Below are 57,671 nucleotides of genomic sequence, written 5' to 3' on the forward strand. Positions count from 1 at the left end.
CTTGCTGACGTTCATACAAACCACCTTCAAGGTAGTTGCTTAATTGGGCTATCCGTTCTGCTAATTGCATAAGGTGTTCCTTTTCTCTAAATAACTCGTCTAAGGGTTAGAGGGAGATGGTTATTGACCACGCTATTGCTAGGTTATCCGTCCTTTTATTCATTGTGCAATCAGTTTTATGATTTTTCTTTGATGTTATTTAGGATAAGGAGCAACAAATCTAACTTGTAACGAACAACTGAGTATTAATTAAGCAGGAACGATTCAGCGACAACTTATTCAATAAGTTAGCTTTTTATGCGTAAAAATAGGCTAACGAAACGTTTCGATGGTGATCACAAAACCAAGATAAGAACATTGAGTTGTGACTATTCTTTACTATCATTGTATAAGCGAAACGTTTCGCTCATACAGAGCCGGAACCCAAAAGTAGAAAAAATAGACTAAAAACGGTGGTAAAGAATGAAGAAAGGTATGTTGCTTAACTCAAATGTTGCTTCCGTGATTGCCAAACTGGGTCATACCGACCATATCACGCTGGGTGATGCCGGCCTGCCAATTCCAGCCAGCGCTGAACGTATTGACCTCGCTGTGACGCAAGGACTACCGGATTTTATGTCTGTTTTGCGGGTGATCACCCAAGAAATGCAGGTAGAAAAAGCGATACTTGCTCAAGAAATCAGCAAAATAAATCCACAAATGGAAAAAGCCATTTTAGCCCATCTTCATGAATTGGAAGCGGCACAGGGAAACCACATTGAAGTCATCTATTGCAGTCATGAACATTTCAAGCAACGCACTCATGAAAGCAAAGCGGTGATCCGAACAGGGGAATGTTCACCATACGCTAATATCATTCTTTGTTCTGGTGTGACTTTCTGAGGTGACTATGCAACCTTTATTAGAACTTATCGGCATTGATAAAGCCTTCCCCGGTGTAAAAGCCCTCTCGGGAGCCGCCTTAAAAGTCTACCCTGGTCGAGTCATGGCGCTGGTAGGAGAAAATGGTGCCGGTAAATCCACCATGATGAAAGTGCTCACGGGGATCTACAACAAAGACGCGGGCGCGATCCGTTACCTTGGTAAAGAAGTGGCGTTTAATGGCCCGAAAAGTTCCCAAGAAGCCGGGATCGGGATCATTCACCAAGAACTGAATTTAATTCCCGAACTGACTATCGCTGAAAACATCTTTCTAGGTCGTGAATTTGTAAATAGATTCGGCAAAATCGACTGGAAAAAAATGTTCAGCGAGTCAGACAAACTGCTCCAACGATTAAACCTTGATTACGATAGCCACCAAACCATCGCAGAATTATCCATCGGTGAACAGCAAATGGTGGAAATTGCCAAAGTTCTCAGCTTTCAGTCTCAAGTCATCATTATGGATGAACCGACAGACGCACTTACCGATACCGAAACTGCCTCACTCTTTCGCGTGATTGAAGATTTAAAATCTCAAGGCTGCGGCATTGTATATATCTCCCATCGTTTAAAAGAGATTTTCGAAATTTGCGACGACGTGACCGTTTTTCGTGATGGTCAGTTTATTGGCGAAAAGCCTGTCAGTGAATTAGAAGAAGAAAAACTGATTGAGATGATGGTAGGCCGCAAACTGGAAGACCAATATCCGCGAGTTGATGTGCCTGTTGGTGATATTCGTCTCCAAGTTGAAAATGTTTCTGGCCCCGGTGTCACCAATGCCAGTTTCACGCTAAAAAGCGGTGAAATTTTAGGTGTTTCAGGTTTGATGGGCGCAGGACGTACGGAGCTGATGAAAATCATCTACGGTGCAGCCCCGAAAAAATCCGGCAATATCCAGTTAGAAGGTAAAAACGTTACCTTAAAAACCCCGCAAGATGGTTTGAATAACGGCATCGTTTATATTTCTGAAGACCGTAAGCGCGATGGTTTAGTACTGGGGATGTCAGTAAAAGAAAATATGTCCTTAACGGCATTAGGTTACTTCAGCCACTTTGGCGGCACATTAAAACATGGCGAAGAGCAAATGACCGTGGGGGATTTTATCCGCTTATTTAATATTAAAACCCCATCCATGGACCAAATCATTGGAAATTTATCTGGTGGTAACCAGCAAAAAGTGGCTATTGCCCGTGGATTAATGACACGACCGAAAGTGCTTATCCTTGATGAGCCAACCCGTGGTGTCGACGTTGGGGCAAAAAAAGAGATCTACCAACTAATCAACCAATTTAAAAAAGAAGGGCTGAGTATCATCCTTGTATCTTCAGAAATGCCTGAAGTGATTGGGATGAGCGATCGCATTTTGGTTATGCATGAAGGGCATATCAGTGGCGAATTCTCTGCCAAAGAAGCAACGCAGGAAGCCTTAATGGCGGCCGCAGTCGGTAAAAATTACGGCTCAGTTCAGGAGTTAACAGCATGAGTTCAACAACCGCACCATCAAAACGCTACTTCAGCAAAGCATGGCTAATGGAGCAAAAATCATTAATCGCCCTATTAGTCTTAATTGCGATTGTTTCAACCCTAAGTCCTAACTTTTTTACGGTCAACAACCTGTTTAACATCCTACAACAGACTTCTGTAAACGCGATTATGGCAGTGGGCATGACGTTAGTGATTCTGACTTCAGGCATTGATTTGTCTGTGGGATCTCTATTGGCATTAACTGGTGCGGTAGCCGCATCGATGGTCGGCGCTGATGTGAATGCCTTTGTTGCTGTGGCGGGAGCATTAGCGCTCGGTGCTGCCATTGGTGCATGCACAGGGGTGATTGTCGCAAAAGGTAAAGTCCAAGCTTTTATCGCCACATTGGTCATGATGCTATTACTACGTGGTGTAACCCGTGTTTATACCGATGGCAGCCCAATCAATACGGGTTTTAGCGATAACGCCGATTTATTTGGTTGGTTTGGTATCGGTCGCCCATTAGGTATTCCTACCCCAGTATGGTTAATGGTTATCGTCTTTGCTGCAGCATGGTACATGCTGCACCACACTCGCTTAGGTCGTTATATCTATGCGTTAGGTGGAAATGAATCAGCGACCCGCTTATCCGGTATTAATGTCGATAAAATTAAAATTATCGTTTACTCCCTGTGTGGTTTATTAGCAGCGCTGGCGAGTGTGATTGAAGTTGCACGTTTATCTTCTGCTCAGCCAATGGCGGGTAACGGTTATGAACTGGATGCGATTGCTGCGGTGGTACTGGGTGGCACAAGCCTCGCTGGTGGTAAAGGGCGCATTGTTGGTACGCTGATTGGTGCGCTGATCCTTGGTTTCTTAAACAATGGTTTGAACTTATTAGGTATTTCCTCGAACTACCAAATGATCGTAAAAGCCGTTGTGATTTTATTAGCTGTACTTGTTGATAACAAAAAATAGTGATTCTGACCCCTACCCGATAACGACAGGAATTTTCTTATGAAACTGAATAAATTAGCGACTTTATTTACCGCTTTTGCACTAACAGCAACCGTCAGTGTGAACGCGATGGCCAAAGAGAGTATCGCGCTGGTTATTTCAACCCTGAATAACCCATTCTTTGTGACCATGAAAGATGCGGCACAAAAAGAAGCGGACAAACTGGGTTATGAACTGATTGTTTTGGATTCTCAAGATAACCCAGCGAAAGAGTTAGCGAACGTCCAAGATTTAACAGTTCGTGGTACTAAGTTAATGCTGATCAACCCAACAGACTCTGATGCTGTGGGTAACTCTATCCTGATGGCAAACAAAGCGAAAATTCCAGTGATCACTTTAGACCGTGCTGCGAACAAAGGTGAAGTGGTGAGCCATGTTGCCTCTGATAACCGCATGGGCGGAAAAATGGCAGCAGATTTTATCGCTAAGAAAACGGGCAATGATGCCAAAGTTATTCAATTAGAAGGAATTTCAGGAACGTCGGCTGCTCGTGAACGTGGTGAAGGTTTCAATACGGGTGCTAAAGAACATAAATTCAACGTATTAGCGAGCCAGCCTGCAGATTTCGATAGAACTAAAGGCTTGAACGTTATGCAAAACTTACTGACCGCACACCCTGCTGTTCAGGCTGTTTTTGCACAAAACGATGAAATGGCATTAGGTGCGTTAAGAGCATTACAAACTGCTGGTCGAGATGACGTTTTAGTGGTTGGTTTTGATGGTACAAATGACGGTATCAAAGCAGTTCAAGGTGGAAAGTTAGGCGCGACGATTGCTCAACGTCCAGATCAAATTGGTATTGTTGGAGTGCAGATCGCAGATAAAGTATTAAAAGGCGAGAAAGTCGAAGCAACAGTTCCTGTTGAATTAGAACTCGTGGTAAAACAATAGTTTTATATAAAATAATTATCCTTGATAAAACAAGAGGATTGATAAATCGCCGTGAGTTTAGCGGCGGTTTATTTAATTGCGCAGCAAAAGGACATAAATGTGATGGCAGCAGCTAAACTGGTTGTTTTAGGTAGTATCAACGTTGACCACATTCTCAATGTGCAGCAGTTTCCCCAGCCTGGCGAAACAGTAAGAGGTGATAGTTACCAAGTTGCTTTCGGTGGCAAAGGTGCCAACCAAGCGGTAGCCGCAGGTCGTAGTGGCGCTGATATCACATTTATTGCTTGTGTCGGTGATGACGATGTCGGTGTTAGCATCAAAAAACAGCTGCAAAAAGATACGATTAAGATTGATTGTATTGATTCAGTTGCTGGTGAAACAACGGGTGTTGCACTCATTTATGTAAACGGGCAAGGCGAAAATATTATTGGGATCAATGCGGGAGCCAATGGTCATCTTTCTACAGAACGACTGGCCGCATATCAGCAAAAAATTATCGATGCTGATGCTTTATTGATGCAGCTTGAATCTCCGATTGAAACTGTTCAAATGGCCGCTGAGATCGCGCGTAAACACCAAACTCAAGTGATTTTAAACCCAGCGCCTGCACAAGCGTTGCCAGATTCGCTACTGTCGCTGGTGGATGTGATCACGCCGAATGAAACGGAAGCGGAGCATTTAACGGGCATCGCTGTTAATGATGAAGAAGGCGCACAAAAAGCAGCGCAAGCACTGCATCAAAAAGGCATTAATAAAGTGATGATTACATTGGGCGCCAGAGGGGTTTGGTACAGTGAATCAGGCAAGCAAGGGAAAATAATTCCAGGCTTTAAAGTGAAAGCGGTGGACACCATTGCAGCAGGTGATACATTCAATGGGGCGTATGTAACTGCGCTACTTGAAGGTCAGTCCGATGAAGATGCGATTGTCTTTGCCCATGCGGCTGCTGCAATTGCAGTGACACGTCCCGGTGCACAACCTTCTGTTCCATGGCGTAATGAAATAGACCAGTTTCTTCTTCAATAGGATAAATTTGTGGCAACAATGAAAGATGTTGCTCGCCTTGCTGGCGTGTCAACATCCACCGTCTCCCATGTTATCAATCAAAATCGCTATGTTAGCGAAAGCGTTACTTCACGGGTAAAAAGTGCCATCGAACAACTCAACTATGCGCCATCGGCCTTAGCGAGAAGTTTGAAGATGAACCGCACCAATACCATTGGAATGTTACTGACCGCCAGTAACAACCCGTTTTATGCGGAAGTCGTGCGTGGTGTAGAACGTAGTTGCTACGAATTGGGTTACAGTTTGATCCTGTGCAACACCGAAGGGGATTTCAAGCGAATGGATCATAGCTTAGAAACCCTTTTGCAAAAACGCGTCGATGGGCTTCTTATTATGTGCACTGAAGCGCAAGGCCCATCCAAAGCCGTATTTTCCCGTTATCCATCTGTTCCGACGGTGATGATGGACTGGTCTCCGTTTGAATCAGCCGGAGATATTATTCAGGATAACTCGTTCCTCGGCGGTGAAATTGCCACGCGTCATTTAATTGATGCGGGGTTTACTCGAATTGCCTGCATTGCTGGCCCTCAAGATAAATCCCCAGCACAAGCGCGTTATCAAGGTTTCCTTCAAGCCATGAAGGCTGCATCCCTCAATATCCACGAAGAATATATTATCTTTAGTGATTTTGAGTTTTCAGGTGGATTTGATTCGATGAATAAACTTTTGGCGCTACCAAATCCCCCTGATGCCATTTTTGCGGGGAATGATGCAATGGCGGTCGGTGCTTACCAAGCGATTTACCAAAAAGGCATGAAAGTGCCTGACGATATTTCCATTATTGGTTATGACGATATTGCACTCTCTTCTTATATGATCCCACCACTCACCACTGTTCATCAGCCAAAGGATGAACTTGGTCAGCAAGCGGTTAACCAACTTATTTATCGAATGGATAACCCAGATGCGGAACCCTCTGTTTTAGTTTTAACGCCAAAACTGGTGGAACGCCAATCAGTGAGGAAACGCTAATTCTGCGTTTTTTCGGATTTTTTGCCTTTAATTAAATTATCGCCATCGGTTTTACTGAGTAATAGAAACACAAAGGCAGAAAGTAACGTGATAGCTCCGATAGTAATAAAGGTGTAATGGAAGTTATCCACGACATTACTGTTTGGTTGGTTATCAAAAAAGCTCAAAATGGTGGCGCTCACCGCGATCCCAAAGCTAATCGAAAGTTGCTGAGTTACTGCTAGCATACTGTTGCCGGCGCTAGCATTATTATCCGTTAAATCCGCTAGGCAAATGGTATTCATAGCCGTGAATTGCGTAGACATCACCATTCCTAAAACAAACAACGGAACGATAAGCAGGTAAATCGACATATCTGGAGATTGCAGCGAAAACTGCGAGACCATCAACCCAATAATCACCGTGACAGTAAATAGTGTATTACGGTATCCAAATCGGGTTAGAATTCTTGTAACTGCGGATTTTGCCGTAATCGAGCCAATGGCCAGTGGAGCCATCATCATCCCCGCGACAACGGCTTCATAACCAAATCCCACTTGCAGCATCAATGGCATTAAGAATGGAATGCTTCCAGTACCTAATCGAGTGGCGATGTTACCGCTAATACCGATGGAGAAGGTTCTCGTCTTAAATAAGTTAAGCGGAATAATGGCGTGCTTAATGCGCCTTGCGTGGAGTATATAAAGAAGAAGACAAAGAAAACCGCCCAGAACAATAGCCAAAGGAACATAGCTCGACAGTGATTTATCGCCAAACAGATCCAAACTGACGGAAAGCATGACCAAGCCAAATCCAAATAAAAGAAAGCCAAGGGTATCAAATTTACGTTTTGGCATTTTAAAATCAGGCATATGCTTTAATGCATACACAATCCCAAGTACACCAATAGGGATATTAATAATGAATATCCAATGCCATGTGGCATAGGTGACGAGAATACCACCCAACAGAGGCCCTAAGATGGGGCCGACTAATCCAGGGATAGTGACAAAATTCAATATAGGCAGAAGTTCACTTCGCGGATACGCCCGAATTAATGCAAGTCGTGCCACTGGCATCATCATCGCCCCGCCAATTCCTTGGATAACGCGAGAAATAACTAGCACTGTTAATGAAGGGGAAAGCGCGCAGAGCAATGACCCTAATGAAAACAGAGAAACCGCAATAATAAAGATACGTCGAGTACCAAACCTATCGGCAAACCAACCACTCACCGGAATTAACAGTGCAACTGTTAGGGTATAGCTCACCACGGCAGATTGCATCGCTAATGGAGAGTGATGCAAACTTTTGGCGATATCGGGCAGTGCCGTATTCAATATCGTGGCATCTAACGCTTGCATAAAGAAAGCCATCGCGGCAATCCATGGCAAACCCGACATATTTTTAGCAGTTTTAAACATCCGTTACCTATCGATAAATTTGGTGAGCGAATTCGTTCTGTTAGCTTATTTGTTCATTGTCGTTAATAAGGTATAGCAGAGATCGTAAGCTTCACGGCTATTGCCATTAATAATAGCATCGGCAAGTTGTTGATGAAGTTCCACTTCAATCGCATCATTTTCTGTTATTGCATCAAAATAAAGCTGATACACCGACCTAAACAGATTCGCGAATGAAATTAAAAAAGGATTACAGCACGCCCGATAGATAGTGAGATGAAAACGAAAATCAATTTTTATCCAGTGAGGCCTATCGAACTCTTTTTCTAAGGTTACCATTTCATTTGATAGTAATTGTAGAGACTGTTTTTGTTCTTCTGTGGCATTCAGTGCAGCGAGATAGCAAGCTTGAGGCTCAATGGCGAGACGAACAACTTAAAAGTGTTTAATCACCACCGACTTTTCTTCGCTGTTAATCCACCAATTTAATAAGTCTTGGTCGAGAAAGTTCCAATTTGATGCGGGCATGACTCGTGTACCAATTCGAGGGCGAGCTAAAACCATGCCTTTTGCTGCTAATGTTTTAATCGCTTCTCTTATGGCGGTTCGGCTGGCATTAAATTGCTTTGATAATTCTAATTCGCTGGGAAGAATAGCGTCAGATAAGTAGGTGCCTTTTAATATGAGCTGTCCAAGACTTCGCGCAATAATAAAAGAGAGGTTTTTTTGTGAGGCATTTTGTTGTTTGCTCAATTCCATAATTCATCTCATACAGATACTAATCAATGATATGTTACGTGAGTAAATCAATTATTGCTGCTGAAATAGTCAAAAAACAGTAGTAATTTACGCTATTAAGCCATATTTGGCTAAAAAAAGCGCGAACGAAATAAATATGTAAAAAAACACTTGCGAGATTTTTGGAGCTCCCTATAATGCGCATCCGTTGTCACGACAAACCGGCTCGAAGAAAACCTCGAAGCCCCGTGATAACAGAGGTGAAGAAAGAAAATAGTTGAAAATAATCGCTTGACTTTCTAAATAAAAAACGTAGTATACGACACCTCGCGACAACGACCTAAAGTCGATAATCAAAAGATTAAGTCGCACCGCTCTTTAACAATTTATCAGACAATCTGTGTGGGCACTCACAGGACACTATCAAAAAAATATTTGATTTTAAGTCTTGAAGAGTGACTAACACGTTAATTCATATATATGAACTAATAGGTAATTTGGTTTCTTCGGAAATCAAACGACAGTAACATTCTTTGAGCATCAAGCTTTTTAATTGAAGAGTTTGATCATGGCTCAGATTGAACGCTGGCGGCAGGCCTAACACATGCAAGTCGAGCGGTAACAGGGGAAGCTTGCTTCTCGCTGACGAGCGGCGGACGGGTGAGTAATGTATGGGGATCTGCCCGATAGAGGGGGATAACTACTGGAAACGGTAGCTAATACCGCATAATCTCTTAGGAGCAAAGCAGGGGAACTTCGGTCCTTGCGCTATCGGATGAACCCATATGGGATTAGCTAGTTGGTGAGGTAATGGCTCACCAAGGCGACGATCCCTAGCTGGTCTGAGAGGATGATCAGCCACACTGGGACTGAGACACGGCCCAGACTCCTACGGGAGGCAGCAGTGGGGAATATTGCACAATGGGCGCAAGCCTGATGCAGCCATGCCGCGTGTATGAAGAAGGCCTTAGGGTTGTAAAGTACTTTCAGTTGGGAGGAAGGCGTTGATGCTAATATCATCAACGATTGACGTTACCAACAGAAGAAGCACCGGCTAACTCCGTGCCAGCAGCCGCGGTAATACGGAGGGTGCAAGCGTTAATCGGAATTACTGGGCGTAAAGCGCACGCAGGCGGTTGATTAAGTTAGATGTGAAATCCCCGGGCTTAACCTGGGAATGGCATCTAAGACTGGTCAGCTAGAGTCTTGTAGAGGGGGGTAGAATTCCATGTGTAGCGGTGAAATGCGTAGAGATGTGGAGGAATACCGGTGGCGAAGGCGGCCCCCTGGACAAAGACTGACGCTCAGGTGCGAAAGCGTGGGGAGCAAACAGGATTAGATACCCTGGTAGTCCACGCTGTAAACGATGTCGATTTGGAGGTTGTTCCCTTGAGGAGTGGCTTCCGGAGCTAACGCGTTAAATCGACCGCCTGGGGAGTACGGCCGCAAGGTTAAAACTCAAATGAATTGACGGGGGCCCGCACAAGCGGTGGAGCATGTGGTTTAATTCGATGCAACGCGAAGAACCTTACCTACTCTTGACATCCAGAGAATTTAGCAGAGATGCTTTAGTGCCTTCGGGAACTCTGAGACAGGTGCTGCATGGCTGTCGTCAGCTCGTGTTGTGAAATGTTGGGTTAAGTCCCGCAACGAGCGCAACCCTTATCCTTTGTTGCCAGCACGTGATGGTGGGAACTCAAAGGAGACTGCCGGTGATAAACCGGAGGAAGGTGGGGATGACGTCAAGTCATCATGGCCCTTACGAGTAGGGCTACACACGTGCTACAATGGCGTATACAAAGAGAAGCGACCTCGCGAGAGCAAGCGGAACTCATAAAGTACGTCGTAGTCCGGATTGGAGTCTGCAACTCGACTCCATGAAGTCGGAATCGCTAGTAATCGTAGATCAGAATGCTACGGTGAATACGTTCCCGGGCCTTGTACACACCGCCCGTCACACCATGGGAGTGGGTTGCAAAAGAAGTAGGTAGCTTAACCTTCGGGAGGGCGCTTACCACTTTGTGATTCATGACTGGGGTGAAGTCGTAACAAGGTAACCGTAGGGGAACCTGCGGTTGGATCACCTCCTTACCATTGAAGTGTACTTGTGAAGTGCTCACACAGATTGTCTGATGAAATAGAGTAACGGTATCGATAGGCTTGTAGCTCAGGTGGTTAGAGCGCACCCCTGATAAGGGTGAGGTCGGTGGTTCAAGTCCACTCAGGCCTACCAAAATCGAATTGATGCTTCGTTATAACTCAGCTCGTTTACCTGACGTAAACGTCGCCAAGTTATGCCTTGCCTAAATTCGATTTAACTCAAAATTCTTTCTTAGTGAGAGAATCGATACTGGAATTACCTTTATGGGGCTATAGCTCAGCTGGGAGAGCGCCTGCCTTGCACGCAGGAGGTCAGCGGTTCGATCCCGCTTAGCTCCACCATAAACTTTCTGATTATTCAGAATAGATTAGAAATAGTCTATTGCGAATAATTATGCTCTTTAACAATCTGGAATAAGCTGAAAATTGAAAACAACGCACATTGTTTATCGCTTAAACAATGTGAGAGTCTCTCAAAAATCTCAACTTGAACGTGTTTTTCAAACACACAAGCAAGTGGCATGAGCGAGCAGTGTGAAATTCAAGGCGGACAGCGTGCAGCAAGCGCAGCGTACATGAGTACGTGAGCATTGCGAACCCTGCCCAACGAAGAACTTCACCACGCACAGCCATGACGTTTCGTGTCGTCTGATGAAAAGACACCTTCGGGTTGTGAGGTTAAGCGACTAAGCGTACACGGTGGATGCCTAGGCAATCAGAGGCGATGAAGGACGTGCTAATCTGCGATAAGCGTCGGTAAGGTGATATGAACCGTTATAACCGACGATTTCCGAATGGGGAAACCCAGTGCAATTCGTTGCACTATCGTTTGATGAATACATAGTCAAACGAGGCGAACCGAGGGAACTGAAACATCTCAGTACCTCGAGGAAAAGAAATCAACCGAGATTCCCCTAGTAGCGGCGAGCGAACGGGGAGCAGCCCAGAGTCTTAATCAGCATTAGCATCAGGAGAACGGTCTGGAAAGGCCGGCAGTAAAGGGTGATAGCCCCGTATCCGAAGGTGTTAGTGTTGTGAACTCGACGAGTAGGGCGGGACACGTGTTATCCTGTCTGAATATGGGGGGACCATCCTCCAAGGCTAAATACTCCTGATTGACCGATAGTGAACCAGTACCGTGAGGGAAAGGCGAAAAGAACCCCGGCGAGGGGAGTGAAATAGAACCTGAAACCGTGTACGTACAAGCAGTGGGAGCACCCTTGTGGTGTGACTGCGTACCTTTTGTATAATGGGTCAGCGACTTATATTCTGTAGCAAGGTTAACCGTATAGGGGAGCCGTAGGGAAACCGAGTCTTAACTGGGCGAATGAGTTGCAGGGTATAGACCCGAAACCCGGTGATCTAGCCATGGGCAGGTTGAAGGTTGGGTAACACTAACTGGAGGACCGAACCGACTAATGTTGAAAAATTAGCGGATGACTTGTGGCTGGGGGTGAAAGGCCAATCAAACCGGGAGATAGCTGGTTCTCCCCGAAAGCTATTTAGGTAGCGCCTCGTGAACTCATCTTCGGGGGTAGAGCACTGTTTCGACTAGGGGGTCATCCCGACTTACCAACTCGATGCAAACTACGAATACCGAAGAATGTTATCACGGGAGACACACGGCGGGTGCTAACGTTCGTCGTGAAGAGGGAAACAACCCAGACCGCCAGCTAAGGTCCCAAAGTCATAGTTAAGTGGGAAACGAAGTGGGAAGGCTCAGACAGCCAGGATGTTGGCTTAGAAGCAGCCATCATTTAAAGAAAGCGTAATAGCTCACTGGTCGAGTCGGCCTGCGCGGAAGATGTAACGGGGCTAAACTATGCACCGAAGCTGCGGCAGCGATATGTAAATATTGTTGGGTAGGGGAGCGTTCTGTAAGCCTGTGAAGGTGTGCTGTGAGGCATGCTGGAGGTATCAGAAGTGCGAATGCTGACATAAGTAACGATAATGCGGGTGAAAAACCCGCACGCCGGAAGACCAAGGGTTCCTGTCCAACGTTAATCGGGGCAGGGTGAGTCGACCCCTAAGGCGAGGCAGAAATGCGTAGTCGATGGGAAACGGGTTAATATTCCCGTACTGGTGATAATTGCGATGGGGGGACGGAGAAGGTTAGGCTGGCCGGGCGACGGTTGTCCCGGTTTAAGGATGTAGGCAGGTGAATTAGGCAAATCCGGTTCACTATATGCTGAGGTCTGATGACGAGTCACTACGGTGGCGAAGTAGCTCATACCCCGCTTCCAGGAAAAGCCTCTAAGCTCTAGATTATCATTAATCGTACCCCAAACCGACACAGGTGGTCAGGTAGAGAATACTCAGGCGCTTGAGAGAACTCGGGTGAAGGAACTAGGCAAAATGGTGCCGTAACTTCGGGAGAAGGCACGCTGGCATTAGGTGAAGTGATTTACTCATGGAGCTGAAGCCAGTCGCAGATACCAGCTGGCTGCAACTGTTTATTAAAAACACAGCACTGTGCAAACACGAAAGTGGACGTATACGGTGTGACGCCTGCCCGGTGCTGGAAGGTTAATTGATGGGGTTATCCGTAAGGAGAAGCTCTTGATCGAAGCCCCAGTAAACGGCGGCCGTAACTATAACGGTCCTAAGGTAGCGAAATTCCTTGTCGGGTAAGTTCCGACCTGCACGAATGGCGTAATGATGGCCAGGCTGTCTCCACCCGAGACTCAGTGAAATTGAACTCGCTGTGAAGATGCAGTGTACCCGCGGCAAGACGGAAAGACCCCGTGAACCTTTACTATAGCTTGACACTGAACATTGAGCCTTGATGTGTAGGATAGGTGGGAGGCTTTGAAGCGTGGACGCCAGTCTGCGTGGAGCCAACCTTGAAATACCACCCTTTAATGTTTGATGTTCTAACGTAGCCCCATTATCTGGGGTGCGGACAGTGTCTGGTGGGTAGTTTGACTGGGGCGGTCTCCTCCCAAAGAGTAACGGAGGAGCACGAAGGTTGGCTAAGCATGGTCGGACATCATGCGGTTAGTGCAAAGGCATAAGCCAGCTTGACTGCGAGAGTGACGGCTCGAGCAGGTACGAAAGTAGGTCTTAGTGATCCGGTGGTTCTGTATGGAAGGGCCATCGCTCAACGGATAAAAGGTACTCCGGGGATAACAGGCTGATACCGCCCAAGAGTTCATATCGACGGCGGTGTTTGGCACCTCGATGTCGGCTCATCACATCCTGGGGCTGAAGTAGGTCCCAAGGGTACGGCTGTTCGCCGTTTAAAGTGGTACGCGAGCTGGGTTTAGAACGTCGTGAGACAGTTCGGTCCCTATCTGCCGTGGGCGTTGGAAGATTGAAAGGGGCTGCTCCTAGTACGAGAGGACCGGAGTGGACGCACCACTGGTGTTCGGGTTGTCATGCCAATGGCATTGCCCGGTAGCTAAGTGCGGAAGAGATAACCGCTGAAAGCATCTAAGCGGGAAACTTGCCTTGAGATGAGTCTTCCCTGACTCTTTAAGGGTCCTAAAGGAACGTTTAAGACTAAGACGTTGATAGGTTGGGTGTGTAAGCGTAGCGATACGTTGAGCTAACCAATACTAATGAACCGTGAGGCTTAACCTGACAACACCGAAGGTGTTTTCGAGATGAGAGATTAAAGTTGATTCAATGAAGTGGGACGCCGAGAGGTGGACACGACAGCTTGTTCAGGATTGATATTCTGGTTTAGTGGATTAGAGACTAAACGGGAATAAACAGAATTTGTCTGGCGGCAATAGCGCGGTGGTCCCACCTGACCCCATGCCGAACTCAGAAGTGAAACGCCGTAGCGCCGATGGTAGTGTGGGGTCTCCCCATGTGAGAGTAGGGAACTGCCAGACATTAAATTAGCCGAGAAGCCACCCATTGGGTGGCTTTTTTGCGTTTGGGTACTGAAAATTGCAGAAAGTCCCTATACTGGGTTATTCTTACTCAAAGAATACCTCCATCTGATGATCAGCGTTGCAGTGATCCAACGAAAAGTCGTTATCCTAGCTATAAAAAACCAGCCATAAAAACCACCATTCTCATGATTGATTAAAATTAATAATCTCTCATAGAAATTAATTGATTATCATTTAAGCATCTAACACATTATTCCTTCTCTAGTTTTTATTCGATAACCTCCTATAGCTGGCCTAATGTAAAATATAATAGGTAAATATTGTTAAATTGATGTTTAATTCCATTATTCATATACTATTAAAAATGGTTATTTTTAATCAATTAAGATGTTGAATTGTTAAATTTAGCTGAAAGAAGATGAGCATTCATCAAATAGGTGAGTTATATGAATAAAATGAAAAGTCACAATAGCCAGATTTTTGAGCAGATTATTTCTGTGAATAAACAGCAAGAGAATGAATTTAATAATGGGCAAGATGGCGCCATTATCCTTTCACTGCTAGTCATGTTTTTTGTACCTTTCTCTTTACTCGTGATGGTGAAAAATCATCTTGGGTTAGAGAATAACGCCATGGCGATTGTCTCAGTGGTTGTTCTTAGTATTGGAATTGCGGCTGGTTTATATAAAAGCTTTAGAATCGGGACGAAGTTTGTTGATAAACGCCCTATGTTGGAACAGCTACTTTCACGTTATACCCCTAAAGATAAAGCGGAGTATCAAAAGTTACTCGCTGAAAAGCAAAGTAACCCTCAAGGTTTTTACACTTCAGTAGAAGATTGGCTAGCAATAGAAAAACGATCTTACGCCAATTAATTCTAAGGATTAAAAAAAGCGACTCATTTGGGTCGCTTTTTTGTTTCTATCGATGAATTTAGTGAGATTTGCCTTGCTCAATCCCTAAGCCAATTTGTGAGCGTACAAACTGCTCTTTAAAGCGAGCTCTTTCCATTTTGCCTCTCTCTGAATTATCGGTGACTGAGAATAGCCATGATGCAGTAAATGCGACAATCAATGAGAAGAATGCAGGGTATTCATAAGGGTAAATTGGTTTTTCATGATGCAGAATAGTCACCCAGATTGTTGGACCTAAGATCATGAGTACGACAGCGGTTATCAAGCCTAACCAACCACCTGCAAGCGCTCCCCGAGTGGTTAACTTGCTCCAATACATTGATAGCAAGATAATTGGGAAGTTACAGCTTGCCGCGATAGAGAAGGCCAAGCCCACCATGAAGGCAATATTTTGTTTCTCGAACAAAATCCCTAACCCAATCGCTACAAAACCGAGGATCACCACGGTAATTTTTGATACGCGCAATTCATCGCGCTCATCGGCTTTACCATTTTTAATCGCCATCGCATACAGGTCGTGGGAAACCGCAGACGCACCCGCCAACGTTAAACCAGCAACAACCGCGAGGATAGTGGCGAAAGCAACCGCAGAGATAAACCCAAGGAAGAAGTTTCCACCGACGGCATCAGCGAGGTGTACCGCTGCCATGTTGGTTCCACCGATTAGAGCGCCAGCGGCATCTTTAAAGTCAGGATTTGAGCTAACCAGAACGATAGCCCCGAAACCGATGATAAATGTCAGAATGTAGAAGTAACCGATGAACCCAGTCGCGTAAAACACGCTCTTACGGGCTTCTTTCGCGTCACTAACGGTGAAGAAGCGCATAATGATGTGAGGTAAACCTGCCGTACCGAACATTAAGGCTAACCCAAGAGACAAGGCGGATATTGGGTCAGAAACCAGTCCTCCAGGGCTCATAATGGCGATACCATTTTTATGTACTTCAACGGCTTCTTTAAATAACGTATTGAAGTTGAAGCCGACATGTTTCATGACCATAACAGCCATGAAGGTTGCCCCTGCAAGTAACAAAATGGCTTTGATGATCTGTACCCATGTGGTTGCGAGCATCCCGCCGAATAGCACATACAGAACCATCAATATCCCAACAATCACGACGGCAATGTGGTAGTTAAGCCCAAATAACAGCTCAATCAGTTTTCCTGCTCCAACCATCTGAGCGATTAGGTACAGTGCCACAACCACCAATGAACCCATTGCAGACAGAATGCGGATAGGTCTTTGTTGTAATCGATATGACGCAACATCCGCGAAAGTATAGCGACCTAAATTTCGTAAGCGCTCGGCAATTAAGAACAGAATAATTGGCCAGCCAATTAAGAAACCGATGGAGTAGATAAGTCCATCATATCCCGAAGTATAAACCAATGCGGAGATCCCTAAGAATGAAGCGGCAGACATAAAGTCACCCGCAATTGCCATTCCGTTTTGGAAACCTGTAATTTTTCCGCCGGCAGTATAGTAGTCAGAGCGAGATCGCGTTCTCTTTGAAGCCCAGTAAGTGATATAGAGTGTAAAGCCCACAAACAGCAAGAACATCACTATGGCTTGAACATTGACAGGTTGACGTTCAACATTGCCTGTCAGGGCATCAGCGAGCGCCATTGACGAGGTAAAAAACAGAATAAGTGAGAGCAAGACTTTCATTTTTCTACCTCTTTTAAGATTTCGGCGGTTAAGCGGTCAAATTCGCTGTTAGCTCGGATGACATATAAACCCGTTAAGATAAACGAGATCACAATCAGCCCAACGCCCACAGGAATACCGCGGGTGATGTAGGAACCTTCAGTGATTGGGGTACCTAACCAGCTTGGATCAAACGCGATAAGAAAGATAAAACCAACATACAGAACTAACGTTATTGCAGATAACAACCATGAAAAGCGACTACGTTTTCTCACTAATTCTTGAAAGAGAGGGTTCACCTCGACCTTTTCGTAAGCAGTAGCATTCATCAGAGTTCTCCTCTGTTATTGTATTATTGGCATACTCTGATAGCTCAAAAGGCGGATTTTAGGGCGACACATGACTACCCAAGGAATTAACTGGGTATTCGGTCTGACTCTACTTTCTGCTGATTGAGTGATGCTGAGTATTGATTTTAGGTCGCCCGAAGGCGACCTGTAGTGCCATGAGCTATCTACACAACTATTTAAATAGCTACGAGATACTCATTGACTGTTTTTCTTCTAGCAGTTTTTCGACAACACCTGGATCTGCCAGTGTGGAAGTATCTCCAAAATTACTGGTATCACCTGATGCAATTTTTCGTAGGATACGGCGCATGATCTTACCGGAACGCGTTTTCGGTAAAGAATCAGTCCAATGTAAAACGTCTGGCGTGGCAATCGGGCCAATTTCTTTACGAACCCAATTGCGCACTTCAGTGTACAACTCTGGGGATGGCTCCTCGCCAGAAATTAAGGTGACATAGGCGTAGATTGCCTGTCCTTTGATGCTATGAGGAATACCCACGACTGCAGCTTCAGCCACTTTCGGATGTGAAACGAGGGCGGATTCAATTTCTGCTGTCCCTAAACGGTGACCTGAAATATTCAGCACGTCATCAACACGACCGGTGATCCAGTAATAGCCATCTTCATCACGACGCGCCCCATCACCACTAAAGTACATGCCTTTAAAGGTGGAGAAATAGGTTTGTTCGAAGCGTTCATGGTCACCAAACAGGGTACGAGCTTGACCCGGCCAAGAATCCACAATAACTAAGTTACCTTCTGTTGCGCCATCGATAGGCTCGCCAAGGTTATCAACCAATGCAGGGCGAACGCCAAAGAATGGTAGTGTTGCCGAACCTGGTTTTAACATTGTCGCACCCGGTAGTGGCGTGATCATGAAGCCACCGGTTTCCGTTTGCCACCATGTATCAACCACTGGGCAGCGGCTGTTCCCCATTTTCTTGTAGAACCATTCCCACGCTTCTGGGTTGATTGGCTCACCGACCGATCCCAAAATACGTAAAGAATCGCGCTGGGTGCCTTCAATCGCTTTATCACCTTCCGCCATCAGTGCACGAATAGCGGTTGGTGCGGTATACAGGATATTGACTTGGTGCTTATCAACGACTTGAGCCATACGGTTAACCGCTGGGTAGTTTGGCACACCTTCGAACATTAAGGTTTTTGCACCATTAGATAACGGCCCATAAAGCAGGTAGCTATGACCTGTTACCCAGCCCACATCCGCCGTACACCAGTAGACTTCATTTTCATGATAATCAAAGGTGTATTTGAATGTCAGCGTTGCATAGACCAGATAACCGCCTGTGGTGTGGAGAACCCCTTTAGGTTTACCTGTGGAGCCGGAAGTGTAGAGAATAAACAGTGGATCTTCCGCATTAATCTCTTCCGGTGGGCAATCTGCGCTTACGCCTTGGATAACGTCGTGCCACCAAAGGTCACGGCCTTCAATCCAGCTTGGTGCATTACCTGTACGGCGGTAAACAATCACATTTGCGACGGTAGTGACTTGTGGATTTTGCAGTGCATCGTCCACGTTCTTTTTCAGTGGGATAGCGCGACCTGCACGCAAGCCTTCATCAGAGGTGATGATAAGCTTGGCTTTACAGTCAATAACGCGTCCAGAGACCGCCTCAGGGGAGAATCCGGCAAAGATGACAGTATGGATAGCGCCGATACGCGCACATGCCAGCATAGCCACAGCGGCTTCAACCACCATTGGCATATAGATAGCGACGACATCCCCTTTGCGGATGCCTTGTTTTTTCAGGACGTTTGCGAACTGGCACACATCATGGTGCAGCTCACGGTATGTAATATTTTTTGATTGGGTTGGGTCATCCCCTTCCCAGATGATAGCGGTTTGGTCGCCACGAGTGGCTAGGTGACGGTCTAAACAGTTAGCGCTCAGGTTTAAAGTGCCATCTTCGAACCAGCGGATATTAACGTGTCCAGGGTCGAATGAGGTGTTCTTAACGCGAGTGTAAGGTTTAATCCAATCAACGATTTTCCCTTTTTCGCCCCAAAATCCTTCGGGGTCTTGAATCGAGCGTTGGTACTCATCGTTATACTGTTGTTCGTTTATCAGGGCATTTTTAGCAATATTAGCAGGAACGGGATGTTTAGTTATTTGTGTCATATTATTATCTCCTTGCAGATGTTAATAGTATGTCAAAAAACAGTTAACTGAAGTATGGATGGTTATTTTGTTTTTCTTTTGAGCGGAAGATCACGTATTAATAGTAATGGGATTTGCAGTATGATCATTTGATGCTAAATCCATGATTGAAATAAAAATTCAAAAATATAACTAACATTAGAATTAAAGAAAAACAAAGGCGAACTATAGTGGTATTAGTTACTGAATAATCTATTGATGATAGTTGTTGGAAAAATCCACAGAATTCACATGGATATGATAATGATTTTCATTAACAATAAAATAACTATAATGGGTGCGTGGTTAAAAACACGCAGTTACTGAAATCCTAATTCAGTCTGTGAGGTAGAAAGATAAGTCACTGGAGACAAACAATATGAGTTACACATTACCTGCTTTACCTTATGCTTACGATGCGCTGGAACCTCATTTTGATAAACAAACCATGGAAATCCATCACACCAAGCACCACCAAACCTACGTGAATAACACCAATACTGCCTTAGAAAAACTGCCTGAACTGGCGGGGTTAGATATTGATGTGTTAATCCAAAAATTAGACCAAATCCCAGCAGATCAACGTACTTTTGTACGTAACAATGCGGGTGGCCACTCAAACCATAGTCTGTTCTGGAAAGGGTTAAAATTAGGTACTGAACTGCAAGGCGAACTGAAAGCTGCCATTGAGCGTGACTTTGGTAGCGTTGATGCCTTTAAAGATCTGTTCGAAAAAGCCGCAGCTTCCCGTTTTGGTTCTGGTTGGGCATGGTTGGTATTAAAAGCCGATGGCAAACTGGCGGTGGTCTCTACTGCAAACCAAGATAGCCCATTAATGGGTGAAGCGATTTCTGGCGCTTCAGGTTACCCAATCCTTGGTTTAGATGTTTGGGAGCACGCTTACTACCTGAAATATCAAAACCGTCGCCCTGACTACATCAAAGCCTTCTGGTCAGTTGTGAACTGGGATGAAGCAGCAAAACGCTTCGCAGAAAAAACCAAGTAATTTTTTTGCTAACTGACTTTTTTGATAAGCGCGGTTCTTCGGAGCCGCGTTTTTTGTTTTTACCGTCGGTATAACGTTGTTATCTCTATGGCCATTCTTTATGATGAAAACTCTTTCTGGCGGGGTTATCGGGAGCAAAACGGTGAAAATACATCCTCAAGTATTTATTGGTACCATTCAAAGCACAGCCCATTGTGGCGTGAGTGCGATTCATAAGCGAGCCGTGGATGGGGTATTAACCTTAAACAGCTTAGGAATTGAAGGGGATGAACAAGCAGAAAAGCGTTTTCACGGTGGGCCAGATAGGGCGTTATGCCATTACCCGCAAGAACATTATGAATTTTGGCGACAACGATACCCGCAATTAGAGGATTTATTCCTTCCCTCCGCTTTTGGTGAAAACCTGTCAACTCAAGGAATGACCGAAGAAAACGTTTTTATCGGTGATATTTATGCTTGGGGTGATGCGCGCATTCAAGTCACCCAACCGCGTTCACCTTGCTATAAACTCAATGGGTTAACGGGCGTAGAAAACTTTGCTCAAATCATGCAGGACGAAGGTCGCTGTGGCTGGTTATATAGAGTCATTAAAGGTGGCAGTGTCGGTGCGGATACCTCGCTAAAACTACTGAGCCGTAATAGTGATGTCTCGATGCAAGAAGCGATTATGATAGCCTTCCATGCGCCCTATGATGAGGAGTTGTACCGTCGATTATTGTCTGCGGCAGGGCTATCTGCGAGTTGGAGCCTGACGATGCAAAATCGGTTAGAGCATCATAAAATTGAAGAATTTAGCCATCGCTTATTTGGTCGACGCAGCTGATGGATTATCACTGTCATTAGGATTGAGGAAAACAACATGCAGTACGATTTAAATGACCTTTATTATTTCGTTAAAGTCGTTGAACATGGTGGTTTTTCTCAAGCTGGTGCGGCGCTTGGGATCCCAAAATCAAAACTCAGTCGTCGTATTGCCGACTTGGAGCAAAAGCTAAATGTTTCATTGATTTATCGCTCCACAAGGCAATTTCATGTCACTGACATTGGGCAAGTTTTTTATCAGCAATGTAAGAATGTCGTGGAAGAAGCGGATATTGCCCATGAACTGATTTGCTCAGTACAAACACACCCCAAAGGTACCATTAAGCTCTCTTGCCCCGTTACTTTATTGCAAGTCTATTTGCAGGATTTACTGATTGATTTTATGGAGAAATACCCTGATATCGATGTACAAATTCTGGCCGTCAATCGCCCCGTCGATGTGATCAGTGAAGGATTGGATTTGGCATTACGAGTGCGTTCATTACCCCTTGATGATTCTGGAATGATGATGAAAGTGTTGGGGTATTCTCAGCGGATCTTAGTCGCAAATCCAAGTGTATTCCGTGAAAAAGGAGCACCATCAACTCCAGAGCAGCTGGTGGATTACCCAATTCTTGCTAATACGGAGCATTCACAGCGTTATACCCTATCTTTAAAAAATAGTGATGAGCTGAGTGTGACGGTGCATGTCACACCTAAGCTAGCCACCACCGATATTTTAACGTTATACCGTGCTGCGGTTAGGGGGCTAGGTATTGCTCGTTTACCTAAGGGAGTCGTTGAACAAGAATTGAAAAGTGGGGAGCTGGTGGAGGTGTTACCGCAATGGCAATTTTCGGAAGATATCATTCATGCCGTGTACCCTTCCCGTAAAGGATTATTACCCGCAGTTCAGTTATTTCTAACTTATTTGGCAGAGAATATGGCTGCAGGGAAAAAATAAAGTCCCCTGAAAAAATTCAGAGGACTTTATAGTTAGCTGGCATTCGGGATCCTACCAAATTTACCGCTATTAAAATCATTCACGGCTTCGTTGATTTCTTGGCTCGCATTCATCACAAATGGGCCATATCCCACAACAGGCTCATCGATAGGATCACCGCTGAGCAGCAGCACTAAAGCCTCATCGGTGGTGGCTTCTAACAGCACATTGCTATCAGTAGCATCAAGGATCATCAACTCGCCTTCATTCAATGCGGTATGACCATCCACAAATAGGCTGCCTTTCAACATCACTAGCCCAACATTGCGACTGGCCTTAGTTGGCAATCCCACGACTTTACCTTTATTCAGACGCAGATCCCAAACATCAAGCGCGGTAAATGTGCGTGCGGCGCCGGTATTGCCTAGATAGTCCCCTGCAATGACCCGTAATGTGCCCGCCTCATTCGTCAAGCTAACGGTTGGGATCGTATCGCGAGTTAATAGTTGGTACCCTGGCGCTGCCAATTTATCTTTGGCTGGTAAATTGACCCACAACTGCACCATATCCAAAGTACCGCCATTTTTCATAAAGTTATCAGATTGATATTCTTGATGAAGTATCCCTGATGCCGCGGTCATCCACTGCACATCTCCGGGTCCGATCACGCCGCCTTCCCCTGTAGAATCGTGGTGAGCCACTTCGCCGTCATACACGATGGTGACGGTTTCAAAGCCTTTATGTGGATGTTCGCCAACACCACGATTATCCCCTTCAGATGCTGGGAATGGGTGTGGCCCCGCTCTGTCCAACAGTAAGAATGGGTTCAGGTATTTCCCGTGGTTGCTATAACTAAACATGGAGCGAACAGGGAAACCATCACCAACCCAGTGACTACGTGGGGATTGATAAATACCAATAATCTTTTTCATGGTGTGACTCCAAACTGGTTTTATAAACTGATCAGTTTTATGAACTAATCATTTCGATGAACCAATAATAGAAGAGCCAAAGCTGGGTGAGTAGAGGCAAAAATAGGTTTTATTGTTCTGAAAATAGAACGATGAAATCATTGTGGCGTGAGTTAAATATCGATCTCTAGTATGCTTCGGATTAGCCAAAATCGGAGCGTTCCTCTTCATTTATTCATCTTAAACATGAACGATCAGGAATACTAAATAGGTATGATGCCTTCGAATGAACCCATGATTCCGTTAAAAGGATTGTTATGAAAACTATTAATATTGCTATGGCATTTTCTGTTGCCTTCATGTTGTCTGGGTGCCTTTCTCAACCCGCACCTCAGTATGATAACAATGGTATCCAGTTAGAAGAGTTCAAAGAGCTAGAAAGCTTGAGAATGCCAGAGCTGAACATTCCTGAAGGGGCGCCGGATGGGGAATATATCGAACGTTATGGAAATGGTGCCATTCAGTTTAAATCGTGGGTGAAAAACAACTGCTTAGATAAGAGCATCACGGTTTATTATAAAAATGGTCAGCCAAAAATGTTTATTCCTATAAAAAATTGCAAAGTGGATGGCGTCATTAAGTCTTATCATCCTAATGGGAATTTAGATACTGAGATGGGATACAGTAATGACCGACTCAACGGCGATTATAAATCCTACTACGATACACCGAAAAATAATCTGCATCTTAAAACGAGTTTTGTGAATGGAGTCGCGGAAGGTGTTCTTGAAGAGCGTGGACAAGATGGCGAGCTATTAAAGCAGGGGCTGATTAAAGACGGTAAGTTGTACACCGCGAAGTAAGTGGGCTACAAATAAAATAAAAGCCAATTAACCGTGAGAGTTAATTGGCTTTTTGCTATTAAATAGCGACTTAAGATTACAGTTGTGGACGTTTTACAAAGCCGATCGCATCGTAAACCTTATCTAAGGTTTCTTGTGCGCGAGCTGCTGCTTTGGTCGCGCCCTCATCCATGATTTGGTTCAGTAGCGCTTCATTGTTGCGGAACTCATGGTAACGAGCTTGTAAGTTAGTCAGCATGTCAGAAACAGCTTCAGCGACCGCACCTTTCAGATGACCATACATTTGGCCTTCAAACTCCGCTTCCAGCGTTTTCACACTTTTGCCTGTCACGCCAGCAAGGATATCTAACAGGTTAGAAACCCCTGCTTTATTTTCAACATCGTAGCAAATACGTGGTGGCTCTTCAGAGTCGGTCATTGCGCGTTTGATTTTCTTCACAACGGATTTCGGATCTTCCAACAGCGCAATCACGTTATTGCGGTTGTCATCAGACTTAGACATTTTCTTGGTTGGCTCTTGTAATGCCATCACACGTGCGCCGCCATCGGTTGGGATAAATGGCTCTGGTACGGTGAAAATATCTCCGTAAATGGCATTGAAGCGCTGAGCAATATCGCGGCTCAGTTCAAGATGTTGTTTCTGGTCAATACCCACAGGAACTTGGTTAGTTTGGTAAACCAGAATATCGGCAGCCATCAGAACTGGGTAGTCAAACAAACCGGCGTTGATGTTTTCTGAATGGCGAGCAGATTTGTCTTTGAACTGGGTCATGCGGCTCAGTTCGCCAAAATAGGTGTAGCAGTTTAGCGCCCAGCTAAGTTGTGCATGTTGTGGTACATGTGACTGAACAAAAATGGTGCTTTTCTTCGGATCAATACCGCACGCTAAGTAGAGCGCTAATGTATCGAGGGTTCTTTTACGCAGTTCAACAGGGTCTTGGCGAACGGTGATCGCGTGTTGGTCAACGATACAGTAGATGCAATCATAATCATCTTGCATCTTAACCCACTGACGTAACGCACCCATGTAGTTACCGATGGTTAATTCACCGGAAGGCTGTGCGCCGCTGAATACAATAGGTTTCTGGGTTTGTTTAGATTTCTCAGTGGGTGTGCTCATTTCTTTGTATGTCCTTGTAGTATTTTTATACCCTGTTAAGTTTCGAGCCACACCGTTGGTGACTCGAATTATTGGGGATTTTATTTTGATAAATCAATAACGGAGAGTAGCTCAGAAAAGTGGCTTAACACGTAGTCGGGCTCGGTAATTGCGATTGATTCACCATAGTTGTAGCCGTAGGTTAACCCTACACTTGGGCAGCCTGCATTGTGGGCTGCGATAATATCATTACGGGAATCGCCGACAAAAAGCAATTCTTCTTTGCGTAAACCGAACTGGCCCATTGTTAAATAGAGTGGCGCTGGGTGCGGTTTGGTTTTTACCACATCATCGCCACCAAGTACTAATGAAAAGTAGCTATCGATGCCCAGCTTTTCGAGTAATGGCGCCACAAATGGGGTTGGTTTGTTGGTCACAATCGCCATTGGTAAGTTGTGTTTTGCAATCGTTTCGAGGGTCTCTTTGACCTCAGGGAACAGCTGGCTACCGGTATTAACGGTCGTCGCATAATGTTCATCGAAGCGGATACGAGCTTGCTTTTTCAGCTCTGGCGTGACCGTCATACCCGCCCATTCTAGCGCTCGCTGCACAAGCATATCTGCGCCGTTGCCTACCCAGATGGAGACACGCTCTTTGCCTGCTGGTGGTAAGTTTAGCTCTTCGAGGGTTTTGTCTATGGCGTCGGCTAAACCGCCAGCGCTGTCAACAAGGGTTCCATCTAAATCAAACGCAATCGCTTTAATACTCTCTAAAACCGCATGTGTCATTGAGATACCTTCTTCAATTCTTGGCGCATTTCATCGATGACTTTTTTGTAATCAGGCTGATCAAAAATCGCGGAACCAGCAACGAAGGTGTCTGCACCTGCTGCGGCAATTTCTGCAATGTTATTGACCTTCACGCCACCATCGACTTCTAAACGAATATCATAACCACTTTCGTCAATCAGTTTACGAACTTGGCGCAATTTGTTCAGGGTTTGTGGGATAAATGATTGACCACCGAATCCTGGGTTAACCGACATCAGCAGGATCATATCAACTTTATCCATCACATAATCGAGATAGCTAAGTGGGGTCGCTGGGTTAAATACCAGACCCGCAGTACAGCCATTCTCTTTGATGAGCTGTAAGGTTCTATCGATGTGCTCGCTGGCTTCTGGGTGGAAGCTAATGTGAGTCGCACCCGCTTTAGCGAAATCCGGAATAATGCGATCGACCGGTTTAACCATTAAGTGAACATCAATCGGGGCGGTGATACCGTAATCGCGCAGGGCTTTACAGATTGGTGCACCGAACGTGAGGTTCGGTACATAGTGGTTGTCCATCACATCGAAATGGACAATGTCTGCGCCTGCAGCAAGAACTTTGGCGGTATCTTCGCCTAAACGTGCAAAGTCAGCAGATAAAATAGATGGGGCAATGAGAAAATCTTTCATAATTGTCTCCGATTATTCGTCGTTATCTGACAGCACCTATAGTTTTTTAGATGCTCCCGCTCCCGCATATAAAGCCAAAAGCTCATTGACTTTGGCACGGTTCAAAATATTTCTACTAATGGTGCGACGCACTTTTACGATATGTAACTGTGCTTGATAATACCACTCTCGGGTCACTGGGGTCTCATGATTTGAGATAAGAACTGGGATCTTGCGCTCAGATGACAACTTATGTGCCAAAAAAGCCAGATTCTGTTGTTCTTGCGCACTAAAGGCGTTGGTGTGATAGGCCGTAAAGTTAGCGGTCTCAGACAGCGGTGCATAAGGTGGATCGCAGTAGATGACTGAGCCATCCTGCGCATCGAGTAATGTTTTGCTGTAAGACTGCGTCACAAAGGTCGCTTTCTGGGCTTTTTCAGCAAACCACAGTAATTCGTCTTTCGGAAAATAGGGTTTCTTATAGCGTCCGAAAGGCACATTGAATTCACCGCTTAGGTTATAGCGGCATAACCCGTTATAACAGTGGCGGTTAAGATACAAAAAGAGAATGCTACGTTTAGCAGGGTCATCTGATTGGTTAAATGCTTGGCGCATTAAATAATACTGTTCAGAGGTATTAAATTCAGGTGTGAACAGTTGCTGAGCTTCTTCGATAAAAGCATCAGAGCGATATTTAACCGTGTTGTAGAGGTTGATGAGATCGCTGTTAATATCCGCAAGTACGTACGAATCGTAGTTGGTATTTAAAAACACCGATCCTGCACCAACAAAAGGTTCTATTAAGCAATCTCCTTGTGGAAGATGTTTTTTGATCTCGTCCACAAGCGGGTATTTACCCCCAGCCCATTTTAAAAAAGCGCGTTTTTTTTTCATGCCGTCTTATTATTACAATCGTTTAAGAGCCGCCACTTGGCGGCTCTTTCAGGACAACATTATGCGCCCGGGGAAAAACGTTGTTATTTTTGATCCTGTTTAACTTGTTTCATATTACGCACCCACGGTTTTTTCGCTTGCACTGCGGCTGGTAAGGACGCAATTGCACTTTTTGCTTCGCTCACTGAGCTGTAATTTCCGTGGATCAATACATACCAAGTCTGACCATTACGAATGGTTTTATACACTTGATAGTTAGCAAGTTTATTCTCTTTTGCGAAAGCTTCCAGTGTATCTGAACGACTTGCGCTACTTAATTGCAATGTATAGCTTCCAGAGGGTGCTGCAACGGTACTACCACTTTGGCTTGTGCTGGTTGCAGGCTTAGTGGTTGTTTTTGGCTGAGCAGGTTGTTTTTGTTCAACTGGCTTAGTCGCTTTTGGTTGCGTTTTCTCTGGTGTGACTGGTTTTACTGTTGGCTGTTTTTCCACAGGTTTAACTTGCGGAGGCGTCAACGGTGTCACATTTTGTGGTGGCGTCGTGGTGCTTTCAGACGGCAGGTTTTGACCTTGGTTGAGAGCATCGGCAACATCACCCGGAATTTCAATGCGTTCACCAAGACCATTTTGTTGTGTCTGAGTGTCTGCTTGAGTTGGCATTGGGTTAATTTGCTGACCATTTAACTCTTGCGCTTGACCTGTTTGAGGTTGCGTTGTGGATTGAGTCTCTGAGTTGGTCAGTGATGAAGAACCTGATAAATCGATATTACGCTGATTAGCGCTATCATTTTGTAATTTCTCATGTTCTGTTGGTGCTTTTAATGCGGAACTGATTGCAATGATCAGCAGCAACAGCACTAAAACGCCGACACCGATCATGATGTGTTGACGTGATAACGCAATTTTTGGCTTAGCTGCCGCAGCAGGACGCGCACGTCCGGTTGGTCTATCTGATGTATCAGGCCTTAAATCATTCTGCACTTGAGGCTGATTGTCTGGTTTAAATTCGTCCATTTTCCTCTCCCGAAATTAGTTCGCCTGTGTAGAGATAAAATGTCTCTTATCATTACGACCTGTTCACGACTAAGCAATTGCTTCTGCTCACTTTTAAAGAATAGATTGTTTAGCAATTTCATTCCAATTTCAATGAGATTGCGACCACCTTACTTCGTTACTCGTTATAGGTGCTAGGCGTGCGTATAATTTAACGGCTTTAGTTGATATCTGCCAGTAACATTTTAAAACCCCTGAAAATATTCAGGGGCCAATTAATGCTTTTTACTTAGTTCGGTAATGATTTATGGCATGCAAGCCGAAATAGCGGCAATGACTGTTGAGGCATCCACATCGGAACGCATTTCTGAATTACCAATAGTGGTTGGAAGGATAAGATGCAATTTGCCTCCCATGACTTTTTTATCTCGCATCATGTGAGGTAAATAGTCATCAGGTTGCATTTTTGCAGGACCAGTAACAGGTAGCTCGGCACGTTTTAAAAGGGCGATGATGCGTTCTGTTTGTTCCGGGGTAAATTGGCCAATCAGCTCAGCGGTTTTTGCAGCCATAACCATACCAGCAGCAACAGCTTCTCCATGGAGCCATACGCCGTAGCCCATTTCGGCTTCGATAGCATGACCAAAGGTATGCCCTAAATTTAATAGTGCACGTAGCCCGCTGGTTTCTTTTTCATCGGCGGCGACCACTTGCGCTTTCAGCTCGCAACAACGGCGAATGCAGTACGCCATGGCTTGGTTATCTAATGCCATTAACGCATCGATATTTTTTTCTAACCAGCTAAAAAATTCACCATCAAGAATGATGCCGTATTTAATAACTTCGGCCAGACCAGAAGAGAGTTCGCGCTTAGGTAAGGTTTTTAAGCAATCAAGGTCAATCACGACAGATGCCGGTTGATAAAATGCCCCGATCATATTCTTACCCAAAGGGTGGTTAACGGCGGTTTTTCCACCAACCGAAGAGTCCACTTGGGAGAGTAACGTAGTAGGAACTTGAATGAAGCGTACGCCGCGTTGATAGCTGGCTGCCGCGAATCCAGTTAAGTCACCGATTACTCCCCCACCAAGGGCGATGAGGGTCGTGTCACGGTTATGGTGCTTTTCGAGTAATGCCGTAAAAACATCATTCATGATGAATAAAGATTTGTACTGTTCGCCATCAGGTAAGACGATGGAATCGACTTTGACACCTGAGGCTTCAAGAACGGTTTGGATCTTATGTAGGTAAAGCGGAGCGAGAGTTTCGTTAGTCACTATCATTGCTCGCTGACCCGCAGTTAGTGGCCAAAATGCATCCTTTCCTTGGTACAAACCAGGTGCAATATTGATTGGATAACTGCGTTCATCCAGAGTAACAGTGACTTTTTCCATCTTGCTTTACCTTGAATTCATGACTTCTGATGTATAAAAATTAGTTTTTTTCTAACATTTCAATGATTTGGTTGGCAACAACTTTTGCGCTTTGCTCATCAGTATGAATTGTTATATCCGCTATCTCTTCATACATAGGATTGCGTTCATCGGCTAACTTTTCTAAAACTTCGCGAGCGGGCTCATCCACTTGTAAAAGAGGACGTTTTTTATCGCGTTGTGTGCGGGATAGTTGCTTCTCAATGGTGGTTTCGAGATACACGACAACCCCACGAGCGGACAAGCGGTTACGCGTCTCTTTGGATTTAACAGAGCCACCACCTGTTGCTAAGACAATGCCTTGCTTTTCAGTGAGTTCATTGATGACTTTCTCTTCGCGATCGCGAAAGCCTTCCTCACCTTCTAGGTCGAATACCCAACCTACATCTGCGCCAGTGCGTTTTTCAATCTCGTGATCGGAGTCAAAGAACTCCATATTAAGCTGTTGAGCTAACTGACGACCAATAGTGCTTTTTCCGGCTCCCATTGGTCCAACCAGAAAGATATTGCGTTTCTCTGCCATGTTTTTTGGTATTACTACGATTATTCGTTAATGATCACCCGCCCCGCCAATCGAATTAGCGGCGGGACCTAAACTGAAACCTCATAAGTGATGATGTGAGATCAGATAAGAAAATTATCTCAATACATCAACCTGAATTGCAACTATATAAATATGGCACTTAGAAAACAAAGTGCCATATTCTTCGTTGCGGGTTTCTATATATTTGAGCCGTCTACATTACATAATGCATTGTTTAGCGAGCTTATTAGCAGGTTGTTTATTCCACTAAATGAATGGAACCTGTTAATTATAAAGCAAAATTTCTGTAGCTATTTTATAAGCGGCTGATAGTTTGTTCTTTCATCTACCGATAGTTAGAACACTCAATGGATAACCTTGTATGCTAAAACGACCTCAGCGTCAAATTTATCCGGTATGTTTATGGCACAAAAAGTAATAATTTCACGGTACTTTGAGGAATTAAACATTCAACTAATTGAATGTATAGGCGTTATTTTTTACGCTAAATCTTAATAAGTTTTGGTGTAATAAATACCAGTAAAACACGCTTATCAACGTGTTGTGTCTTATTGATAAATAAACTCCCTAATAGTGGAATTTGAGAGAGAAATGGGATGCCTGAATCCGTTTTTTCTTGCTTCTGTTGAAAAATACCGCCAAGTATTAACGTATTATTATTTTTAATGGTGACAGAGGTTGCTATCTCTTGTTTATTAATAGCTAGATGTTGGCTGGGATTGATAGTGAGAGCGGCATCTGGGGAGTTATGACTGATTTTTAATACCATTTCCACTCTGTCATCTCGGGCAATGGTTGGTGTGACTTCCATACCTAATACCGCATCTTTAAACTGGACATGGCTTTTTTTATCGGAGGTGGTGACATAGGGAATTTCGCTGCCTTGTTGGATACTGGCGGGCTGTTTGTGGGATGCCATCAAGCGTGGGCTCGCAATAATCGACAGTAAATTTTCTTTTTCTAGTGCGTTCAGCTTCATTTCAAGTAAGCCTTCTCCGAGTCGTAATACATTCAACGCCATTTGGCCGGATTGGCTGCTATATCGATTATAGCGGCTGAGATGACCGTCAGTCGCTGATTCACCAGACATTCCCCATTCTAAACCTAGGGCCTGCAAGGCGGTGCGCGAACTGCTGATGATGTGGGCGGTGATTTGCACTTGCTGCTGAGGAATATCTTTTTGAACAAGCCATGTTTCAATTAATGCCAAGCGTTCTTTGGTGTCCGTAATGATCACACTGTTGGTGGTGACATCAAAGTGGGCGATGCCTTTATCGGATAGTAGACGAATGTCAGGCTCCGTGAGCTGTTGATGAACGGTTTGAGCATCGATAGAGACTAATGGAAAAATTTTTTCGGTGAGAATTATTTCCGGCGCTTTAGGTGGAATGATGGTGTCTAAGAGTTGGGTATCTTCTTCTGTTGGGGATATGGGTTCAAAAGGGTCTCGGGGTGTTTTGGCATACCCGAAGAAAGAGCTGCATAGCATTAACATTAATATGGGAACGAAAAAATTAGTGTTGCTCATTAAGTTGTTCATCCTTGATAAATGAGAGCGATAAATTGGCAGTTAGTTGCTGATTTTTAGCCGTCAAAATAACGTCAGAAAATTGCCAATGTTGCTGGAGTAGCGTATGGGTGAGTGATTGCATAAATTCGAGGAGATCCTTAAATTTTCCTTGGATCTCAAGTTGGTACTGAGAATTCAACGGATCCGATGACTGAAGCTGATTTAAGACAACATTGTTATTTGCAATGAGCTGCTGTAAGTGCAGAACAAAGAACTGAGGATCTAAGGTAATTTCTTCATTCGAAGGGAATGAAGCGAGTTCCTGTGCTAGCCAAACCCGAGTCGGATTTTGGGCGAAAAACTGGCTACTTACTTGATTTTGTCGGTACAAGACAGAACCGTTTTGTTGTAAATCTACCCATTGATTTTGCTTGTCTTGCAAAATGAAGGTATAGCCAGCGGCAATGCTTACCACCAAAATCAACGGTATCGTTAAATATTGCTGCCAAAGGGGGCGGTACCAAAAAGCGGCAAAGTAGTTATTCATCAACGACACCTCGATAATCGGCAATAAGGTGCAGTTGGTTAATGGCAGCAACCCGCCGTAACGTACGCAGTTGCACGTTATCAACTTGGGGTGCTTGGCCAAATTGGGTTAACAGTAAGTTCAGGTCTTGAAAGCGATAACTGAGTGCTTTAATTTCTAAACGCCCTTCACGCAGCTGAAAGGTGGATAGCCAACTTTTAGGTGGCGTGAGATTGGATAGCGACTTTAATAGGCTGAGTAAGGCATGGTTATGTTGCGCATAGGATTGACGCTGATTTTGCAGAAGCGTGAATTTGTCTAGCTGTTGTTGCTGCGCTTGTAATTGTGTTTTTAGCTGTTCAATGTGCTGTTGATGTTTCTGTTGAGCTGCAAGGTATAAGTGGGCTTGAGATATATCCTCTAGAAGCAAACTGATTAAATAACCAAAGATAACGATAACAGAAATACAGCTGATCCCCGTCACCATTAAAAAATAGCGTCGCTGGCGAGTGAGCTTATCGGTTCGCCAAGGTAGGAAGTTAACCTGATACATATTAAAGATCCCCATGACGCAGAGCCAGCCCTGCGGCAATCACAAAATCCCCCAACTGGCGGGGTAATTTGATGGGGTATTGATGAAAAGCTTGCAGTAAATCCCATCGAGATTCTACGCCTTGAATATCGTGGTCACTAATACAGTAAATCGGTAATTTTAAGGCTTCAGGATCGTCAGTTAATAAGGATTGTATTTGGTTAATATGCACTGATTGATTATCTTGAGTCGGGTTATCGTTTTGAATATGACTATAACTTGCAGGTTGGCTGATAGGCCCTGACCAGAACCATTCATTTTGGCGATAATAAACAAGCCAACATTCATTAGGTAACTGAGCATGCCGAGCAAGATAGCGCAGTGCGATGGGGGCAATATCGACAGCTAGCAAGTGGTAGCCGCTCTCCAGTAATAAATCTTGCCAAAAGGTAATATCAGATTGGCGTGCGGCATTGAAGTAAACTTGTTGTCCAATGATCCGATAATCTACAGCAAGCTCTTGAGCTTGCATGGGGAAAAGTTGGTCAACTTGCGCCTGTAAATACCAGCTTAGTTCTGGTTGCTGTAGGCTCATTTGGTTGGGAAGTGAGACCTGTTTTTGGAGCGATCTTAATGAGGGTAACGCAATAGAAACAGAACAGTTTTTAGGTAATTTCTGACGCCATTGTCGCAGAATATTGCGTAAAATTACGCGGTGTTCATCAAGGGCATGTAATGCACTGTCAAAAGGTAGTGCTTGTTGCCAGCATTCACATAACGACCAGAATTTGCGATGTTTTTTTACTGCAACTAACTGAATGTGGTGCTGTGATAGCTCAATTCCGATGTGCCATTTTGGTGAATACATACATAATATCCTTATCATTAACAATTAAATTACGTTTTCTATTGTGCTGTATAAGCTTTATACTATGCAGTAGTGATATCTAAACCCGCCTGTCAGTTGCATATGGGAATTCTTCGGTGAAGTTCGTAAAATATTTTTTAATTCTGGTTTTCTGTTGCATTTTTTTGGGAAGCGCCTCGATTTATGGCATGTACAAATATGTCGAAGGTGAGCTGCCTGATGTCGCAACAATGAAAGACATTCGTCTGCAAACACCAATGCAGGTATTCAGTGCAGACAATGAACTGATCGCCCAATATGGTGAAAAACGCCGTATTCCATTGCCATTAACTGACATTCCTCCGATGTTAGTGCATGCCTTTATTGCAACAGAAGATAGCCGCTTCTATGAGCACCACGGTATTGATCCAATTGGTATTTTCCGTGCTGTGACTGTGATGGCTTCATCGGGTCATGCATCGCAAGGGGCGAGTACCATTACTCAGCAGCTGGCGAGAAACTTTTATTTAAGCCCAGAAAAAACCTTGATGCGTAAAGCAAAAGAGGCATTTTTGGCAATTCGTATCGAACAGTTATTTACCAAAGATGAAATTATGGAGCTGTACCTGAATAAAATTTATTTAGGTAACCGTGCTTATGGTGTGGGGGCAGCCGCTTATGTTTATTTTGGTAAAACAGTCAATGAGTTGACGTTGAGTGAAATGGCGATGATTGCTGGTCTACCGAAAGCGCCGTCAACATTCAACCCACTTTACTCTTATGACCGTGCGGTTAACCGCCGTAACGTTGTACTAATGCGGATGTTAGAGGAAAAATACATCACGCAAGACCAGTACGAGCAAGCGAAAAGCGAAAAAATTGTCGCCTCTTATCACGCACCAAAAGTGGATTTTTCCGCGCCTTATTTAGCGGAAATGGCACGCCAAACGATGTATGAAAAATACGGTGAAGATGCTTATACCGATGGTTATAAGGTGTACACCACGGTTGTGCGCAAAGACCAGCTAGCGGCGACCGAAGCCGTACGTAATAATTTGATAGATTACGATATTCGCCATGGTTATCGCGGTCCTGCGGAAGTGTTATGGAGTGGAAGCCAAGCCGCATGGGATAAAGAGAAAATCCTGGAGAAACTGAAAAAATTACCGAACTACGGCTCATTGGTTCCGGCTGTTGTTCTTTCGGCAAGTAGCAGCGATGCGAAAGTGATGCTGGCGGATGGCTCGGACATCCAAATTACGATGGCGGGTGTGCGCTGGGCGCGTAAGTTTATTTCTGATACTCAGCAAGGTGGCACGCCATCTGCGGTGAACAAAGTTGTGCAGCCGGGTGAGCAAATTTGGGTTCGTCAGGTTAAAGATAGCTGGTGGTTAGCACAAGTCCCAGATGTGAACGCGGCATTTGTTGCATTGAATCCGAATGATGGTGCAGTGATAGCCCTTGTGGGTGGTTTTGATTTTAATATGAGTGAATTTAACCGCGTGACGCAATCATTGCGCCAAGTGGGCTCAAATATTAAGCCATTCTTGTATACCGCAGCGATGGATAAAGGCTTAACGTTATCGTCATTACTCAATGACGTGCCGATTAGCCGTTGGGATGCGGGTGCCGGTTCAGACTGGCGTCCGAAGAACTCACCACCGCGCTATGCAGGTCCTATTCGTCTACGCCAAGGCTTAGGTGAATCGAAAAACGTGGTGATGGTACGTGCGATGCGCGCCATGGGTGTGGATTATGCCGCGGATTATTTAACGCGTTTTGGTTTCCCGAAAGAGAATATTAACCGCACAGAAGCGTTGGCGCTGGGCGCTCCATCATTTACCCCAATGCAAATGGTGCGTGGTTACGCCGTGATGGTGAACGGGGGATACCTTGTTGATCCTTACTATATTTTGAAGATTGAGAATCACAGCGATGAAGTGATTTTCGAAGCGAAACCAAAAATTGCATGCCCAGAGTGTACAAATATTCCGGTCATTTATGGGGATACGGCACGTACCATTGCGTTGAGTGATTCCGAAGGCGAAGATGCAACAGAGGAAGTAACTCAGTCGAATAATAATGTGGTGGAACAAGAGCCAACCATGGCACTGTCTACGGCTGCAGAACAGCAGAGCCCTGAAGACCAATATGCCCCGCATGTTATTAGTACACCGCTAGCGTTCTTAATTCGCGATGCGATGGTAACAAATATTTATGGCGAGCCAGGTTGGTCAGGTACTGGTTGGCGTGCGGGTCGTGATCTGGGTGGTCGTCGAGACATTGGCGGGAAAACAGGTACCACGAATAGCTCGAAAGATGCGTGGTTCTCCGGCTATGGCCCCGATATTGTCGCTTCTGCATGGATTGGCTTCGATGATAACAAGCGCACATTAGGCCGTACTGGAATAAGCGGCGGTGAAGCGGGTGCGAAGAGTGCTCAGCCGATTTGGGATGACTTCATGAAAGCTGCCCTTGACGGTGTTCCGGTGAAAACCATGCAACCGCCAAAAGGGATTATTTCAGTCACTATTGATACTCGTACAGGTAAACTCTCATCCGGCGGGCCTTCTCGTAGTGAGTACTTTATCGAAGGAACTGAGCCGAAAGAGCGCGCGGTACAAGAGGTTGGAACGACCATTTCAACGGAAAATGGAGCCAGCCAAGAGCTATTCTAATGAGCTGTTTTGAGCGTAAATAAACTGCACCCCATCGCCGTTTGGCATGGGGTGTAATTATTTAGGGTATTGAATAAATTGAATATCGATGTGGCGTTATTTCGCGTTATTTTTTAAGTAACGTTCCACATAAAACAACGCACTAATATTGCGGGCTTCATTGAAGTCTGGGTGGTCGAGGAGTTCCATCATACGTGCAATCGGCCATTTGACTTGTTGCAGTGGTTCTGGCTCATCCCCCTCAAGTTTTTCGCTAAATAGGTCGTTAGCTATAAGTATGTTCATCTTGCTGGAAAAGTAAGATGGGGACATGGTGAGTTTTGCTAAAGGGGTAATTTGGCGAGCCCCATAACCGATTTCTTCTTTGAGTTCACGCTGAGCAGCCTCAAGAGGGGCTTCTCCTGGGTCTACAGCTCCTTTAGGGAAGCCTAGCTCATAGTTTTCGATACCCACGGCGTATTCTCGGATCAGAATCAGGTGATCATCAATGATGGGGACGATAAGAACCGCTTCACGCTTTACGGGGCGCATTCTTTCATAAACACGTTTTTCACCATTACTAAATTCGAGGTCAACAGATTGGATACTGAATAATTTTGATTGAGCAACATCTTGAATATTCAGGATTTTTGGTTTTTTTAACTCTGTCATAACGATTTCCGAATCAGGTGAATGGGATCCATGAGGGCAAGCATACATTGTCTTTAACTATGACGCATATCAAAAAAAATGATAGAGATTATAGGGTGGAGAAAATGCTGTTAGTATAATCTACTTATGAAAATCGCACTGATTAATAAGTAAAACATTTTATTTACAACATATTGTAAAATAAAACAAAAACTGGAAGAGAATAGGAATTGGCTTATATAGTGAAAAGCATTACGTTGCTATGCTTTTTAGGTAGACAATTCTGTTGAGAAAAAAATGCTAAACACCGTCATTATACTGGCTCTGATCATAGCTAGCCTAATTATAATGGTTTCCGTTCTGTTTTTCCGGCGGGGACGGCGTTCTAGTGTCTATCAAATACCCTCTCTAGCGACACCCGCGTTTAAAAAAATGATTGAGTCTGATTTCCAGACTATCACCCAGTATCTTAATCACAGTGCATCTAAAAACCTTCATTCGCCTTCCCAAACTGCATGGCAAATACGAAAAAATGCCACTGTTGCCACCATCTGCAATGCCATTACGCGATTTAATTTGCGTCAAGAGCAAGGGCAAGGTTGGCGCTATTTTATTGATACGATTGAAGTTCAGTTGCCTTCTCAACTAGAACCGTTTTTACAACGACAAAATGTCATGGAAATTGTGGAAACGGATCATTTGCCTTTAATTGTTGCTCTCAATAGCCACTCATTGAAAGAATTTAGCTATGAATGGGAAGTTCCTTCAGAGGAGTCTAGGTCTCAACCTGAGGCTGATATCCATGAAGGGGAACCGAACACCATTCAATTGTTGAAGATGCGTAAAGAAAGTAAAGAGGAGCATCGACTCCATAATTCTTCTGGGTGGTTAGGGGCGATCGTGGTAAGCCTCAGTTTTTTTATCGGCTATCTGACGATTGTTTCTATTCCCATTTTTCAAGGATGGGGGCTGACACTAGCGGCAGTGGTGTTTATCCTCGGGATGTTTTTATTATTCCGTTTACGCCTTTTTCCTAAACCCTATCAAGATGTGCAATGTATTTATGGGCAAGCCAAACGCTGGGAGCTGTACGGAGAGTTAGATAAAAAGTACTCTTCCACCATTTCGATAGGGGGCGTGGACTTACACTATCCTAGCTATTGGCTTCCCTACTTAAAATATGAATTAGGCCACCCTACCAATATTGATCTCTATTCGACGGGAGAGGTATTACGGTACGGTCGTTGTCTCTCTATTCATGAAGAGGAACGCTATTACCCCTATAAACGATTTAAAAAGAATGTGCTGATGTTTTTCAGTGCATTGTTCGTTTTGGCGATGGTGTTTTCTTATCAATCGATTAGCTTGCCAGTGAAATTAGGGTTTGCGTGGATTGAAGGGGCGAAAAAAGTCAGTGTTGTTGACCCTTCAGATTTAACAGCGCGTAAAATTAGAGTTGGAGATACATTATCGGCGAAGGGAATGGGGATGTGTTATCGCCCACCTAATTTGAATGATGCCAACCAAGCGTTGTTTGTGCCTTTTGATTGTTCGGGTGTGTATTGGAATAATATTAACCTGATTACTGAGCCACAATCTGAGATTGTGAATCGAGCCATCGATTTATTGAATAGCGTAAAAAATCAATTACATCCAGATAAAGATGCCCCAGGAATTAACCCAAGATTACAGCGTGAAATTATGAAATCGGGGATGAATATTATTTTCGATTTTTCAGAAATCGTATTAAAAACCAACGCATTGTGTGATCAACAAGATCATTGCATTAAACTCAAAAGCGCATTGTCTAATTTGGGTGGAAGTGTCGATGATTGGCCAGGGTTAGTGAATAAAGCGTCCTCAGGAAAATTAAGTGGTGCGCATGTTTTATTACGTGCAGGAAGTGCTGATGCCTTGGAAAACTTAGTTGAAGACACCACATATGATTTCATCAAGCAAGAACTTGAGAAGGAAGTTCGTAAACTCAATAGTCCACCACCGGGTGGGGTATTGTTGATCAGCGATGAAAACCGCCCGCTGGTAGACATAATGCCAGTCAGTTCACTGAGCGAAATGAACCAAGTTCAGCGATGGTATGAGTTAAAGCGCTTATCCAGCATTCTGATTAATACCCCGTTTGATGTTGAAGGGGTTATCACGAACATTTCGACAGATGCCAATGGCACATTGCAAGTGGTAGTTCATGAGCGCTTGGATGAAGATGTGTTATCAGAATATGTCTGTCGTTCAATGTTGGTTTTCTTCTTGATCATTTGTACCTTGATAAATGGAACATTAATTATTATTCGAGTTTTGAATAACAAACGGCGTTTGCGTAAAATCACTGAATATTACGATAAATGCTATGAGGCAGATAATCCTTCCGAGTCTAGATAGTATTATCCTTCCCTGACCATGGAGCCTCATTTTGGTTTGGCATTCAAACTAAGTGTGAGGAGGCACCATGAAGCCGTTATCGACAAATCAATCTTCAACAAAGCCATCATCCGCTGAGCCAGTTCGCCTTGATAAATGGCTATGGGTTGCACGTTTTTACAAAACACGTTCAATTGCTCGTGAGATGATTGATGGCGGAAAAGTTCATTATAATGGGCAAAGAAGTAAGCCGGGCAAAATTGTGGAATTGGGTGCGATGATAAAAGTGCGTCAAGGAAATGATGAGCGGATTGTCGAAGTACTAGAGATCAGCAATCAACGTAAAGGCGCACCAGAAGCCCAGCTACTCTACCGTGAAACCGTAGAAAGCCTTGAACAACGCGAAAAGATGGCGATGGCACGTAAGATGAATGCACTCACGATGCCACATCCTGACAGACGTCCCGATAAAAAAGAGCGTCGGACTCTGCTAAAATTTAAACACACGAATTCCCATGAATCGTCTTAATAGACTGCCTGAGTAATAGAGAGAAATTATGGCTAAACAAGACCAACTCCACCGTTTCCTGTTTGAACAGCACGCGGTACGTGGAGAAATGATTACTGTCGATGAGACTTTTCATCATATTCTAGAAAATCATGATTACCCAGAAGCCGTCAAAATGCTGCTGGGCGAACTGCTGGTTGCGACCAGCTTACTGACTGCTACTTTAAAATTTGATGGTGATATTACCGTTCAAATCCAAGGTGATGGCCCAGTTAAGCTAGCCGTGATTAACGGTAATAACTTACAACAAATGCGCGGTGTTGCACGTGTTGATGGCCCTGTTGTTGCGGGAAGTACGTTACAGCAAATGATTGGTAACGGGTTTATTGTCATCACGATTACACCAAAACAAGGTGAGCGTTATCAAGGGATTGTGGCGATTGAAGGCAACAGCATTGAAGAGAGTATTGATGCTTATTTCCGCCAATCTGAACAGTTACCAACCCGTCTGTTTATCCGTGTTAGTGAACAAGATGGAAAAGCGATTGCTGGTGGGATGTTGCTGCAAGTTTTACCGGCAGCAGGAGAGACTAGCCACGAGTTTTTTGATCACTTAGTGCAACTGACCGCGACTATCAAAGGCAAAGAGCTCAGCGAATTAGACGTGAAAGAGGTACTTCATCGTCTGTATCATGAAGAAGATGTCACGCTGTATGACCCACAATCTGTTGAGTTCCGTTGCACTTGTTCACGTGAACGTTGTGAAGCGTCTTTAGCGACATTAACCCATGAAGATGTTATGGATATTTTGCACAAAGATGGGAAAATTGATATGGAGTGTGAATATTGTGGCTCGCACTATGTATTTATTGAATCCGATATCATCGGGTTAAATAATGAGCGAAATCAGCAACTTCACTGATACGATTTAGCAACCTAATTATGTGACGAGGGTGCAATTTTGCACCCTTTTTTTATAATTTTAAAGGATTATAACGTGCTCTAAGTCTCATTATGAATTAAAAAAAATTATACATTTTCAATTCTTTGATAACTATCGCTGTTAATTAGTCGTAAAGATTTATGATCGTCGGCAGAATAGCTATGTTTACCAGGAGCAATATAATGAGCGCTAAAAGCATTACCCTGAAGGATCTCGAAAAGTACGGCATTCATGACGTCGCTGAAGTTGTTTATAACCCAAGTTATGAGCTGTTATTTCAGGAAGAAACCAAGCCAGGTCTTGAAGGTTATGAACGCGGTACCGTCACTACATTAGGTGCTGTTGCTGTTGATACCGGTATTTTTACAGGACGTTCCCCAAAAGATAAATATATCGTTCGCGATGATGTCACCCGTGATACCGTTTGGTGGGCTGACCAAGGTAAAGGTAAAAACGATAACAAACCAATGAGCCAAGAGGTTTGGAGCAGCCTGAAACACTTAGTGACCGAGCAGTTATCAGGCAAACGTTTGTTTGTTGTGGATGCATTCTGTGGTGCGAACGCAGATACTCGTCTCAAAGTCCGTTTTATCACTGAGGTTGCATGGCAAGCTCACTTCGTGAAAAACATGTTCATTCGTCCATCCGATGAAGAGTTAGTGGGTTTTGAACCAGACTTTATCGTGATGAACGGTGCAAAATGCACTAATCCGAATTGGAAAGAACAAGGTCTGAACTCAGAAAACTTTGTTGCTTTCAACTTAACTGAGCGTATGCAGTTAATCGGCGGTTCTTGGTACGGCGGCGAAATGAAGAAAGGGATGTTCTCTATGATGAACTACCTGCTGCCATTAAAAGGCATCGCTTCCATGCACTGCTCAGCAAACGTCGGTGAAGAAGGCGACGTTGCGATTTTCTTCGGCCTGTCTGGTACGGGTAAAACCACACTGTCTACCGATCCAAAACGTAAGTTAATTGGTGATGATGAGCACGGTTGGGATGATGACGGCGTATTTAACTTCGAAGGCGGTTGCTACGCGAAGACTATCAACTTGTCTAAAGAAGCTGAGCCAGACATCTATGGCGCAATCAAACGTGATGCGCTATTGGAAAACGTCATGGTATTGGCTGATGGCTCAGTTGATTTCAATGACGGTTCTAAAACTGAGAACACCCGTGTTTCTTACCCTATCTACCACATCGAAAATATCGTAAAACCAGTTTCGAAAGCGGGCCATGCGACAAAAGTTATCTTCCTGACGGCAGATGCATTCGGTGTGTTACCTCCAGTTTCTCGCTTAACGCCAGAACAAACTCAGTACCACTTCCTGTCTGGTTTCACAGCGAAGTTAGCAGGTACAGAGCGTGGCGTAACTGAACCAACTCCAACATTCTCTGCATGTTTCGGTGCGGCGTTCTTATCTCTGCACCCAACGCAATACGCGGAAGTGTTAGTGAAGCGTATGGAAGCGGCTGGCGCAAAAGCATACTTAGTCAATACAGGCTGGAACGGTACGGGCAAACGTATCTCTATTAAAGATACTCGTGCAATCATCGATGCAATCTTAAGTGGCGATATCGAAAAAGCCGATACTATCAAGCTGCCAGTATTTGATTTAGAAGTCCCAACAGCATTACCGGGTGTGGATACCAATATCCTTGACCCACGTAATACTTACGCTGATAAATCTCAGTGGGATGAAAAATCTAAAGACTTAGCGGATCGCTTCGTGAAGAACTTCGATAAGTACACGGATACCCCTGCAGGTGCAGCACTGGTTAAAGCCGGTCCTAAACTGTAATTTCGGGTAGCTCATATAAAAAAAGGCTCTACAACCATTGAAGATAACTTCATGGTGTAGAGCCTTTCCCATTGGTGTTAGCGTTTACTTACCTGAAAAATTATTCCGCAGCAGGCAAGTCAAAAACTAAAATTTCACTGTCTTCATCAGTTTTAATGGTTAACTGATTTTCTTGCCAAATGGCTAAGCCATCGCTAGCCGTCGCTTTCTGCCCGTTAACTTCAATATTGCCTTTAACGACTTGGATCCAAACAACGCGTTTCTCTGCGATGTCGTAGGTGCTTTGCTCATTAGCTGGCAATGCCCAGCGCCATAAGGTCATGTCTTGGTGAACTTTCAGCGAGCCATCGCGTGCATCTGGCGATAACACCAATTGCTTACCACTTGTCGAATCAAAGCGTTTTTGCTCGTAACGTGGTTCGATGCCATTTTTATCTGGAATGATCCAAATTTGGTATAAACGCAGCTCTTTTTCATTGCTTGGGTTGTATTCAGAGTGACGAACACCGGTTCCCGCGCTCATAATTTGGAATTCACCCGCAGGGATCTGTTCCATATTGCCCATGCTATCTTTGTGCTCAACGGCACCATCCAGCACGTAGGTCAATATTTCCATGTCTTTATGAGGGTGAGTACCAAACCCTTGTCCCGCAGCGATGTAGTCTTCATTGATGACTCTTAACGCTGAGAAACCCATAAATTTCTCATCATAATAGTTAGCGAACGAGAAAGTGTGCCAACTGTCCAGCCAACCGTGGTTTGCGTGTCCGCGTTCATTTGCTTGGCGTAAATAGATCATTGAGTCATCTCCTTAAAAGCGGATATCCAATTTTCATTGGGCTCTTGCTTAACTTGTTGATGACAGTTTAGCCAAATTGCAGAAAGAGAAAAGTAGGCGGTATTAACCATAGGATCCAAAAAATTTGAATAAGATTCCGAGGTATCACCAAGATGATTTGTGGTATGAAATAGCAAGTTTTAGCAGGGGGGGATACAGTGTATCAATGGCAAGGCACAGATAAAAAAATAGCCAGCATAAGCTGGCTAAAGTAAACACTGGAAGCAATGTGAGCAATGTCGTACCTCCTACAAGAGACTGACTAAGTTAAGTCGCCTGCGGAAGATGTGATAATGATAATAGTTATCACTATCGTTTGTAAAGGGTTATTTTTAACCAATTTTAGATTTATTTAAACCCAGTGCTCAACTGCCTGATTTGGTTGAAATTAAATAATATCCATTATTTTTCAATGGATTAAATAATTTCATAAAAGGGTGAGCGATTAAGCTTGATGGGGTAAGTTTTCCGCACACGCAGAAGCGGAACTCCACGCCCATTGGAAATTGTATCCCCCTAACCAACCTGTCACGTCCATCACTTCTCCAATAAAATAGAGGCCGGAAGACTTGAGCGATTCCATGGTTTTGGATGAAATTTCATGAGTATCGACGCCGCCAAGGGTCACTTCCGCAGTACGATAACCTTCTGTGCCGTTAGGTTGTACTTGCCAGTTATGTAATACGTTATCGAGAGCATCAATCTGTGCGTGGGTGAGTTGCTTGAGTGGGCAATCTGGAATCTGTCCAAGTTGTTGTAAAACCTCAATTAAGCGTTTAGGCAGCAGTGTCGCTAAGGTATTTTTGAGTGATTGATTAGGGCGCTGCTGTTTCTCATTGGTCAGAAATTCCCCCAATGAAAGATCTGGAAGTAAGTTAATACTCACATACTCTCCGGGTTGCCAGTAATTTGAAATCTGTAAAATCGCTGGACCGGATAACCCTCGGTGGGTAAACAGGATATTTTCTTTAAATAGGACGCCGCTTGCGGATGTGACCGTTGCCGCTACGGAAACCCCAGAGAGGGCTTGCAGCGCTTCAAGTAGAGGCTTGTGTAAGGTAAAGGGAACGAGTGCAGCACGGGTAGGGATGATGCTGTGCCCAAATTGTTCGGCAAGGCGATAGCCAAACGGAGTTGCACCTAAACCCGGCATTGAAAGCCCCCCAGTCGCGACCACCAGTAAGCGAGTACTTACTTGATCCCCATTTACCGTGACAACATATCCGTCATCCGTTTTGTCTACTTGGGTGACTTCACTGCGTAGCTTGATAGTGACATTGGGCTGATCGCACTCACTTTTCAGCATATCGACGATATCTTGCGCGCTATTATCGCAAAATAGCTGTCCTAGGGTCTTTTCGTGATAAGGGATCTGATATTTACCAACAAGCTCAATAAAATCCCACTGTGTATAGCGAGCAAGTGCTGACTTACAAAAATGAGGGTTAGTCGAGAGATAGTTATTGTGATCGGCGTACATATTAGTGAAATTACAGCGTCCACCACCGGACATCAAAATTTTACGCCCTAATTTTTTACCGTTATCCAGCACAAGGGTATTTAAACCACGCTTACCCGCGAGTGAAGCGCAAAATAATCCGGCCGCGCCTGCACCTAAAATAATAACGTCAATATTTCTCACAATTAGAGCTCTCTATATATATGATTTTTATCGTAATTACGATTATTTGTGCCGCTATTTTACGCGATTTAACGTAGGTTGTAATGCAGCGGATCATCGAAGAATTAATGAAAAGTATGGTAGACGTATTATAATTAGGAAAAATCGCGAAAAAAGACTATTTCCCCCAGATATTCATAAATTATCATAAAAAAAGTTTCAAAAATTCAGAATAACTTTAATTATGGTAACTAGATGATATTAAAAGGATAGTTTGTATTTGATGATTTTTTGATTGGTATTTAAATCAAAAAAAGGTCAGATTTCGCTTCCACCGCTAGCGTTTGTCACTGATAATGCGCCGCGTTCATGTCCAACCAATAATGGCTTAACGTCTATGCTACATCTTTTTACAGGTTTAGAATTTTACACAGGTCTATTGTTAGTTCTAGCACTGTTATTTGTGCTGTTCTATGAGGCGATTAACGGATTCCATGATACTGCTAACGCGGTCGCAACGGTGATTTACACCCGAGCAATGCGCGCTCAGTTCGCGGTTGTCATGGCCGGGGTATTTAACTTTTTCGGTGTCTTGCTGGGAGGGCTGAGCGTGGCGTATGCCATCGTTCATCTTTTACCAACAGACCTTCTCCTTAACGTGAGCTCTGCTCACGGCCTTGCAATGGTCTTTTCATTGCTACTGGCTGCTATCATCTGGAACCTTGGAACCTGGTATTTAGGTATTCCGGCATCAAGTTCTCACACGTTGATCGGTGCAATTATCGGTGTTGGTTTGACCAATGCGATAGTGACTGATACATCGGTGGTTGATGCGCTGAATATTCCTAAAATGATCAGCATTTTCATGTCCTTAATTCTTTCTCCGGCTATCGGCTTTGTGATTGCTGGGCTGATGATTTTCATGTTACGCCGTTATTGGAGTGGAACGAAAAAACGTCGCCGTATTCACTTAACGCCAGCTGAGCGTGAGAAGAAAGATGGTAAACGTAAACCACCATTTTGGACGCGTACTGCATTGATCCTGTCTGCTGTCGGCGTGAGTTTCTCTCACGGCGCGAACGATGGGCAAAAAGGTATCGGTCTGATTATGCTGGTGTTAATCGGTGTTGCGCCAGCAGGTTTCGTCGTTAACATGAATTCAAACGGTTATGATATCGCGAGAACACATGATGCGGTGGTTCATCTGCAACAATACTATGAAACACATAAACCAGCCTTAAACCACGCAATTGAAAATACGCCTATGATGGCGGAGAACAAGCCAGAAGAAGGCGAGTTCCATTGCGACAGTTCACGTACGCCAATTATCTTAAATCAAGCTCAGAAGATGCTCAGCGGCATTCAGAGCTATGATGAGTTAACACCTGACCAGCGCAACCAAACTCGTCGCCTGTTAATGTGTATCTCCGATACTGCGAATGCCGTGGCGAAGTTACCAGAAACTAGCGCGAAAGATGCGAGCTTACTGAAAAAACTGAGTAATGACCTGCTGTATACTGTTGAGTATGCACCGTTATGGATTATCGTTGCTGTTGCGTTAGCACTGGCACTGGGTACCATGTTCGGTTGGCAGCGTGTTGCGGTGACTATCGGTGAGAAAATCGGTAAGAAAGGTATGACTTACGCACAAGGTGTATCGGCTCAGGTCACTGCGGCGGTCTCTATCGGTGTGGCAAGTTATACAGGTATGCCTGTTTCAACAACCCAAGTTCTCTCTTCTGCGGTAGCGGGTACGATGGTCGTTGATGGCGGTGGTGTTCAGAGCAAGACGATTAAGAGCATTGCGCTTGCATGGCTACTGACGCTTCCTGTTTCCATCATTCTGTCTGGTGTACTGTACTGGATTGCGCTGAAGATTATCTAATTAGCGTTAGATAAGACAAAAGCATTCTAAAATAGTGATGATCGGTTTCCGGTCATCACTATTTTTTTGCCTTGAATAAAGGGAATAACAAACGCGAGGTTAATTGGCTATCACCATATAGACCAAACTCACAACGACTAAAATGCTTAACCGGCTGATCAACATAAACTGCTTGCGAATACGTTCACAACGGAATATCACATCAGGATCGTAGTGCTCAAGGTACTGTTTGGTATTGATATAGCGGACAAGGCGCAATTGCTTGTTCAGCTGGCCGTGAGTCGTGAAAAAGCCATTACCATCAACGGATTGATAAAGTAGAGGATCCGAATCCCTCAGAATAGATAATAAAACGCGAATAGAAGAAAAATAGCGCATCATATTTAAGATGCACAAAATGCAGAGTGCCCAAAATAATGCAATTACACTGAACATAATCCCCTCCTTAGAACGAACCTAAATTGCCCCGTTGTCACTAAAGGAAATACCGCCAAAATATTGCACTAACATCATTTATTTTCATTGTAGGGCATGTCGTTACTTAAACACAATTCATTGCTTAAAAAAAGTGCAGATGGTTCAAATTTTGATTTCAAAAAAGCGGCCATCATGAGCTGTTAATTTACAGATTGTTGATTACACTTACTGGCATTGCGGTAATTCGAATTTTGAACCGATATATATTAATATTGAATGAATGATGTTATTGTTTTATCAAATGTTCTGTCTTTTAATCCTTAAAAATTAATCTGCTAGATGTGATCAAAACGACACTTAGTTATCGCGATTAGCAGGTATAGTATATTCATAAGATATTGGTGAACGTCGTTAACCACCAGTTAAATCAGCATTTGGAAGGAGTTTACTTATGGCTTATAAACATATTCTTGTCGCGGTTGATTTATCACCTGAAAGTAAAGTTTTACTGGATAAAGCAGTTTCTATGGCAAAACCGTACGGAGCCAAAGTCTCTATGATCCATGTTGATGTTAATTACTCGGATCTGTACACCGGCCTTATCGATGTGAATTTAGGTGATATGCAACAACGCATCACTGACGAAACTCGTAATTCACTAAGAGACCTTTCCGCGGGTGCGGGTTATGACATCCAAGAAACCCTTAGCGGTAGCGGTGACTTAGGTCAGGTGTTAGTAGATGCTATCAAAAAATACGACATGGACTTAGTTGTTTGCGGACATCACCAAGATTTCTGGAGCAAGCTGATGTCTTCGGCTCGCCAGTTAATCAATACCGTTCATGTGGATATGCTGATTGTTCCACTGAATGACGAAGAAGAATAATTCTTCATAGATAAATTGAAATATTATTCACTGAAAACGCCTGCTTATGCAGGCGTTTTTTTTGCAGCAAAATAATCGTCTGAAGGGAGTGATTGGCAGGTCAAGCAATTTTTTTTTCAAATGAGTAAAAAAAAACCTTGAATTGAGAATATAAACTAATGATATATTCAATAGGCAAACACAAATCGACCTCACATTTCCTAAAAAAAAAGATAAGAAATAGTGAGGCACCTCACAACAATATCCACATTGAAAAAGGAAGACAAAGATGGCGCAAACACTATCTTCATTCTTGGAGTCTGTCCAAAAAAGAGACCCTTCACAGCCTGAATTCCTACAAGCAGTGCGTGAAGTATTCACTTCTCTTTGGCCTTTCATTGAACAAAATTCAAAATATCGCGATCAAGCACTTCTCGAACGCTTCGTTGAGCCAGAAAGAGTGATCCAGTTCCGCGTGTGTTGGATGGACGATCAAGGCAAGGTACAAGTTAACCGCGCATGGCGTGTTCAATTTAGCTCTGCGATTGGTCCATTCAAAGGCGGCATGCGTTTCCACCCATCCGTTAACTTATCCATCCTGAAATTCTTAGGCTTCGAACAAACCCTCAAAAATGCACTCACAACCCTACCAATGGGCGGTGCAAAAGGCGGTTCTGACTTTGATCCTAAAGGAAAAAGCCATGGTGAAGTGATGCGTTTTTGCCAAGCATTAATGACAGAACTTTATCGCCACTTAGGGGCTGATACTGACGTTCCTGCAGGTGACATCGGGGTGGGCGGTCGTGAAGTTGGCTTTATGACTGGGATGATGAAAAAACTGTCTAATGACACCTCTTGCGTTTTCACCGGTAAAGGTCTGTCATTTGGTGGTAGCTTAATTCGTCCAGAAGCAACCGGTTACGGCCTTGTTTACTTCACTGATGCGATGCTCAAACGCCATGGTTTAGGCTTTGAAGGCATGCGAGTGGCGGTTTCAGGTTCGGGTAACGTTGCTCAGTACACCATTGAAAAATGTATGGAATTAGGTGCAAAAGTCATTACTGCATCCGACTCTAGCGGTACTGTCGTGGATGAAGCCGGTTTCACCCCTGAAAAACTTGCACGCTTAGAAGCTATTAAAAACAACTATGGTCGTGTTGAAGAATACGCGAAAGAGTTTGGTTTGACTTACTTAGCGGGCAAACAACCTTGGGGCGTTCCAGTGGATATCGCACTGCCATGTGCAACACAGAACGAACTGGATGTAGACGCGGCTAAAGTGCTGATTCAAAACGGTGTTAAAGCTGTCGCGGAAGGCGCAAACATGCCAACCACTATTCCTGCAACTGAGCTATTTCTTGAAGCGGGTGTTCTATTTGCTCCAGGTAAAGCAGCTAATGCTGGCGGTGTTGCAACTTCCGGTCTGGAAATGGCACAAAACGCAGCGCGCTTAAGCTGGAAAGCAGAAAAAGTGGATACGCGTTTACACCACATCATGTTGGACATTCACCACCACTGTGTTGAATTCGGTGGCGAAGCCAAACAAACCAACTACGTCCAAGGCGCGAACATTGCTGGCTTTGTTAAAGTCGCTGACGCTATGTTTGCACAAGGCGTTGTGTAAGGTTTAACTCAAAACGTAAGCGAAAGGGCGGTCGTACAAGTTTGTCGCTGTGATAAAAGGTGCAAACGCCCTTCGCCGTTACGTTTTAATCGCTGTGTTTAATACAGGGATAGATATCGAATCGATGGCTTTTGGTTGTGACTGCTGAAGGTGCTTTTTGCCCCGCAAGCGGTTCGGCGTAATCAGGTCGCTTAACCACAACACGGCGTTTTGCCAGCGCAATGGCTGGTGCCAGTAAAGAATCTGCATCATCATCAGCCCCGACCAATGACTGAAACACCCGCATCTCTTTCTTCACTAATGCACTTTTTTGCCGATGTGGGTACATCGGGTCGAGGTAAATCACGTCCGGCACTTCAGTAATTTCGGCTAATGCGGTAATACTTGATGCGTGGATCAGTGACATTCGTGATTGTAGCCACTCCCCAATTTCAGGGTCTTGATAACCACGTTGTAAACCATCATCAAGCAGTGCAGCCACCACCGGATGACGCTCTAACATCCGTACTTTACAGCCCAAAGCCGCCAGTACAAAAGCATCTCGCCCTAAGCCTGCAGTCGCATCAATTACATCGGGCAGATACTCTTTTTTGATCCCCACCGCTTTAGCAACCGCCTCACCGCGTCCACCACCAAATTTACGGCGATGCGCCATCGCACCTGAGACAAAATCCACAAAGATGCCGCCTAATTTTGGCTCATCCATTTTGCGTAATTGCAGGTTTTCGGGGGTTAACACCAACGCCATCAAGGCGTCAGGTGTATGCGTGAGTTGCCATTTTTCAGCAAGTTGATTGAGAGTGCCGATATCGGCACCCTCTTCACAGATCAATTGGATAGCAATCTTATCAGCCATGAATACCGTAGCTCTTCAACATCGCATCTAATTCTGGTTTACGGCCACGGAAACGCTCAAACAGTACCATTGGCGCTTCAGAACCCCCGCGACTTAAAATATTGTCGAGGAAGGATTGGCCAGTTTGGCGATTAAAAATGCCTTCTTCAGAGAAGCGAGAGAATGCATCGGCAGCCAACACATCCGCCCATAAATAGCTGTAATAACCCGCCGCGTAACCACCAGCAAAAATATGGCTAAACGCGTGTGGGAAACGTCCCCATTTTGGTGATGGAACCACGGCAACTTTTTCTTTGATGGCATACAGCGTTGGCATCACTTGCGCACCTTTTGCTGGGTCATATTCTGCGTGTAAGGTGAAATCAAACAGACCAAACTCAAGCTGGCGCAGTACAAACATCGCAGACTGGTAGTTTTTCGCGGCTAACATGCTTTGTAGCATGTCGGCTGGTAAGGGTTCGCCAGTTTCATAGTGACCAGAGATAAACTCAAGGGCTTCAGGTTCCCAGCACCAGTTCTCCATAAATTGGCTTGGTAATTCAACGGCATCCCATGGAACCCCATTGATACCCGCGACATCAGCAACATCAATCTGGGTCAGCATATGGTGCAGACCATGACCAAATTCGTGGAACAGGGTGATGACTTCATCGTGGGTAAATAAAGCAGGTTTATCCCCTAGCGGCTTATTAAAGTTGCAGGTTAAATAGGCAACAGGATTTTGCAGCGCACCATCTTTATGCACCATACGACCCACGCAATCATCCATCCATGCACCGCCGCGTTTATGTTCGCGAGCATATAAATCGAGATAGAAGCTACCGCGCAGGGTGTTGGTATCATCATACAGTTCGAAGAAACGGACATCATCGTGCCAAGTTTCAACATCATGGCGCTCTTTCGCCGTTAAACCATAAATACGGTGAACCACTTCAAACAGCCCATTTAATACGCGCTGTTCTGGGAAATAAGGACGTAATTGCTCATCATTAAGTGAGAATTTATGCTGTTTTTGTTTTTCGCTGTAATAGGCTAAATCCCAAGATTCGAGGGTTTCAACACCATAATTTTCTTTCGCGAATGCGGTCAGTTCCGCGAGTTCTTCTTTACCTTGCTGATGAGCGCGGTTAGCTAAATCATTCAGGAAACCTAAAACTTGCTCAGGGGATTCCGCCATTTTGGTGGCGAGGGATTTTTCGGCAAAGTTTTTAAAACCAAGCAGTTGAGCCAGTTCATGGCGTAGCGCCATTAACTCATCGATAAGTTCGCTGTTATCCCATTTACCTGCGTTTGGACCTTGGTCTGAGGCGCGAGTGCTATAGGCATAGCTCATTTCGCGGCGAAGCTCTGCATTATCGGCATAGGTCATGACTGGCAGGTAGCTTGGCATATCTAAAGTCAGTAAATAGCCTTCTTCACCTTTAGATTCCGCCATCGCTTTTGCTGCGGCGATAGCGCTTTCTGGCATGCCTGCCAGTTCGCTTTCATCTTTAATGAGTTTTGACCAACCCATTGTGGAATCTAGGACGTTATTACCAAACTTAGAGGCAATCTCCGATAAACGTGCGACGATTTCACCATAACGTTGCTGTTTTTCAGCAGGTAAACCAATACCGGACAGCTCAAAATCACGCAGGGTATTTTCGATAGATTTACGTTGAGCTTGGCTTAATTGATTAAATCCAGCGTCTTCTTTGAGGGATTTATAAGCTTGATACAGTGGCTCATGTTGTCCCATCCATGTACTGAATTCGGACAGTAATGGCAGGCATTGTTCATAAGCTTCACGCAGTTCAGGGCTATTTTTAACAGAATGTAGATGGCTCACTGGGGACCAAACGCGGGAGAGTTTATCGCTCGCTTCTTCTAATGGTTGGCATAGGTTGTCCCAAGTGTAGTGGCTGTTGGCCGCCAGAATATTTTCAACGGTTTGGCGATATTCGCCTAAAACATGTTCAACTGCTGGGAAAATATGTGCTGGTTCAATATGTTCAAAACGGGGTAATGCGGAATCGGCTAATAATGAATTTGTCATAAAAAAACATCCTTGAATGCAGGCTTGCGCTCGGGAGCCAAGGCTTACTGTGCTGACAATGAAAGTGTTGGCGGGGTGATTTTGAAATCAGCGCGCCGTATGTAGACATGAATTAGTATATGGGGGCAATTGTACAAACCTCAATATCACATTTGTGCTTTTTGTTATCAGTTTTTGAGAATGGCGCGACATTATTGGCGTGCATCAATAATTTGAATGGTTGTTCTTACAATACCTTGGAAAATAAATAATTCAGTTTATAATCGAACACCTACCAAATAGAGGAAGATCGTCGTCTCCGGTGAGGCGGCTGGATTTCAAATCCAGTTGGGGCTGCCAGCAGTCCCGGGCAGGTTCGACTCCTGTGATCTTCCGCCACTTTTTCTCCCTCTATCTTTGTACCAATACCATTTTTTGTAGTTTGTCTTAATCTATAAAGGTTGGTAGGCATTCACTCCCCTTTTTAGGCTCGGGGTTTAGCGATACAGACATTCAGCTCTAAAATGGCGCTTGCTAACCATCTTATCTTTGTGTGCAACATAGTATATTGTTGGCTTTGGACCTTTCTCAGACGATTCAAACGGAGACAATTTGATGAGCGATAATCTTCCTGACGCGCCACTGGGTGAATTTGTTTTATTCCGAAGTGAAGATGGCCAGACTCGTGTCGAATGCCGTTTTGAATCTGATACGCTGTGGTTGTCTCAAGCTTCCATTGCAGAGTTGTACGGTAAAGATGTTCGTACAATCAATGAGCATCTTGTTAATATTTTTTCGGAAGGGGAGCTTGCTCAAAACTCAACCATCCGGAAATTCCGGATAGTTCGATTAGAAGGAAATCGCCGGGTTTCCAGAGAGATCGATCACTATAGTTTACCTGCCATTCTTGCTGTCGGTTACCGCGTCCGTTCTGTCCGCGGCACACAATTTCGTCAGTGGGCAACCCAAACGCTGGAACAGTATTTGATTAAAGGGTTTGTGATGGACGATGAGCGGCTGAAGAACCCGCCTATCGGTCAGTCTGTCGTGCCTGATTACTTTGATGAGATGCTCGAACGCATCCGTGATATTCGTGCCAGTGAGCGGCGAGTATATTTGCGAGTCAAAGAGATTTTCACTATGGCAGCTGACTACGAACCGTCCAATAAAGAAATCAATCGTTTCTTCCAAACCATCCAAAACAAACTGCATTTTGCTTGTACTGGCATGACTGCCGCTGAACTGATTGCCAGCCGTGCAGATGCCAGTCAGCCAGATATGGGGCTAACCAACTATAAATCAGATGAAGTACGTAAAACGGATGTGACGATTGCGAAGAATTATCTGCATGAAAATGAGCTCAAAGAATTAAACCGTATCGTCAATATGTGGCTCGATTTTGCCGAAGACCAAGCACTGCGTCGTAAGCAAGTTTTTTTACAGGATTGGGACACCAAGCTGGATCAGTTTTTAAGTTTCAATGACCGTGAAGTTTTGCAAGGTGCTGGTGGGATTAGTAAGAAGGTCGCGGATGAAAAAGCCAAAGAAGAATTTGATGTTTTTGCTCAAAAGCGTCGGCAATTAAAAGAAGCAGAAGGAGCAAGGGCGAATATTGCAGCGCTGAAAGAGCTACTGAAAAAAGGAAAGTAGAAAAAGAGCAGAGTCACTATTCTTAATTTTAGCTGGCTTGTTAAAGCCAGCCTTGTATCAGAAGCAAACGAATACTGGCTAACAGCTCATAATAATGAACAGTATATTAGGAGCCTTCCAGTATCGGGGGGGTTATTCCAGATTTTAGTTGGGTAGTTTCCAACTAAAAATCAGTCTTAGAAAAACCGGTCATAGCATCCAACTCCATTTCGCGACCTAATGCTGTCATTGGGTGGACAATAACGAGGCCTCGTACGGATTTCTTCAGTTTGCCCATATCTGCTTGCTCTTTCTTTGTGATAGGGCGCTTGAATGGCATATCCATCAATTTCTGTGCTTCTTTACTTAGCTTCTTGTTACGCGTTTCTTTCAGACGAGCGATTTCAACTTCCAGCGTCGCTTTTTCTTTCTCAAGTTCGGCGTATTTTTCTGCTTGAGTTGACAGCTGCATACTTGCCATTTGGTGACGAATAAGGTCTAAGCGGTCGCTAAGCGTTTTAATTTGTGTTTTTTCAGTTTCTTTCATCATTAATTAACCGTGAATAAATTTTCTGCTGGCAAGTATACATCATTCTGCTTTAGAGGGTGAAAAGGGATATTATTTGCTGATTATCTTATCTTTGAGTTCAACATAGTACTTGAGTTCAACATAGTATATGGTGGGTTTTGAACTCTTTTTAGTCAGTTCAAACAAAGGCAAGTTGGCGATAGCGAAAATGATCATCATGAATACGAATAGACAGTTTACCGACAAAGACCTCTGTGCCGCTTTATCGGACATATTTGTGGATAACCTGACGGATTATCAACATATTGCCTCTGTCGCAAAACACTTTCCGATTGAGCATGTAGAACGGATGCTGACGCGATATGTTGCGCCCGTCTGTTACACGAATATGCTAACGCCCGTGCCACCCGTTTGGCTCTTTTTTGATGAAGATGATGTGTGGAATGATATTTGCGTATTAAAAACAAAAGAACGCAGTTTTTTGGGTAAATTTAAAAGAGACCTTTGCACGTTATATTTTAAAAATAATCTTAAACACGAATGGCGGGAGTTAGTACAGCTTTTGCAAAATCAGCCTGTTTAGGGATAACCCAATGAAATATAAAATTATCAACAAAGACCAAATTATTGGGACGAGCGAACTTGAAAGAAGCGACCCGCCAATGGGATTTGTTTTTGGTGAATTAGAACCAACACCATTTTATAAACCCAACATCAGCACTATGGACTGTAAACTATATTGTTTTGAAACAGATGATCGCAGTGAAACTCATGAAGAGATCCTTTGCGAAGCCATCACTATTGATGAACATTCAGATGAATTTGGCGAACAATGTATCGAGGTGACGGTTTTAGTAGAGTCCGCAGAAGAGTTCGAGAAATTTTTTAAGCACCATCTTGATGCTTATGAAAGGCAATTTATCTCGATAAACACCAAACAAGAATCGCAAAAGTAACCGAAAAGAAATCTAATTTGCAGGTATAATCCCTCCAATTTCATTCAACAGGCTTAGATACCAACATGGCAAAACTCACCTTACAAGAGCAAATGCTCCAAGCGGGACTCGTCACCAGTAAAAAAATGGCGAAAGTACAGCGCACAGCGAAGAAATCACGAGTACAGGCTAGAGAAGCCAGAGAAGCGGTAGAAGAGAATAAAAAAGCGCAGCTTGAGCGTGATAAACAACTGAGCGATCAACAAAAGCAAGCGGCACTGACGAAAGAGTATAAAGCTCAGGTGAAGCAGCTGATTGAGATGAACAAAATTGACGTGGCGAAAGGCGATATCAGCTTTAACTTCACAGATAATAACCTCATCAAGCAAGTGACCGTCGACAAAACAACACAAAACCAACTTATTAGCGGCCGTCTCGCTATTGCGCGTTTAGCGACTGACAATCCAGAAATGAGCACTTACGCAATTATTCCTGCGAGTGTGGCGGATAAAATCGCTCAACGTGATGAAAGCAGCATCGTATTAAATAACGCCTTGAGTCAGGAAGAGCAGGATGAAGACGATCCGTACGCAGATTTTAAAATTCCTGACGATTTAATGTGGTAGTTGTTTAGAACGGGCTTTTGCTGTGTGCGTGAATGGATTTTCCAGTTATCGGATGAATAAAATTCAATTCACTGGCATGTAGCATCAGTCTCGGCGCAGGTTCAATATCTGCAAGCAGTAAGCCTCCATACAGATCGCATCCCAAAATAGGATGACCGAAAAGTTGGCTGTGAATGCGCAGCTGATGGGTTCGTCCTGTTTCTGGGATAAATTTCACCCTCGTCAGTGGCAACTTACGTCCATCGTCTAGCTCACGATAAAACCGCTCAATCACCTGATAATAGGAACGTGCCGGTTTACCGTGAGTCACGCAAATCGACATGCGGGGAAACAAAGCCGGATCTTTGGCTATCGGCGCATCTATCACACCATGATCATTTTCCACATGCCCACACAGTAACGCACTGTAGGCTTTCGTCACGGTTCGTTGGCTAAACTGTCGGCATAACTCTGCATTTATGGCTTTATTACGAGCCACAACCATGACACCTGAAGTACCAAAATCAAGGCGATGTATGAGAGTGCATTCAGGGAACAGTTGAACGAGCCGGTAATGTACTGAGTCGAGATTTTGTGGATTCTTCCCAGAGAGGCTCAGTAGCCCCGAAGGTTTATTGATAAGAATAAGGTGCTCATCCTGCTCAATAATTTCAATGTCATCATGGCAAGGGGGCGCAATAAAGGTATCAATAATCGTCGACATCAGGCTATCCAGATAAAAAGTGGTTATGAATAATACCCAATTTTGCGTTTTATGACGATGATGCTATTGGCTGATGTTATCGATAAATAGGCTAGACTAAAACTAAAGGCGTGGTCTGGGCAGGTATTGTGTTTTATACTGCGCGCTGTGAAATTGAGTCAACAAAGAAGGTGGTATGGCAATGAACGGAACAATCACAACGTGGTTTGAAGATAAAGGTTTTGGGTTTCTCAAAGATGAAAACGGGGATAACCGTTATTTTCATGTGATTAAAGTTGCCAACCCAGAACTGATTAAAAAAGGGGCGGCGGTTACATTTGAGCCGACCACAAATAATAAAGGTTTATCCGCCTTTGCGGTTAAAGTGATCCCTGAAAGCAAATATATCTAT

At 44.2% G+C, this 57,671-nt stretch carries 49 protein-coding genes, 3 tRNA genes, 3 rRNA genes and 1 pseudogene (2 of these 56 cut by a window edge); 30 read left to right on the forward strand and 26 right to left on the reverse strand.

Features of this window, described 5'->3' with window-relative positions:
- Positions 1-70, reverse strand: partial view of an ATPase RavA gene (gene ravA / locus QS795_RS00225; protein ID WP_154603242.1) — the 5' end (the start) only. Its footprint begins 1,454 nt before the window's first position; the window shows 70 of its 1,524 coding nt (coding positions 1-70); its start codon is at positions 68-70; the stop codon falls past the left edge of the window.
- 392 nt (positions 71-462) lie between these two features.
- Between ravA and rbsD the strand changes: the two genes are divergently transcribed.
- From rbsD to rbsR, 6 genes are all read left to right on the forward strand, one after another.
- Positions 463-882 (forward strand): D-ribose pyranase, encoded by a 420-nt coding sequence (gene rbsD / locus QS795_RS00230; protein ID WP_108479112.1) that lies wholly within the window; start codon positions 463-465, stop codon positions 880-882.
- A 7-nt stretch (positions 883-889) separates the two neighbouring features.
- Positions 890-2,404, forward strand: a complete 1,515-nt coding sequence (rbsA, locus tag QS795_RS00235; protein WP_318626704.1) for a ribose ABC transporter ATP-binding protein RbsA — start codon at positions 890-892, stop codon at positions 2,402-2,404.
- The gene (rbsC, locus tag QS795_RS00240) at positions 2,401-3,363 is read left to right on the forward strand and encodes a ribose ABC transporter permease (RefSeq protein WP_154603245.1); all 963 of its coding nucleotides are present in this window, start codon (positions 2,401-2,403) and stop codon (positions 3,361-3,363) included. The genes rbsA and rbsC overlap by 4 nt, the downstream gene beginning before the upstream one ends.
- 39 nt (positions 3,364-3,402) lie before the next feature.
- On the forward strand, positions 3,403-4,293 hold the full coding sequence (gene rbsB / locus QS795_RS00245; RefSeq protein WP_108479110.1) for a ribose ABC transporter substrate-binding protein RbsB: 891 nt from the start codon (positions 3,403-3,405) through the stop codon (positions 4,291-4,293).
- A gap of 102 nt (positions 4,294-4,395) precedes the next feature.
- Positions 4,396-5,319, forward strand: coding sequence for a ribokinase (gene rbsK / locus QS795_RS00250; RefSeq protein ID WP_154603246.1), 924 nt, complete (start codon positions 4,396-4,398; stop codon positions 5,317-5,319).
- A 9-nt stretch (positions 5,320-5,328) separates the two neighbouring features.
- Complete coding sequence (gene rbsR / locus QS795_RS00255; RefSeq protein WP_418055360.1) at positions 5,329-6,330, forward strand: ribose operon transcriptional repressor RbsR; 1,002 nt, start codon at positions 5,329-5,331, stop codon at positions 6,328-6,330.
- On the opposite strand, the gene mdtD is transcribed toward rbsR, so the two are convergent.
- Both mdtD and QS795_RS00265 read right to left on the reverse strand, forming a co-directional pair.
- Positions 6,327-7,733: a multidrug transporter subunit MdtD gene (gene mdtD / locus QS795_RS00260; RefSeq protein ID WP_154603247.1), complete on the reverse strand. Its 1,407-nt coding sequence runs from the start codon at positions 7,731-7,733 to the stop codon at positions 6,327-6,329. The genes rbsR and mdtD overlap by 4 nt on opposite strands.
- A gap of 45 nt (positions 7,734-7,778) precedes the next feature.
- Positions 7,779-8,471 (reverse strand): annotated as a pseudogene (locus tag QS795_RS00265) (FadR/GntR family transcriptional regulator).
- 529 nt (positions 8,472-9,000) lie between these two features.
- Here QS795_RS00265 and QS795_RS00270 point away from each other — a divergent pair.
- From QS795_RS00270 to QS795_RS00295, 6 genes are all read left to right on the forward strand, one after another.
- Positions 9,001-10,541, forward strand: a 16S ribosomal RNA gene (locus QS795_RS00270).
- Positions 10,542-10,606: 65 nt separating this feature from the next.
- Positions 10,607-10,683: transfer RNA gene (locus QS795_RS00275), tRNA-Ile, on the forward strand.
- Between the two features lie 133 nt (positions 10,684-10,816).
- Positions 10,817-10,892, forward strand: a tRNA-Ala gene (locus QS795_RS00280).
- Positions 10,893-11,226: 334 nt separating this feature from the next.
- Positions 11,227-14,132, forward strand: a 23S ribosomal RNA gene (locus QS795_RS00285).
- Positions 14,133-14,273: 141 nt separating this feature from the next.
- Positions 14,274-14,389, forward strand: a 5S ribosomal RNA gene (rrf, locus tag QS795_RS00290).
- Together the 16S, 23S and 5S rRNA genes with 2 tRNA genes alongside form the textbook arrangement of a ribosomal RNA operon.
- A 449-nt stretch (positions 14,390-14,838) precedes the next feature.
- A complete protein-coding gene (locus QS795_RS00295; RefSeq protein ID WP_154627279.1) occupies positions 14,839-15,267 on the forward strand; it encodes a hypothetical protein in 429 nt (142 codons plus the stop codon).
- A 58-nt stretch (positions 15,268-15,325) separates the two neighbouring features.
- Here QS795_RS00295 and actP read toward each other — a convergent pair whose 3' ends face one another.
- The 3 genes from actP to acs form a co-directional block, all read right to left on the reverse strand.
- Entirely contained in the window at positions 15,326-16,975 is a 1,650-nt protein-coding gene (gene actP, locus QS795_RS00300) for a cation/acetate symporter ActP (protein ID WP_154602125.1), read from the reverse strand.
- Positions 16,972-17,283, reverse strand: coding sequence for a DUF485 domain-containing protein (locus tag QS795_RS00305; protein WP_318626705.1), 312 nt, complete (start codon positions 17,281-17,283; stop codon positions 16,972-16,974). Before QS795_RS00305 ends, actP begins: the two co-directional genes overlap by 4 nt.
- 205 nt (positions 17,284-17,488) lie before the next feature.
- Positions 17,489-19,444 carry an acetate--CoA ligase gene (gene acs, locus QS795_RS00310; RefSeq protein ID WP_181477777.1) on the reverse strand — a complete coding sequence of 652 codons (1,956 nt, stop codon included), beginning with the start codon at positions 19,442-19,444 and terminating at the stop codon, positions 17,489-17,491.
- A 397-nt stretch (positions 19,445-19,841) separates the two neighbouring features.
- Between acs and sodA the strand changes: the two genes are divergently transcribed.
- The 3 genes from sodA to QS795_RS00325 all read left to right on the forward strand — a co-directional run bounded on the left by sodA (position 19,842) and on the right by QS795_RS00325 (position 22,233).
- Positions 19,842-20,468 carry a superoxide dismutase [Mn] gene (sodA, locus tag QS795_RS00315; RefSeq protein WP_132497200.1) on the forward strand — a complete coding sequence of 209 codons (627 nt, stop codon included), beginning with the start codon at positions 19,842-19,844 and terminating at the stop codon, positions 20,466-20,468.
- Positions 20,469-20,610: 142 nt separating this feature from the next.
- Positions 20,611-21,291 carry a 6-hydroxyaminopurine reductase gene (gene yiiM / locus QS795_RS00320; protein WP_318627167.1) on the forward strand — a complete coding sequence of 227 codons (681 nt, stop codon included), beginning with the start codon at positions 20,611-20,613 and terminating at the stop codon, positions 21,289-21,291.
- A gap of 36 nt (positions 21,292-21,327) precedes the next feature.
- Positions 21,328-22,233 carry a LysR substrate-binding domain-containing protein gene (locus tag QS795_RS00325; RefSeq protein ID WP_286271573.1) on the forward strand — a complete coding sequence of 302 codons (906 nt, stop codon included), beginning with the start codon at positions 21,328-21,330 and terminating at the stop codon, positions 22,231-22,233.
- Between the two features lie 32 nt (positions 22,234-22,265).
- Here the strand turns inward: QS795_RS00325 and QS795_RS00330 are convergent, their stop codons facing one another.
- On the reverse strand, positions 22,266-23,144 hold the full coding sequence (locus tag QS795_RS00330; protein WP_286271433.1) for a pirin family protein: 879 nt from the start codon (positions 23,142-23,144) through the stop codon (positions 22,266-22,268).
- 296 nt (positions 23,145-23,440) lie between these two features.
- Here QS795_RS00330 and QS795_RS00335 point away from each other — a divergent pair, with 296 nt between their 5' ends.
- Complete coding sequence (locus tag QS795_RS00335; protein WP_154602130.1) at positions 23,441-23,986, forward strand: toxin-antitoxin system YwqK family antitoxin; 546 nt, start codon at positions 23,441-23,443, stop codon at positions 23,984-23,986.
- Between the two features lie 76 nt (positions 23,987-24,062).
- Here QS795_RS00335 and trpS read toward each other — a convergent pair whose 3' ends face one another.
- The 11 genes from trpS to pilM all read right to left on the reverse strand — a co-directional run bounded on the left by trpS (position 24,063) and on the right by pilM (position 33,822).
- Entirely contained in the window at positions 24,063-25,106 is a 1,044-nt protein-coding gene (trpS, locus tag QS795_RS00340) for a tryptophan--tRNA ligase (RefSeq protein WP_154602131.1), read from the reverse strand.
- 80 nt (positions 25,107-25,186) lie between these two features.
- Positions 25,187-25,873: a phosphoglycolate phosphatase gene (locus QS795_RS00345; RefSeq protein WP_154602132.1), complete on the reverse strand. Its 687-nt coding sequence runs from the start codon at positions 25,871-25,873 to the stop codon at positions 25,187-25,189.
- The gene (gene rpe / locus QS795_RS00350; protein WP_154637868.1) at positions 25,870-26,544 is read right to left on the reverse strand and encodes a ribulose-phosphate 3-epimerase; all 675 of its coding nucleotides are present in this window, start codon (positions 26,542-26,544) and stop codon (positions 25,870-25,872) included. Before rpe ends, QS795_RS00345 begins: the two co-directional genes overlap by 4 nt.
- A 36-nt stretch (positions 26,545-26,580) precedes the next feature.
- Positions 26,581-27,417: an adenine-specific DNA-methyltransferase gene (gene dam / locus QS795_RS00355; protein ID WP_154602134.1), complete on the reverse strand. Its 837-nt coding sequence runs from the start codon at positions 27,415-27,417 to the stop codon at positions 26,581-26,583.
- Positions 27,418-27,500: 83 nt separating this feature from the next.
- A complete protein-coding gene (locus QS795_RS00360; RefSeq protein ID WP_154602135.1) occupies positions 27,501-28,430 on the reverse strand; it encodes an SPOR domain-containing protein in 930 nt (309 codons plus the stop codon).
- Positions 28,431-28,714: 284 nt separating this feature from the next.
- A complete protein-coding gene (gene aroB, locus QS795_RS00365; protein ID WP_154637866.1) occupies positions 28,715-29,803 on the reverse strand; it encodes a 3-dehydroquinate synthase in 1,089 nt (362 codons plus the stop codon).
- Between the two features lie 40 nt (positions 29,804-29,843).
- Positions 29,844-30,365: a shikimate kinase AroK gene (aroK, locus tag QS795_RS00370; protein ID WP_036950109.1), complete on the reverse strand. Its 522-nt coding sequence runs from the start codon at positions 30,363-30,365 to the stop codon at positions 29,844-29,846.
- A 505-nt stretch (positions 30,366-30,870) separates the two neighbouring features.
- Positions 30,871-31,914 carry a transporter gene (locus QS795_RS00375; RefSeq protein WP_286271444.1) on the reverse strand — a complete coding sequence of 348 codons (1,044 nt, stop codon included), beginning with the start codon at positions 31,912-31,914 and terminating at the stop codon, positions 30,871-30,873.
- Positions 31,901-32,443, reverse strand: a complete 543-nt coding sequence (locus QS795_RS00380) for a hypothetical protein (RefSeq protein ID WP_286271446.1) — start codon at positions 32,441-32,443, stop codon at positions 31,901-31,903. The genes QS795_RS00375 and QS795_RS00380 overlap by 14 nt, the downstream gene beginning before the upstream one ends.
- Positions 32,436-32,975, reverse strand: coding sequence for a PilN domain-containing protein (locus tag QS795_RS00385; RefSeq protein WP_154637864.1), 540 nt, complete (start codon positions 32,973-32,975; stop codon positions 32,436-32,438). Before QS795_RS00385 ends, QS795_RS00380 begins: the two co-directional genes overlap by 8 nt.
- A gap of 1 nt (position 32,976) precedes the next feature.
- Positions 32,977-33,822, reverse strand: a complete 846-nt coding sequence (pilM, locus tag QS795_RS00390) for a pilus assembly protein PilM (protein WP_154637863.1) — start codon at positions 33,820-33,822, stop codon at positions 32,977-32,979.
- Between the two features lie 116 nt (positions 33,823-33,938).
- Between pilM and mrcA the strand changes: the two genes are divergently transcribed.
- Positions 33,939-36,479 (forward strand): peptidoglycan glycosyltransferase/peptidoglycan DD-transpeptidase MrcA, encoded by a 2,541-nt coding sequence (gene mrcA, locus QS795_RS00395; RefSeq protein WP_286271453.1) that lies wholly within the window; start codon positions 33,939-33,941, stop codon positions 36,477-36,479.
- Between the two features lie 96 nt (positions 36,480-36,575).
- Here mrcA and nudE read toward each other — a convergent pair whose 3' ends face one another.
- Entirely contained in the window at positions 36,576-37,130 is a 555-nt protein-coding gene (gene nudE, locus QS795_RS00400; protein WP_286271454.1) for an ADP compounds hydrolase NudE, read from the reverse strand.
- A gap of 276 nt (positions 37,131-37,406) precedes the next feature.
- Here nudE and QS795_RS00405 point away from each other — a divergent pair, with 276 nt between their 5' ends.
- The 4 genes from QS795_RS00405 to pckA all read left to right on the forward strand — a co-directional run bounded on the left by QS795_RS00405 (position 37,407) and on the right by pckA (position 42,738).
- Positions 37,407-39,506 carry an IgaA/UmoB family intracellular growth attenuator gene (locus tag QS795_RS00405; RefSeq protein ID WP_154602143.1) on the forward strand — a complete coding sequence of 700 codons (2,100 nt, stop codon included), beginning with the start codon at positions 37,407-37,409 and terminating at the stop codon, positions 39,504-39,506.
- Positions 39,507-39,573: 67 nt separating this feature from the next.
- Complete coding sequence (gene hslR, locus QS795_RS00410) at positions 39,574-40,014, forward strand: ribosome-associated heat shock protein Hsp15 (RefSeq protein ID WP_154637861.1); 441 nt, start codon at positions 39,574-39,576, stop codon at positions 40,012-40,014.
- Positions 40,015-40,042: 28 nt separating this feature from the next.
- Positions 40,043-40,915 (forward strand): Hsp33 family molecular chaperone HslO, encoded by an 873-nt coding sequence (gene hslO, locus QS795_RS00415; RefSeq protein WP_154602145.1) that lies wholly within the window; start codon positions 40,043-40,045, stop codon positions 40,913-40,915.
- Positions 40,916-41,118: 203 nt separating this feature from the next.
- Positions 41,119-42,738 (forward strand): phosphoenolpyruvate carboxykinase (ATP), encoded by a 1,620-nt coding sequence (gene pckA, locus QS795_RS00420; RefSeq protein WP_154602146.1) that lies wholly within the window; start codon positions 41,119-41,121, stop codon positions 42,736-42,738.
- A 100-nt stretch (positions 42,739-42,838) separates the two neighbouring features.
- On the opposite strand, the gene QS795_RS00425 is transcribed toward pckA, so the two are convergent.
- On the reverse strand, positions 42,839-43,537 hold the full coding sequence (locus QS795_RS00425) for a pirin family protein (RefSeq protein WP_286271462.1): 699 nt from the start codon (positions 43,535-43,537) through the stop codon (positions 42,839-42,841).
- A 484-nt stretch (positions 43,538-44,021) separates the two neighbouring features.
- Positions 44,022-45,218 carry a BaiN/RdsA family NAD(P)/FAD-dependent oxidoreductase gene (locus QS795_RS00430; RefSeq protein WP_286271463.1) on the reverse strand — a complete coding sequence of 399 codons (1,197 nt, stop codon included), beginning with the start codon at positions 45,216-45,218 and terminating at the stop codon, positions 44,022-44,024.
- Between the two features lie 376 nt (positions 45,219-45,594).
- Here QS795_RS00430 and pitA point away from each other — a divergent pair, with 376 nt between their 5' ends.
- A complete protein-coding gene (pitA, locus tag QS795_RS00435; protein ID WP_036950148.1) occupies positions 45,595-47,082 on the forward strand; it encodes an inorganic phosphate transporter PitA in 1,488 nt (495 codons plus the stop codon).
- Positions 47,083-47,181: 99 nt separating this feature from the next.
- Here pitA and uspB read toward each other — a convergent pair whose 3' ends face one another.
- On the reverse strand, positions 47,182-47,517 hold the full coding sequence (gene uspB / locus QS795_RS00440; protein ID WP_036950083.1) for a universal stress protein UspB: 336 nt from the start codon (positions 47,515-47,517) through the stop codon (positions 47,182-47,184).
- 433 nt (positions 47,518-47,950) lie between these two features.
- Between uspB and uspA the strand changes: the two genes are divergently transcribed.
- Both uspA and gdhA read left to right on the forward strand, forming a co-directional pair.
- Entirely contained in the window at positions 47,951-48,385 is a 435-nt protein-coding gene (gene uspA, locus QS795_RS00445) for a universal stress protein UspA (protein WP_036950081.1), read from the forward strand.
- Positions 48,386-48,653: 268 nt separating this feature from the next.
- On the forward strand, positions 48,654-49,988 hold the full coding sequence (gene gdhA / locus QS795_RS00450; protein WP_132497181.1) for an NADP-specific glutamate dehydrogenase: 1,335 nt from the start codon (positions 48,654-48,656) through the stop codon (positions 49,986-49,988).
- A gap of 85 nt (positions 49,989-50,073) precedes the next feature.
- Here the strand turns inward: gdhA and rsmJ are convergent, their stop codons facing one another.
- Positions 50,074-50,844 (reverse strand): 16S rRNA (guanine(1516)-N(2))-methyltransferase RsmJ, encoded by a 771-nt coding sequence (rsmJ, locus tag QS795_RS00455; RefSeq protein WP_286271468.1) that lies wholly within the window; start codon positions 50,842-50,844, stop codon positions 50,074-50,076.
- A complete protein-coding gene (prlC, locus tag QS795_RS00460; RefSeq protein WP_154637857.1) occupies positions 50,837-52,879 on the reverse strand; it encodes an oligopeptidase A in 2,043 nt (680 codons plus the stop codon). The genes rsmJ and prlC overlap by 8 nt, the downstream gene beginning before the upstream one ends.
- 283 nt (positions 52,880-53,162) lie before the next feature.
- Here prlC and QS795_RS00465 point away from each other — a divergent pair.
- Positions 53,163-53,257: transfer RNA gene (locus tag QS795_RS00465), tRNA-Sec, on the forward strand.
- A gap of 216 nt (positions 53,258-53,473) precedes the next feature.
- Complete coding sequence (locus tag QS795_RS00470; RefSeq protein ID WP_286271472.1) at positions 53,474-54,508, forward strand: virulence RhuM family protein; 1,035 nt, start codon at positions 53,474-53,476, stop codon at positions 54,506-54,508.
- Positions 54,509-54,671: 163 nt separating this feature from the next.
- Here the strand turns inward: QS795_RS00470 and QS795_RS00475 are convergent, their stop codons facing one another.
- Positions 54,672-55,034 (reverse strand): YibL family ribosome-associated protein, encoded by a 363-nt coding sequence (locus tag QS795_RS00475; RefSeq protein ID WP_132497203.1) that lies wholly within the window; start codon positions 55,032-55,034, stop codon positions 54,672-54,674.
- A 130-nt stretch (positions 55,035-55,164) separates the two neighbouring features.
- Between QS795_RS00475 and QS795_RS00480 the strand changes: the two genes are divergently transcribed.
- From QS795_RS00480 to QS795_RS00490, 3 genes are all read left to right on the forward strand, one after another.
- Positions 55,165-55,599: a DUF7079 family protein gene (locus tag QS795_RS00480; RefSeq protein WP_318626713.1), complete on the forward strand. Its 435-nt coding sequence runs from the start codon at positions 55,165-55,167 to the stop codon at positions 55,597-55,599.
- Between the two features lie 10 nt (positions 55,600-55,609).
- Positions 55,610-55,972, forward strand: coding sequence for a hypothetical protein (locus QS795_RS00485; RefSeq protein WP_286271476.1), 363 nt, complete (start codon positions 55,610-55,612; stop codon positions 55,970-55,972).
- A gap of 65 nt (positions 55,973-56,037) precedes the next feature.
- Positions 56,038-56,577 carry a DUF2058 domain-containing protein gene (locus QS795_RS00490; RefSeq protein WP_036950360.1) on the forward strand — a complete coding sequence of 180 codons (540 nt, stop codon included), beginning with the start codon at positions 56,038-56,040 and terminating at the stop codon, positions 56,575-56,577.
- Between the two features lie 4 nt (positions 56,578-56,581).
- On the opposite strand, the gene QS795_RS00495 is transcribed toward QS795_RS00490, so the two are convergent.
- The gene (locus QS795_RS00495; protein ID WP_286271479.1) at positions 56,582-57,280 is read right to left on the reverse strand and encodes an RluA family pseudouridine synthase; all 699 of its coding nucleotides are present in this window, start codon (positions 57,278-57,280) and stop codon (positions 56,582-56,584) included.
- A gap of 181 nt (positions 57,281-57,461) precedes the next feature.
- Between QS795_RS00495 and QS795_RS00500 the strand changes: the two genes are divergently transcribed.
- Positions 57,462-57,671, forward strand: partial view of a cold-shock protein gene (locus tag QS795_RS00500; protein WP_181477794.1) — the start only. 273 nt of this gene lie beyond the right edge of the window; 210 of the gene's 483 nt are visible here — the first part of the coding sequence; it begins with the start codon at positions 57,462-57,464; its stop codon lies beyond the right edge, outside the window.

The organism is Providencia zhijiangensis (assembly GCF_030315915.2).
Lineage (GTDB): Bacteria > Pseudomonadota > Gammaproteobacteria > Enterobacterales > Enterobacteriaceae > Providencia > Providencia zhijiangensis.

What these genes read in the sequence shown, in the direction of transcription:
- hslO (WP_154602145.1), top strand. Translation starts at nt 40,043, where the DNA reads ATGGCTAAACAAGACCAACTCCACCGTTTCCTGTTTGAACAGCACGCG.
- QS795_RS00470 (WP_286271472.1), top strand. Translation starts at nt 53,474, where the DNA reads ATGAGCGATAATCTTCCTGACGCGCCACTGGGTGAATTTGTTTTATTC.
- hslR (WP_154637861.1), top strand. Translation starts at nt 39,574, where the DNA reads ATGAAGCCGTTATCGACAAATCAATCTTCAACAAAGCCATCATCCGCT.
- rpe (WP_154637868.1), bottom strand. Translation starts at nt 26,544, where the DNA reads ATGAAAGATTTTCTCATTGCCCCATCTATTTTATCTGCTGACTTTGCA.
- dam (WP_154602134.1), bottom strand. Translation starts at nt 27,417, where the DNA reads ATGAAAAAAAAACGCGCTTTTTTAAAATGGGCTGGGGGTAAATACCCG.
- aroB (WP_154637866.1), bottom strand. Translation starts at nt 29,803, where the DNA reads ATGGAAAAAGTCACTGTTACTCTGGATGAACGCAGTTATCCAATCAAT.
- rbsK (WP_154603246.1), top strand. Translation starts at nt 4,396, where the DNA reads ATGGCAGCAGCTAAACTGGTTGTTTTAGGTAGTATCAACGTTGACCAC.
- QS795_RS00360 (WP_154602135.1), bottom strand. Translation starts at nt 28,430, where the DNA reads ATGGACGAATTTAAACCAGACAATCAGCCTCAAGTGCAGAATGATTTA.
- prlC (WP_154637857.1), bottom strand. Translation starts at nt 52,879, where the DNA reads ATGACAAATTCATTATTAGCCGATTCCGCATTACCCCGTTTTGAACAT.
- rsmJ (WP_286271468.1), bottom strand. Translation starts at nt 50,844, where the DNA reads ATGGCTGATAAGATTGCTATCCAATTGATCTGTGAAGAGGGTGCCGAT.
- QS795_RS00375 (WP_286271444.1), bottom strand. Translation starts at nt 31,914, where the DNA reads ATGAGCAACACTAATTTTTTCGTTCCCATATTAATGTTAATGCTATGC.
- QS795_RS00425 (WP_286271462.1), bottom strand. Translation starts at nt 43,537, where the DNA reads ATGATCTATTTACGCCAAGCAAATGAACGCGGACACGCAAACCACGGT.
- pckA (WP_154602146.1), top strand. Translation starts at nt 41,119, where the DNA reads ATGAGCGCTAAAAGCATTACCCTGAAGGATCTCGAAAAGTACGGCATT.
- nudE (WP_286271454.1), bottom strand. Translation starts at nt 37,130, where the DNA reads ATGACAGAGTTAAAAAAACCAAAAATCCTGAATATTCAAGATGTTGCT.
- QS795_RS00480 (WP_318626713.1), top strand. Translation starts at nt 55,165, where the DNA reads ATGGTGGGTTTTGAACTCTTTTTAGTCAGTTCAAACAAAGGCAAGTTG.
- QS795_RS00345 (WP_154602132.1), bottom strand. Translation starts at nt 25,873, where the DNA reads ATGACACATGCGGTTTTAGAGAGTATTAAAGCGATTGCGTTTGATTTA.
- rbsD (WP_108479112.1), top strand. Translation starts at nt 463, where the DNA reads ATGAAGAAAGGTATGTTGCTTAACTCAAATGTTGCTTCCGTGATTGCC.
- pilM (WP_154637863.1), bottom strand. Translation starts at nt 33,822, where the DNA reads ATGTATTCACCAAAATGGCACATCGGAATTGAGCTATCACAGCACCAC.
- actP (WP_154602125.1), bottom strand. Translation starts at nt 16,975, where the DNA reads ATGAAAGTCTTGCTCTCACTTATTCTGTTTTTTACCTCGTCAATGGCG.
- QS795_RS00380 (WP_286271446.1), bottom strand. Translation starts at nt 32,443, where the DNA reads ATGAATAACTACTTTGCCGCTTTTTGGTACCGCCCCCTTTGGCAGCAA.
- aroK (WP_036950109.1), bottom strand. Translation starts at nt 30,365, where the DNA reads ATGGCAGAGAAACGCAATATCTTTCTGGTTGGACCAATGGGAGCCGGA.
- rbsA (WP_318626704.1), top strand. Translation starts at nt 890, where the DNA reads ATGCAACCTTTATTAGAACTTATCGGCATTGATAAAGCCTTCCCCGGT.
- QS795_RS00490 (WP_036950360.1), top strand. Translation starts at nt 56,038, where the DNA reads ATGGCAAAACTCACCTTACAAGAGCAAATGCTCCAAGCGGGACTCGTC.
- rbsC (WP_154603245.1), top strand. Translation starts at nt 2,401, where the DNA reads ATGAGTTCAACAACCGCACCATCAAAACGCTACTTCAGCAAAGCATGG.
- QS795_RS00475 (WP_132497203.1), bottom strand. Translation starts at nt 55,034, where the DNA reads ATGAAAGAAACTGAAAAAACACAAATTAAAACGCTTAGCGACCGCTTA.
- QS795_RS00385 (WP_154637864.1), bottom strand. Translation starts at nt 32,975, where the DNA reads ATGTATCAGGTTAACTTCCTACCTTGGCGAACCGATAAGCTCACTCGC.
- QS795_RS00325 (WP_286271573.1), top strand. Translation starts at nt 21,328, where the DNA reads ATGCAGTACGATTTAAATGACCTTTATTATTTCGTTAAAGTCGTTGAA.
- QS795_RS00405 (WP_154602143.1), top strand. Translation starts at nt 37,407, where the DNA reads ATGCTAAACACCGTCATTATACTGGCTCTGATCATAGCTAGCCTAATT.
- QS795_RS00335 (WP_154602130.1), top strand. Translation starts at nt 23,441, where the DNA reads ATGAAAACTATTAATATTGCTATGGCATTTTCTGTTGCCTTCATGTTG.
- pitA (WP_036950148.1), top strand. Translation starts at nt 45,595, where the DNA reads ATGCTACATCTTTTTACAGGTTTAGAATTTTACACAGGTCTATTGTTA.
- rbsB (WP_108479110.1), top strand. Translation starts at nt 3,403, where the DNA reads ATGAAACTGAATAAATTAGCGACTTTATTTACCGCTTTTGCACTAACA.
- uspA (WP_036950081.1), top strand. Translation starts at nt 47,951, where the DNA reads ATGGCTTATAAACATATTCTTGTCGCGGTTGATTTATCACCTGAAAGT.
- QS795_RS00485 (WP_286271476.1), top strand. Translation starts at nt 55,610, where the DNA reads ATGAAATATAAAATTATCAACAAAGACCAAATTATTGGGACGAGCGAA.
- QS795_RS00295 (WP_154627279.1), top strand. Translation starts at nt 14,839, where the DNA reads ATGAATAAAATGAAAAGTCACAATAGCCAGATTTTTGAGCAGATTATT.
- mdtD (WP_154603247.1), bottom strand. Translation starts at nt 7,733, where the DNA reads ATGTTTAAAACTGCTAAAAATATGTCGGGTTTGCCATGGATTGCCGCG.
- gdhA (WP_132497181.1), top strand. Translation starts at nt 48,654, where the DNA reads ATGGCGCAAACACTATCTTCATTCTTGGAGTCTGTCCAAAAAAGAGAC.
- QS795_RS00330 (WP_286271433.1), bottom strand. Translation starts at nt 23,144, where the DNA reads ATGAAAAAGATTATTGGTATTTATCAATCCCCACGTAGTCACTGGGTT.
- uspB (WP_036950083.1), bottom strand. Translation starts at nt 47,517, where the DNA reads ATGTTCAGTGTAATTGCATTATTTTGGGCACTCTGCATTTTGTGCATC.
- QS795_RS00305 (WP_318626705.1), bottom strand. Translation starts at nt 17,283, where the DNA reads ATGAATGCTACTGCTTACGAAAAGGTCGAGGTGAACCCTCTCTTTCAA.
- trpS (WP_154602131.1), bottom strand. Translation starts at nt 25,106, where the DNA reads ATGAGCACACCCACTGAGAAATCTAAACAAACCCAGAAACCTATTGTA.
- sodA (WP_132497200.1), top strand. Translation starts at nt 19,842, where the DNA reads ATGAGTTACACATTACCTGCTTTACCTTATGCTTACGATGCGCTGGAA.
- QS795_RS00495 (WP_286271479.1), bottom strand. Translation starts at nt 57,280, where the DNA reads ATGTCGACGATTATTGATACCTTTATTGCGCCCCCTTGCCATGATGAC.
- acs (WP_181477777.1), bottom strand. Translation starts at nt 19,444, where the DNA reads ATGACACAAATAACTAAACATCCCGTTCCTGCTAATATTGCTAAAAAT.